Genomic DNA, 54,275 nt, shown 5'->3' with positions numbered 1-54,275 from the left:
CTGCTGACGCTCCGTGGCTATGTCGCCGCGGTGCCCAAGGAGCTGGAGGAGTCCGCGATGGTCGACGGCTGCTCGCGCCGCCAGGCGTTCCTCAAGGTGGTCTTCCCGCTGCTGGCGCCCGGTCTCATGGCCACCTCGCTCTTCGGCTTCATCACTGCCTGGAACGAATTCCCGCTCGTGCTGGTCCTCAACAAGGAACCGGCCATGGGCACCCTCCCCTTGTGGCTCTCCCAGTTCCAGAGCCAGTTCGGGGACGACTGGGGTGCCACCATGGCCGCCGCCTCGATCTTCGCCGTCCCGATCCTGGTCCTCTTCCTGTTCCTGCAACGCAAGGCGGTCGGCGGTCTCACCTCCGGCGCAGTGAAGGGATAACGCAGCCCATGACCCCGCTCGCACGCTCGGTACGCTCCGCCGACACCCTCACCCGCGACGCGCTCGCCGTCCTCCAGCCGGGCTTCGACGGCACCGTCGCCCCCGACTGGCTGCTGCGCCGGCTCGGCGAGGGCCTGACCTCGGTCGGCCTCTTCGGCCGCAATGTCGCCGATCCCGCCCAACTCGCCGCACTGACCGACCGGCTGCGTACCGAACGGGAGGACCTCCTCGTCGCCATCGACGAGGAAGGCGGCGATGTCACCCGCCTCGAAGTGCGCGGCGGGTCCTCCTTCCCCGGCAACCATGCACTCGGTGCCGTCGACGACACCGCACTGACCCGCGAAGTCGCCCGTGAACTCGGCCGCCGGCTGGCCGACTGTGGCATCAACCTCAACTGGGCGCCCTCCGCCGACGTCAACTCCAACCCCGCCAACCCGGTCATCGGCGTCCGCTCCTTCGGCGCCGACCCGCAGCTGGTGGCCCGGCACACCGCCGCCTACGTCGACGGCCTGCAGTCCGCCGGTGTCGCCGCCTGCACCAAGCACTTCCCCGGCCACGGCGACACCGCCGTCGACTCCCACCACGACCTGCCGCGCATCGCCGCCGATCTGGCCACCCTCCACGAACGCGAACTGGTGCCGTTCCGCGCCGCCATCGCCGCCGGCACCCGGGCCGTGATGAGCGCACACATCCTGCTGCCCGCCCTGGACGGCGACCGCCCCGCCACGCTCAGCCCGGCCGCGCTGCACGGTCTGCTGCGCGCCCCCGTCGCCGAGGGCGGACTCGGCTTCGACGGACTGATCGTCACCGACGGGATGGAGATGCAGGCCATCTCCGCCACCTACGGCCTCGAACGCGGCAGCGTGCTGGCCATCGCGGCCGGTGCCGACGCCATCTGTGTGGGCGGCGGACTGGCGGACGAGGACACCGTGCTGCGGTTGCGTGACGCCTTGGTGCGGGCGGTGCACGACGGTGAGCTGTCGGAGAACCGGCTCGCCGACGCCGCGGGCCGGGTGCGTGCCCTGGCGCGCTGGACCCGCAGCGCGGGCGCGGGGGAGGGGACCGTGCCCGCGCCCGGGATCGGTCTCACCGCGGCCCGGCGCGCCCTGCGCCTCACCGCCGACGGCCCGTACGAGCCACTGGCCACGCCCGCTTACGTCGCCGCCTTCACCCCCCTCGCCAATATCGCCGTGGGGGAGGACACGCCCTGGGGCGTCGCCGCCGAACTGGCCCGCCTGCTCCCGGGCACCGAGACCACCACCTGCACCCCCGAGTCCGCCGCCGCGGTCGGCCCCGCCGCGCTGATCGACGGTCTGCTCACGGCGGCCGGGGACCGCCGCGTCGTCGCCGTGGTCCGCGACGTCCACCGCCATCCGTGGATGGCCGACGCGCTGGGCACCCTCCTCGCCGCCCGCCCCGACACCGCGGTCGTCGAAATGGGCGTCCCCCAGTCCCCGCCCCGAGGCGCCCCCCATATCGCCACCCACGGGGCCGCCCGCGTCTGCGGACGGGCCGCCGCCGAAGTCCTCACGGGACGCCGGGAGCCGGCAAGCGGGGAGTGAGCCACGCCCGCGCCCCGTCGGAGCCATCGGGCGCGGGCGCTGGCCCACTCGCGTCGGAGCCGATGGGGGCGCGATGCGGGGTGCCCCATCGGCTCCGACGCGGTGGATCCCTGCGGCACTCGGCGCTCGCTCCCTCGGAACCTGCCGCTCACTCAGGTCCGACGGCGGGCCACCCCGGACGCGACGCGGCAGAGGCGGCCCGCAGGACCACCCGGTTGCAGCCCGGCAGCCACTCCGGTCGCCTCCCGGCACCCACTTCGGTCGCCTCCCGGCACCTGCTCCGGTCGCCTCCCGGCACCTGCTCCGGTCGCCTCCCGGCACCTGCTCCGGTCGCCTCCCGGCACCTGCTCCGGTCGCCTCCCGGCGGCTCTGCTGCCGTACCCCGCGGGATGCCGCCCGACGACGCGCTGCCGCCCCCGGACCCCGGATTCCCCAGATCCCCTAGATCCCCTAGATCCCCTGCCACTCCGGCTTCGCGGCGTACGTGGCACGGAAGTAGTCGGCGAGCTTCAGCTTGGCGGCCGCGGCCTCGTCCACGACGACCGTCGCATGCGGGTGGAGCTGCAGCGCCGACGCCGGTACCAGAGCGGCGACCGGGCCCTCGACGGCATGGGCCACGGCATCGGCCTTGCCCTCGCCGGTGGCCAGCAGCACCAGATGGCGGGCCTCCAGGATGGTGCCGATGCCCTGGGTGATGACGTGGTGCGGCACCTCGTCGAGGCTGTCGAAGAACCGGGCGTTGTCCTCCCGGGTCCGCTGGGTCAGCGTCTTGATACGGGTACGCGAAGCGAGCGACGAGCAGGGCTCGTTGAAGCCGATGTGCCCGTCCGTGCCGATGCCGAGCAGCTGGAGGTCCACACCGCCGGCCGCACGCAGCGCACGGTCGTACGCCTCGCAGGCGGCCTGGACGTCCTCGGCCGAACCATCGGGCCCCATGAACGAGTCCTCGCCGAGGCCGAGCGGCTCGACCACCTCGCGCAGGACCACCGAACGGTAGGACTCGGGGTGCCCGGCCGGCAGACCGACGTACTCGTCGAGCTGGCAGATCCGTGCCTGTGAGGCGTCCACCGCGCCGGCCCGGACCTTCGCCGCCAACGCCTCGTAAATCGGCAACGGGGTAGAGCCGGTGGCCACACCGAGCAGCGCATCGGGCTTACGGCGCAGCAGGGCGGCGATGGCTCCCGCGATCAGCTCGCCGCCTGCCGTGGCGTCCGGAACGATGACAACTTCCACGCTTGGCCTGCCGTTCTGGAGAATGGTCTCATGTGGTATAGACCAATCTATCAGAGCGGAGGCCTCCGGACCCGGCGGCGCTTCCGAACACAAGGGCACGTTTTCCCGTCGGGGTGATGACGAGTCGGGCACCTGTCCTCCGCAACCCGCAACCGACAACGGGCGACCGGCAACCGCCTTCCGGCCCCGCCGGACGGCATCAGACCCCGTCAGACGTCTCCGGATGCCGTCAGAGCAGCGCACCTCCCGTCGCATCGATCCACTGTCCCGTCACCCAACGACTGTCGTCCGAGGCCAGGAAGGCCGCGATATCACCGATGTCGGTGGCGTCCGCTATCCGGCCCAGCGGGGACATCGCCCGGACCGTCGCCTGCGCCTCGGCGTTCGCCGCTCCGCGCAACCAGCCGGCGTTCATGTCCGTGTCGACCGCGCCGGGGGCGACGGCGTTGACCGTGATGCCGCGCGGGCCCAGCTCCTTCGCCAGGGTCCGGGTGAAGACATCGATCGCGCCCTTGGTCATGGCGTAGGCGATCAGCTCGGTTTTGGCCCTCCCGTGCGTCTGCCCCGTCGAGGTGTTGATGATCCGGCCGCCGTCCCGCAGCCGGCTCAGACCGAGCTGGGTGATGAAGAACGGCGCCTTGGTGTTGACCGCGAAGACATGGTCGAAGTCCGCTTCGGTGACCCGGGGGATCGGCTCCCGTCTGCCGTCCGTGCCGGCGTTGTTGACCAGGATGTCGAGGCCGTCCGCCTGTGGGTCGAACGCCGCCCACAGCGCTTTGGGTCCGCCCGCCCCGCCCAGTCGCGCGGGCACGGTGAAGGCCTGCCCGCCCGCGGCCTCGATGCTCGCCACCGTCTCCTTGGCCGCGGCCTCGTCCCGGCCGTAATGCACCCCGACGCGCGCGCCGTCCCGCGCCAGCCGCTCCGAGATCGCCCGTCCGATCCCCCTGCTGCCGCCGGTCACCAGTGCCGTCTTGCCGCTGAGCGCACTCATGGCAGTGCCCCTCCCTGATCCGGACATGGATGTCTCTGGCCGCACGCCCGCCTGCGTCTGCCCGTGCCGACGTGTGTGCCTTCGCGCCGAGCCATTTATGTATCGCTCGCTACAGAAAAACCGTAGCACGCGTTCCGTACCGCCCGCTATAGAATTCCGTCATGGCGACCAAGGAGACCCGCACGACCGAGGCGACGAAGCGACGCGGCCGGCCCCGGTCCTTCGACCGGGAGACGGCCTTGGAGCAGGCGGTCCGCTCCTTCTGGGAGCTGGGCTACGAGGCCACCTCGATCTCCGACCTGACCCGCGCCATGGGCATCAGCGCCCCCAGCCTCTATGCCGCCTTCGGCGACAAACGGGCACTGTTCGACGAGGTCGTGGCCGAGTACGGACGGCACCACGGAGGCTTCCTCGCCCGCGCCGTGGCCGAGGAGCCGACCGCCCGCCGGGGCGTCGAGCGGGCGCTGCGCGAGGCCGCGGTCGAATACACCCTTCCCGGCCGCCCCCGCGGCTGCCTCGTCATCAGCGCCGCCCTGAACACCTCGCCCGCGTCATCCGAAGTCGCCGCATCCCTGCGGGAGATGAGGCGCTCGACCGTCCGGGAGATCGCCCGCGCCATCCGGGCGGACATCGCCTCCGGCGAGCTACCCCCCGACACGGACGCGGATGCGCTGGCGACCTACGTCAGTGCCGTCGTCCAGGGCATGTCCCAGCAGGCGCGGGACGGCGCGGAGCGCACGGAGCTGGAAGCGATCGCCGAGCTGGCGTTGAAGGCCTGGCCGGGGGCGGCGAGCGGAAATCCCCGCTGAACGCCTGGCCGGGAGGGGCGGCGGGCGCAACCACCCGCTGAAGGCCCCGGAAGCACCCGCGGGCCGCGGCGCCGGGACAGGACCCTCAACCTGTCCGGCACCGCAGCCCGGAGCTGACATCGGCCGGCCCCGCCTAGCGGGCGGAAGGCGCCCCTGTGTGCGGTAGGGGCACGGTCCCGCCCAGGGACCGGTCGATCGGAGGCCTCGGCGCAGTCAGGGCAGAGAGCGCCTTCGGCCTCGTTCCGCTCTCCTGTGCGGGGAGAGCGGAGGTCTTTGCTGAATTCTGGACTAGACCATTCTTACTTGTCCATGCCCGTGCAGACACAACAGATACACCGTACGCCGGTAGGCTCCAAGACGTGCCCTCCATGAACGATCTCGTACGCCAGCACACCGCTCTGAGCGACACCGACCTCGAGTGGCTCCATCTGCTGGTCTCGGAGTGGCAGCTGCTCTCCGACCTCTCCTTCGCCGACCTCGTGCTGTGGGTGCCCACCCTCGACGGCACCCGCTACGTATCGGTCGCCCAGATGCGGCCCAACACGGGCCCCACCTCCTATCAGGACGACATGGTCGGCCATCTCGTTCCCCGTGGCCGCCGTCCCATGCTGGATTCAGCCCTGGACGAGGGCCGCATCGTCCGGGAGGGCGACCCGGAGTGGCGGGAGGAGGTCCCGGTACGCGTCGAGTCCATCCCGGTACGCCGCGATGGCCGGGTGCTCGGTGTGATCGCCCGCAACACCAACCTGCTGACCGTACGCACCCCCAGCCGGCTGGAGCTCACCTACCTCCAGAGCGCGTCCGACCTCGCCCAGATGATCGCTGCCGGAACGTTTCCCTTCCCCGGCCAGCAGGTCGACATGGATGCCTCGCCGCGGGCCGGCGACGGACTGATCCGGCTCGACGCGGACGGTGTCGTCCAGTACGCCAGCCCCAATGCGCTCTCCGCCTACCACCGGCTCGGACTCGCCGCGGACCTCGTGGGCCATCACCTCGGCCAGGCCACCGCCGAACTGGCGCCCGCCCGCGGCCCGGTGGACGAGGCGCTGGTCAAGCTCGCCAGCGGCTGGGCCCCCAGGGAATTCGAGGTCGAGGGCGAGGAAGGCGTTATCCAATTGCGCGCCATTCCGCTCAAGCCCAAGGGGACACACAGCGGTTCGCTGGTTTTGCTGCGCGATGTGACCGAACTGAGACGTCGCGAGCGGGAACTGATCACCAAGGACGCCACCATCCGGGAAATCCACCACCGGGTGAAGAACAATTTGCAGACGGTCGCCGCGCTGCTGCGGTTGCAGTCCCGCCGGATGGATTCCGAACAGGGCCGCGAGGCACTCAACGAGGCCGTGCGCAGGGTCGGTTCGATCGCAATCGTGCACGAGACGCTGTCCCAGACCCTCGATGAGCGGGTCGAGTTCGACGAGATCGCGGACCGGGTGCTGGCCATGGTCGCGGAGATCTCCCCGGGCAAGGTGACCACCCGCCGCACCGGACGCTTCGGCATCCTGGACGCCGAGGTGGCCACCCCGCTGTCGATGGTGCTCACCGAGGTGCTGCAGAACGCCCTGGAGCACGCCTTCGACCAGACGGAGCACGGCACGGTCGAGGTCGGCGCGGTGCGCGGCGGCAGCCGTACCGAACCGCGGCTGCTGGTCACCGTCCAGGACAACGGCCGCGGCCTGCCCGAGGGCTTCGATCCGCAGCGCGCCGGAAACCTGGGGCTGCAGATCGTACGGACCTTGGTGGAGGGGGAGTTGGGCGGAAAGTTCGACATGGTGCGGGCGCCCGAGCGCGGTACCCAGGTCATCCTCGACGTACCCGTACGGGCCGAGAAGCAGCACTGAGACCGGGGGCCGGCCGACGGGTTCACCGGCCCCCGCCCGGCCCTGAACAGCAGGAAGCCCCGGACCCATCCGGTCCGGGGCTCAAAGCTATTGCGATGCGATAACGACCGGGCCTGTCAGCTCCGGACCTGCATCGGGGGTACTGCGCGCTGCGGCTCGGGGGCCACGGGGCTGCTGGCTCAGGCGCTGGCGTTGCGCGCCCGGTTGCGAGCTGCACGGCGCTTCATTGCGCGGCGCTCGTCCTCGCTCAGACCACCCCAGACGCCGGAGTCCTGGCCGGACTCGAGCGCCCACTGCAGGCACTGCTCCATGACGGGGCAGCGGCGGCAGACGGCCTTGGCTTCCTCGATCTGCAGCAGCGCAGGACCGGTGTTGCCGATAGGGAAGAAGAGCTCGGGGTCTTCCTCGCGGCAAACGGCGCGGTGACGCCAGTCCATGGCTGCTCCATCTCCTCGTGTGACGGGATCGTTGCTTGTGAATGTGAACGCTTTCACGAATCCCTCCACAAGGGAAGGGCCGAACTCCAGTCGAGAACTGGCGCGGTCCTGTGGAATGAGGAGGAGGATTCGGGCTCTCAAGGGGGCCGGTAAAGCGGCCGTCCCGATCGCCATGAAGAGACTCGCAAACCTCGGCTGCGGATACAACCCCTTCCGGAAACTTTTTTTTGATTCCTTGGTGTCGCCTAGCTCACAGCCGTCATTCCAGGGGGTGGGAACCAGCCTAAACGTTCGAGTGAAAGGACTTTAGGCTCTACTGCTCACACAATCACACGCAGTGCACGGCGAACGCCTGTGAACGTCACACTCGTACGCAGTCCCAGGTGGTCACCATCCATCTGGAACGGCAGGGGAACCTGCGAATGCAAGGTGAAGTTCGTGAGGTCATGAAGTGAGAGTGCGTGCTTGCCCCGGGGTCCGCGCTGGGGTGTTGACGTCAGCAGCTGGGTGGCGTACCGGGTCACCGCGGGCGGCGAGAGCTTGCTCAGTGCGAACAGATCCAGGCCCGTGTCGAACGAGGCGTCCGGTGACGGGTAGATCGGCCGATTGCCCAGGTAGGACCACGGGGCGGTGTTGCAGATTATGGCCAGCGCGAGGTCCTCGACGCGCCTCGCGGAGCCCTCGGCCCCGGCAGGGCGTTCGAGGGTGATGATGCCCCGCCGGCGGTTCGCCTCGCGCAGGAACTGCCGTACGACCTGTCGCACGTACAGGGCGTGCGTCGAACGCTTGCCGCGTTCGCGCTGCTGCTCGACCCGGCCGACGACACCGGCGTCGAAACCGAACCCGGCGCAGAAGGTGAACCAGCGCTCCGGTACGCCCTCGTCCTCACTGCCCGGGGTGCCGGCGGCCAGCCCCAGGCCGATCGTGCGCTCGCTGCCGTCGCGCAGTGCGTCCAGCAGAGCGCCGGTCGCCTCGACGACGTCGTTGGGGAGCCCGAGCGCGCGGGCGAAGACATTGGTGGAGCCGCCGGGGACGACGGCCAGCCGGGGATGCGAGTCCGGATCGGGGCCGTTCGCCAGCAGACCGTTGACGACCTCGTTGACCGTGCCGTCGCCGCCGAGCGCCACCACCAGGTCGGTCTCCCCGCCCTCGGTGGCCTGCCGGGCAAGATCGCGGGCATGCCCGCGGTACCGCGTCTGTGCGACCTCCAGCTTGAGGTCGCTGGCGAGCGCGTGGGTGAGTACCTCACGGGTGCGGGCACTGGTGGTGGTTGCTGCGGGATTGACCACGAGAAGTGCGCGCATATGGAGCAGCGTACCTACCTGCTGGTACCGGCCATACGGCCCGTCCGGCTCCGGGGCAGCCCCGGCCGCCGCGGCTGCCGCGACGGCCGGCGCTACCCTGCTGGGGTGAGCAGTCAGCAGAAGCAGTCCGCGTCCCGAGCCGCCGGCGCCCCCGCCGCGCCCGAGCCGACCGGCCCGCGGCCCGCCCGGCTGAGCGCCGCAGCAGCGCTCACCGCGGTCGAAGGTCTCGCGCTCGCCGCCCTCGGTGCGTACATGCTGATCATGGGTCTCGCCGGATCGCCGGACAGTCCGCAGCAGGCGGAAATGGGCGGGCTGACCGTCCTGGCGCTCGCGGTGCTGCCGCTGGTGGCCGCGCGGGGGCTGTGGCTGCGCCGCCGCTGGAGCCGGGGGCCCTCGCTGATCACCCAGATCGTGGCGCTGCCGGTGGCCTGGACGCTCGTGAACGGCGGTGGCGCGCTGATCGCGGCCGGGATCGGGCTGGCCGTGGCCGCGCTGACCGTGCTCGTTCTGCTGGTCAATCCGACGGCCACCGAGGCGCTGGGCATCGGGCCGCGGGAGACGCCCTGAGGACCGTCCCGGGTGCGGCCCGTCCGGACGGTCGGGTCTGAAGGGACGGGCGGACGGTCGGGTCTGAAGGGACACGGACCGGGCCCGGAACGCACGAGGGGCGGAGCCCGTAAGAGCCCCGCCCGCCCCGCTCAGTCGTCGTTCACTCTTCGACGAGCAGCTTGTCGCGCAGCTGGGCGAGGGTGCGGGCCAGCAGGCGGGAGACGTGCATCTGGGAGATGCCGACCTCCTGGGCGATCTGCGACTGGGTCATATTGCCGAAGAAGCGCAGCAGCAGGATCTTCTTCTCGCGCGGCGGGAGGTCCTCCAGCAGCGGCTTGAGGGACTCGCGGTACTCCACGCCCTCCAGCGCCTCGTCCTCGGCGCCGAGGGTGTCGGCGACGGCCGGGGACTCGTCGTCCGTGTCCGGGACGTCCAGGGAGAGCGTGCTGTAGGCGTTGGCCGACTCCAGCCCCTCCAGGACCTCCTCCTCGGAGATCGCCAGATGCTCGGCCAGTTCATGGACCGTGGGTGCGCGTCCGTGCCGCTGGGACAGCTCGGCGGTCGCGGTGGTCAGCGACAGCCGCAGCTCCTGGAGGCGGCGCGGGACGCGGACCGCCCAGCCCTTGTCACGGAAGTGCCGTTTGATCTCGCCGACGACGGTGGGGGTGGCGTACGTGGAGAACTCCACGCCGCGCTCCGGGTCGAAGCGGTCCACGGACTTGATCAGACCGATGGTGGCGACCTGGGTCAGATCGTCCAGCGGCTCACCACGGTTGCGGAACCGCCGGGCCAGATGCTCGACGAGCGGGAGGTGCATACGGACGAGGGCGTTGCGCAGTTCCGCGCGCTCAGGGGAGCCGTCGGGCAGCTTGCGCAGCTCGTAGAACATCGCCCGGGCGCCGCTGCGGTCGTGCGGCTCGTGGGGATGCTGTTGATTCTGCCGCTGGTGTTCGGGGGCCGGCGCATCGTGCTGATGCGCCTGCCGGCCCGGCTGCTCGCTCTGCTCCATGTGGTCCGCCCGCTCTGCCTGCTCCGCCGCATCCAACCGGCCGCCGTGGTCGTCTACGCCCACCGGATGTGGCCGGGCCTGCTGCTCGGGGATGGTCGCACTGGACGCCATCCGCCCGCCGCGCTCGAGATCTTTCACGGGGCCCCCTGTTCGGTCATGACGGTCCGGGACCGGTGCCGCGCTCCTTGTACAGACTGATGGTGACCGTGCGGTCCTCCGCGACCGTGGAATCGACCTTGCCGGCCAGTGCGGAGAGCACCGTCCAGGCGAACGTGTCGCGCTCCGGGGCGCGGCCATCGGTTGTCGGGGCCGAAACGGTCACCTGCAGTGCGTCGTCGATGAGGCGGAAGACGCAGCTCAGCACACTGCCGGGAACGGCCTGTTGCAGCAGGATCGCGCAGGCCTCGTCGACCGCGATGCGCAGATCCTCGATCTCGTCGAGGGTGAAGTCCAAGCGGGCTGCGAGTCCGGCCGTAGCCGTACGCAGCACGGACAGGTAGGCACCCGCAGCGGGCAGACGGACTTCCACGAAGTCCTGAGTCCCGGGCTCGCCTGCGATCTGGGACACCCTCACCTCCAAGGTGGCACAAGCTGGTTGAGCTGGAATGCGCGATATTCGCGTTGTTCGGGATGTTCGCGCCGGTCCTTTCTCCCCTCGGACGAAAGGAGAACGATCCGGCGCGACACATGGTTCGGCTGTGACGCTATCGCGATCTGCGGGCCGGTGTCGCCCGGAAGGAGCACGGCTGCCTGCCGGCGGCGATCCGGCCCCGGTTCGCCCGACGCCCTCGCTGTCACTGATTGTAAAGCCACGGGTACGGACAGTGGCTAGGGGTGTGCACTGTCAAATCGATGACGATTACGCTCCGTTGACACGTGAGGTGCCCGCAAGGTTGTGCAGTGCCTCTCCAGTGAGCCGGAAGACCGTCCATTCGTCCATGGGCAAAGCGCCGACGGAGCGGTAAAAGCCGATGGACGGTTCATTCCAATCCAGGACTGGCCACTCGAAACGCTCGTATCCGCGGGCCACGCAGATCTCCGCGAGGGCCGCGAGCAGCGCCTTGCCGTGGCCGCCGCCGCGCGCCTCGGGGCGGACGTACAGATCCTCCAGGTAGACACCGTGCGTGCCCGTCCACGTCGAGAAGTTCCGGAACCACAGGGCAAAGCCCACCGGGGCTCCCTCGGCCTCCGCGATCAGTGCGAAGGTGGCCGGCTGCGGCCCGAAGAGGGCCTCCTTCAGCTGTGGCCCGGTGGCCTGCGCGGCCTCGGCTTCACGCTCGTACGCCGCCAGCTCGCCGATCATGGCCAGGATGACGGGGACGTCGTCGGGAGTCGCTTCGCGGATCATAGGTGAAGGCTAAACGGGCGCCCGGAGGTACTTCACACCAGTTGCTGGTCGACGAAGCACCAGCGCCAGGACTCGCCCGGTTCGTGCGTCCGCATCACGGGATGGCCGGTCTCCTCGAAGTGCCGAGTCGCATGCCGGTACGGCGAGGAATCGCAGCAGCCGACGTGGCCGCAGACCAGGCATTTCCGCAGCTGTACGGGGTGGCTGCCGACGGCCAGGCACTCCAGGCAGGTGGCGCTCAGGGGGCCCGGTTCGGGGCGCGGCTGCTCGGCAACGTGTGTGCACTCGCTCATGATGGCCAGGTTAGATCGCCGGGACGGGTGGCGAAGGGTTCGGGGACGGGACGGGTCCGATGGCTGTGATGCCGCTGTTTTTGCTGGTCGCGGGAAGCGCGGCGGTCGCCGGACTGGCCCGCCGTACCCCCGTCCCCGCGCCCCTGCTGCTGGTCACCGCAGGGCTTGCGGCGTCCTTCATCCCGGGGATCCCGGACTACACCCTCGATCCGCACATCGTGCTGCCGCTGGTGCTGCCCCCACTGCTGCACACCGCGGCGCTGGAAAGTTCGTATCTGGACCTGCGGGCCAATCTGCGGCCGGTGGCGCTGCTGTCGGTCGGCTACGTCCTGTTCGCGACGCTGGCGGTCGGCTGTGTGGCGTACCTCGTCCTCCCCGGCCTGCCGCTGACCGCCGCGCTCGTCCTGGGGGCCGTCGTCGCCCCGCCGGACGCCGTCGCGGCCACCGCCATCGCCCGCAGGCTCGGGCTGCCGCACCGGATCACCACGATCCTGCAGGGCGAATCGCTGTTCAACGACGCCACCGCGATCACCGCTTACAAGGTCCTGCTGGCCGCGGCCCTCGGGGTCGGCGCCACCTGGAGCGACGGGATCAAGGAATTCGCCCTCGCCTCTCTGGGCGGTATCGGCGTCGGTGTCGTCCTGATGGTGCCGCTGCACTGGCTGCGCATCCGGCTGCGCGAGTCGGCGCTGCTGGAGAACACCCTCTCGCTGCTCATCCCGTTCTTCGCCTACGCGGCGGCCGAGCAGCTCCACGCCTCCGGGGTGCTAGCCGTCGTCGTGGTCGGCCTCTACCTGGGGCACCGCTCCTGGCAGGTCGACTTCGAGACCCGGCTCCAGGAGGACGCCGTGTGGAAGGTGGTCTCCTTTGTCCTGGAGTCCGCCGTCTTCGCGCTGATCGGGCTGCAGCTGCGGGTCGTGCTGCGCGGACTGGGGGATTTCAGCGCGGCGCAGACCCTCTGGTACGCGGCCGTGATGTTCCTCGTCGTGGTGCTGACGCGCTTCGTGTGGGTCTTTCCCGCGACCTTTCTGCCGCGCGCCCTGTCGGCCCGGGTCCGGGCCCGTGAGCCGGATACGAACTGGAAGGCACCGGTCGTCGTCGGCTGGGCCGGGATGCGCGGGGTGGTGTCGCTGGCCATCGCGTTCTCCATCCCGGCCACCGTGCCCGGCGGCGGCTCCTTCCCGGCCCGCAACCTCGTGCTCTTTCTGACCTTCACCACGGTCATCGCCACCCTCGTCATCCAGGGGCTGACGCTGCCGCCGTTGATCCGCTTGCTGAAACTGCCCGGCCCGGACCCCCAGGCCGAGACGCTCGCCGAGGCGCAGGCGCAGAACGAGGCCTCGCGCGCCGCCGAGGAGCGCCTGGACGAGCTCCTCCGGGACGAGCGCAACGCCCTGCCCGGACCGCTCGCCGACCGGCTGCGCACGATCATGGAGCGGCGCCGTAACTCCGTGTGGGAGCGGCTCGGCGCGGTCAACGAGGTGACCGGGGAGTCCGCCGACGAGACCTACCGGCGGCTGGCCCGGGAGATGATCGACACCGAGCGGCGGGTGTTCGTCCAGCTCCGGGACGCCGGCCGGGTCGACGACGAGATGCTGCGGACGCTGCTGCGCAGGCTGGACCTGGAGGAGGCGACGGCCTACCGGGAGGAGGCCTCGTAGCCGTGACCGACGGCCTGGACGGGGCGCCGCCTCACGGGCAGTGCGCGGACCGGCGGCGGCCCTCGGCCGAGGGCTCAGCTCAGGGGGTACCGGTGATCACGGCGGCCACCGTGCTGCCGGGGGCGAAGGCGCCCTCCCCGGCCAGCGTCGTCAGCCCGTACAGCAGCTTGGCGACGTAGATCCGCTCCAGGGGCAGTGCGTGCCGGTCCTCGAAGGCGTCCGCGAACGCGTCCAGTTCCGGGGTGCGGCGGGCGTAGCCGCCGCAGTGGAAGCGGGCGTCCAGCCGCCAGTCGCCGCGCGGTCCGCCGAACGCCGCGCGCTGCAGCTCCTCGACCGTCGCCCGGAGGAAGTGCGGGTGGCCGCCCTTGAGTACGGGAAGGCCCAGGGCGCGCTGCCCCGGTCCGAGCCCCGCGGCGAGCCCGGCGAGGGTGCCGCCCGTTCCGCAGGCCACCGCGACCGTGTCCGCGGCCCCGCGCAGCTCCCGGCCCAGCTCCGTACAGCCTTGTGCGGCGAGGGAGTTGCTGCCGCCCTCCGGTATGACGCGGAACGCGCCGAAGCGGTCGTGCAGCGCGGCGAGCACGTCCGGGTCACCGGTGCGGCGGTAGCGGGCCCGGTCGAGGAAGTGCAGCCGCATACCGTCGGCGGCGCAGCGGGCCAGCGACGGATTGAGCGGTGCTTCGGCGAGCTCGTCGCCGCGGACCACTCCGATGGTGGCGAAGCCGAGCAGCCGGCCCGCCGCGGCGGTGGCCCGCAGATGGTTGGAGTACGCGCCGCCGAAGGTCAGCAGCGCACGGTCGCCCGCCGCGGCCGCGGCGCGCAGATTCGGCGCCAGCTTGCGCCACTTGTTGCCCGGCAGATCCGGATGGATCAGATCGTCCCGCTTGAGCAGCAGCCGTACGCCGCGGCGCGCGAACGGCGCGTCCTCGATCTCTTGGAGGGGCGAGGGCAGGCGCGGGCGCAGGGATCGCGGATCCGGCAGCGGGCCGGGGGCGGTGCTGGTCACGCCGTCCATTGTCCCGGGTGCCGGCGGGGCGGGCGCGTTCCGTACCGTCGGGCGTTCACTTCAGCCGGGCGCCGATCCGCCCGCGCAGCCAGTCCATCGTGTAGCCGCGCGGATCGACCTTGCCCGGCTGCCACTCCAGATGCCCGAGCACCGAACGCTCGGTCCAGCCGTGTGCCCGGCACACCGCCGCCGCGGCCTTCTCCAGCGCGTCCAGCTGGGCGGCCGGCCAGGGGTCCGTGCCGTTGCCGAGGTTCTCGCACTCGAAGCCGTAGAAGACGGGGTTGCCGTCGGTGTCGGCCTCGTTGTCCGGCGGCAGGCGCTTCTCGGCGATCACCGCGCGCAGGACGTCGCTGTCGCCGAGGCCCGCGTGATTGGCGCGGCCGCAGCCGACCAGATGCACCGTGCCGTCCTTGGTGATCACGCCATGGCACAGCGGCCCCGGAAGGTCCGGACGGCCGTCGTGACAGAGCCGTACGGTGCTCGCGGCGCCGGAGGTGCCGGTGTGGTGCACCATCACGCCGTGCACCGGGCCCCAGGGACCCTTCGCGTTGCGGTTGTGCGTCTCCCAGCCGGCGATCTCGTCGACCCGCAGCCCTTCGGAAGTGAGCGCGTGGAGGAACCGGGCGGCGGACAGCGGTACGGACATGGCCCACTCCGATGCGGACGCGGCGGCCGCCGACCGCGCACCGCCTCATGTCTCGCTTGTACGGGACGGTGCCGTACCGGGGGAGGGGAACGGCAGAAAGCGGACCAGCCGTTCGGGCATGTGCGAGCGGTTTCGGCCGCCCGCCGCGCCCTGGCCGCCCGGAGGTCCGCCGGGACCGTGCCCTGCCGTGCCCTGCACCTGGCGGGGTGCGCTACCCGCTCGTGTGCAGGAACGCGTCCCCGTGCGCGTTGACATGTGCTTCCAGGACGTTCAGCGCGTCCTGGGTCGCCTCGGGCGAACCGCTGCCCCGCCGCTCGGCGAAGTACGCGGCGCCCAGCTTTCTCAGCAGGTCGTTGCCGGCGCGGTTCTGCTGCACCTCGTCGACCTTCTGTTTGCCCTGGTTCAGCGCGCTCTGGGCCTGTTCCTTCGCGCGGTCGAGAAACCCTGACATGTGCCACCTCCGTGAGGTCCGTGTCGTAAGGGATCAACGGCGCGGTCGGCCGTGGGGTTCCCGTGTCAGGCTGGGGCATGTGGGCGAAGAGCGCGACACGGATGGGCCACCCGGCGTATCCGGCCGGTACCGGGAGCGGGCATCGCGGCTGGCCGGTGCGGTGCTGTGGACCCGCGCCGGGCTGCCCTCGGGCCGGCCGGTGCTGCCCGACGGCTGTACGGACCTGATCTGGAGCCAGGAGCGGCTGCTGGTGGCCGGCCCGGACACCGGGCCGTTCCTCCCGGGAGGGGACGTGCCCGGCCCTCTCGGGGGCGGCGGACGTGCCCCCATCGTGGGGCTGCGCTTCGCACCGGGCCAGGGCCCGGCCGTCTTCGGTGTACCGGCCCATGAACTGCGCGATCAGCGGGTTCCGTTGACGGACCTGTGGCCCGCGGGCCGGGTACGAGAGCTGGCCGGGCGGCTGGCGGCGGCCGGGGCGCCGGGCAGCGGGGACAGCGTCGGCCGCGTCCTGGAGGAGACCGCAGCGGTCCGCCTCCAGGACGCCACCGCGACAGGGGGCCGCACCGCCGCCGTCGCCGCGGCGCTCGCGCGCGGCCGTCCCGTCGCCGAGGTGGCCCGGTGCGTCGCGCTCAGCGAACGCCAGCTGCACCGGCTCAGCCTGGACGCGTTCGGCTACGGCCCCAAGACCCTGACCCGGGTGCTCCGGTTCGTCCGCGCGCTCGATCTGGCCCGCTCCGGGATGCCCGGCGCACAGGTCGCGGCCTGCGCCGGATACGCGGATCAGGCGCATCTCGCCCGCGAGGTGAAGTCGCTGGCGGGGGCCCCGATGGGGGTGCTGCTCGCCCCGGGTTAGCGTGTCCGTCATGGACTACCAGGCCGTTCTCGAAGAGGTGGCGGCCCTCGCCAGGCCGTTCGTGCGACAGGGCCGGGTCGCCGACTACATACCGGCGCTGGAGCGGGTGTCAGCGGACCGGTTCGGGATCGCGGTGGCCGACATCCACGGCGAGGTGTACGGGGTCGGCGACTGGGAGGTCCCGTTCTCCGTCCAGTCCCTCTCCAAGGTCTTCTCGCTGGCGCTGGTGATGGCGGAGAGCCATGACGGCCACGACAACATCTGGAAGCGGGTGAGCCGCGAGCCGTCCGGTACGCCGTTCAACTCGCTGGTCCAGCTGGAGGCGGAGAACGGCATCCCCCGCAACCCGTTCATCAACGCGGGTGCGCTGGTGGTCACCGACCGGCTGCAGACCCTCACCGGCGATGCCAGCACCTCGATGCTGCACTTCCTGCGGGAGGAGAGCGGCAACCCGGACCTCGCCTTCGACCAGGCGGTGGCCGACTCCGAGGCCGAGCACGGCGACCGCAACGCCGCGCTGGCGCATTTCATGGCGTCCTTCGGCAACCTGGAGAACCCCGTCCCCAGCGTCATCGAGCACTACTTCTGGCAGTGCTCGATCGAGATGAGCTGCCGGGATCTGGCCGTCGCCGGCGGTTTCCTCGCCCGCCACGGGCTGCGCGCCGACGGCAGCCGCCTGCTGGAGGCCCGCGAGGCCAAGCGGATCAACGCGGTGATGCTGACCTGCGGGACGTATGACGCTGCCGGGGAGTTCGCCTACCGGGTCGGGCTGCCCGCGAAGAGCGGTGTCGGCGGCGGCATCATCGCCGTGATCCCGGGCCGCTGCACGCTGTGCGTGTGGAGCCCCGGGCTCGACGCCCGCGGCAACTCCGTGGCGGGCGCCGCGGCCCTGGACCACTTCACGACGTTGACCGGGTGGTCGGTGTTCTGACCGGCCCGGCCACCGGGTTTCCGGCCCGGTGCCGGTGCCGCCTGCCGTTGTGGCCGCCGACCCGCTGGCGCATCGTGGGCGTAGGGAGGTGCACCGCCATGGAGCACGAGATGCGCGCCGAGTACGAGGAAGGCGTTCTGCCGCACGCGGACACGCCGGTGAAGATCTGGCACATGGTGCGGCTGGAAGGCACCATCGCGATGTGCGGGCGGGAGCTGGCACCGGCCGCCGCCACCCAAACGGCCGCGGTCTGGGGCACGCCCAAGGGCGAGCCCTTCTGCCACAGCTGCGGCGCGATGTACCTGCGCGAGCACCCCGGGGACATCGGCTAGGGCGACCGACGGGATCATTACGGCCCGTACGGGGAAGGCGCCGGGCCGCCAGCAGCGCCCGCCCCCATGGCAGCGGCCGTCCCCTAGGGCAGCGGCGCGAACAGATCGACCCCATGGCCGTCCGGGTCCTGCACGACGGCGTAGCGCTGACCCCAGAAGGCATCCCAGGGCGGCTTCTCGCCCGTATAGCCGGCCGCGGTGAGCTCCGCGTAGACGGTGTCGACCTCGTCGGGGCCGGCGCACTCGAATGCGAGCCCCGTCGGGGTGCCGCCCTGCGGCGGCGTCCAGTCCGGGTCGATGGCACGCGCGGTCTTGTGGGTGTCCCACATCAGCCGCAGACCGCCGGGGAGCTGTGCCTCGGCGTGCGGGGCGTGGTCCGCGTCGGCGGGGACGTCCAGGCCGAGGCGGCGGTAGAAGGCGAGGGCCGCGGCCATGTCGGCCACCACCATCCCGATGGCAGCGAACCGCGGTGTGGACGGTGTGGTGGAGGAAGAAGTGGTCATGCGGTGAGCGTAGGCAGCCCGCCGCGGCCCGGTCTTGAACGAATCGGACGCGCCGCCGCCCGCCTCACGGGCAGTGGATGACCTGCCCCGCGTACGAGAGGTTGCCGCCGAAGGCGAACAGCAGCACCGGATCACCGGCGCTGATCTCGCGCCGTTCGACCAGCTTGGACAGGGCGAGCGGCACGGAGGCCGCGGAGGTGTTCCCGGAGTCGACGACGTCCTTGGCGACCACCGCGTTGACCGCGCCGAGCCGCTCCGCGACCGGCTCGATGATCCGCAGATTGGCCTGGTGCAGCACCACGCCGGCGAGGTCGGCGGGCGTGATCCCGGAGCGTTCGCACACCTTGCGGGCGATGGCCGGCAGCTGGGTGGTCGCCCAGCGGTAGACGGTCTGGCCCTCCTGGGAGAACCGGGCGGGCTCGCCCTCGATGCGTACCGCACCGCCCATCTGCGGCACCGAGCCCCACAGCACCGGACCGATCCCCGGCTCCGGCGAGGCACTGACCACTGCGGCGCCCGCCCCGTCGCCGACCAGCACACAGGTCGAGCGGTCCGTCCAGTCGACGACCTCGGTGAACTTCTCCGCCCCGATGACCAGCGCATGGGTCGCGGAACCGGCCCGGATGGCGTGGTCGGCGGTGGCCAGCGCATGGGTGAAGCCGGAGCAGACGACGTTGAGGTCCATCGTGGCGGGTGCGTCCAGCCCGAGCCGGGCCGCGACCCGGGCCGCGGTGTTCGGGCTGCGGTCGGTGGCCGTGCAGGTGGCGACCAGCACCAGGTCGATGTCCTGCGGGGCCAGGCCACTGGCGGCCAGCGCCTTGGCCGCGGCGGCGGACGCCATGGAGTCCACGGTCTCGTCCGGGGCGGCGACATGGCGGGTACGGATGCCCACCCGGCTGCGGATCCAGGCGTCGTCGGTGTCGACGATCTTGGCGAGGTCCTCGTTGGTGAGCACGCCGGAGGGCTGGTAATGGCCGAGAGCCAGGACGCGTGACCCGGTCATGAATTCCCCTGTACGTGGGTGGGCGGTATGTCACCAGTCTCACCCCTCGGCGTCGGCCGACGGCTGCGTGAACTGCCAATGTTCCGCCGCCAGAACTGGAGACAGTTGTCAGAACCGCGGAGACCCGCCCCGGGTGCCGGGCCCGCGGGCGCCCGTATGTGCGGGGCGCCCGCGGGTGGCGGGGCGGGATCTCGCAGGGGCAGCAGCCCGCCCGATCCAACGGCAGAGCCACGGCGTTCCGGGGGTATTGCTCCGCTCGCGGGCGCGTCCCGGAAGCTCTCCGTTACCGGGAGGACAGCGGCCGGAAGCGGCGCAGCCGCAGGCTGTTGCCGACGACGAAGACCGAGGAGAACGCCATCGCGGCCCCGGCGATCATCGGGTTGAGCAGTCCGGCCGCGGCCAGCGGCAGCGCCGCGACGTTGTAGCCGAACGCCCAGAACAGATTGGTCCGGATCGTGCCGAGGGTGGCGCGGGCCAGCCGGATGGCGTCCGCCGCGGCCCGCAGATCGCCCCGTACGAGGGTGAGGTCACCGGCCTCGATGGCGGCGTCGGTACCGGTGCCCATCGCCAGCCCCAGGTCGGCGCGGGCCAGCGCCGCCGCGTCGTTGACGCCGTCGCCGACCATGGCGACCGAGCGGCCCTCGGACTGCAGCCTTGCGACGACCGCCACCTTGTCCTCGGGGAGCACCTCGGCGATCACCTCGTCGATTCCGACCTCGGCGGCGACCGCCGTCGCCACGGCCCGGTTGTCACCGGTCAGCAGGACCGGCGTCAGCCCCAGGGCCCGCAGCCGGCGCACCGCCTCCGCGCTGGTGGGCTTCACCGCGTCGGACACGACCAGCACCGCGCGCGCCGCGCCGTCCCAGCCGACGGTGACCGCGGTACGGCCCTCCGCCTCGGCCGCGGCCTTGGCGGCCGCCAGTTCGGGCGTCAGGAACTGGGTCCACCGGTTCAGCAGCTGCTCGCGGCCCACCACTACGGCGTGCCCCTCGACCACGCCCTGGACGCCCAGCCCCGGAACGTTCGCGAACTCCTCGGGGGTGGGAAGGGCGCCTGGCCCGGCGTCGCCGTCGCCGATCCGCTGCGCGGCGCCGGTGGCGACGGCACGGGCGACGGGGTGCTCGGAGGCGTGCTCCAGCGCGCCGGCCAGCCGCAGCACCTCCTGCTCCGAGACGCCCTCGGCGAGGTGGACCCCGGTCAGCGTCATCACGCCGGTGGTGACCGTGCCGGTCTTGTCCAGGACGACGGTGTCGACCCGGCGGGTCGACTCCAGTACCTCGGGTCCCTTGAGCAGGATGCCGAGCTGGGCGCCGCGTCCGGTGCCGACCATGAGCGCGGTCGGCGTGGCCAGCCCCAGGGCGCACGGGCAGGCGATGATCAGGACGGCGACGGCGGCGGTGAAGGCGGCCACCGCGCCCGCGCCGGTGGCGAGCCAGCAGCCGAGGGTGCCGAGGGCGAGCGCGATCACGACCGGGACGAAGACCGCGGAGATCCGGTCCGCCAGCCGCTGGGCCGCGGCCTTGCCGTTCTGCGCGTCCTCGACCAGCCGCGCCATCCGGGCGAGCTGGGTGTCCGCGCCGACCCGGGTGGCCTCGACGACCAGCCGGCCGCCCGCGTTGACGGTGGCGCCGGTGACGGTGTCGCCGGGGGAGACCTCGACGGGGACGGACTCACCGGTGAGCATCGACGCATCCACGGCGGAGGCGCCCTCCAGCACCTTCCCGTCGGTGGCGATCTTCTCCCCGGGCCGTACGGTGAAACGGTCGCCGGTCTTCAACGCGGCGGTGGGGACACGGACTTCACGGCCGTCCCGCAGCACGGTGACGTCCTTGGCGCCCAGCTCCAGCAGCGCCCGCAGCGCCGCTCCCGCCTTCCGCTTCGCGCGTGCCTCGAAGTAGCGCCCGGCCAGGATGAAGGTGGTGACACCGGCCGCGGCCTCCAGATAGATGCTGCCGCTGCCGTCGGTGCGGGCGATGGTCAGCTCGAACGGGTGCGTCATCCCGGGCATGCCCGCGGTGCCGAAGAACAGTGCCCACACCGACCAGCCCAGTGCCGCGAGGGTGCCCATCGAGATGAGGGTGTCCATCGTGGCGGTGCCGTGCCGCAGATTCGTCCAGGCGGCCCGGTGGAACGGCCAGGCGCCGTACGCCACCACCGGCGCGGCCAGCGTCAGCGAAAGCCACTGCCAGTTGGTGAACTGCAGCGGCGGCACCATCGCCATCAGCACCACCGGGACGGAGAGGGCGAGGGAGATCAGCAGGCGCTGACGGAGCGGGGCGAGCCCGTCGCCGTCGGCCCGGCCGTCCGCGTGGTCCCGGTCTTCGCCGCCGTTGGTGTCCGGCGCCGGGGCCGGCGGCTCCGGGAGGGCCGCGGTGTAGCCGGTCCGCTCCACGGTGGCGATCAGGTCGGCGGCCTCGACGCCGCTGCCCGTCGCGACGGTCACCTTGGCCTTCTCGGTGGCGTAGTTGACGGTGGCGGTGACCCCCTCCATGCGGTTGAGCTTCTTCTCGATGCGGGCGGCGCACGAGGCGCAGGTCATCCCGCCGATCTCCAATTCGACGCCGTGCTCTCCGACCGTGGTGGCCATGACTGCTCCTCGGTGTGCTGCGAGTGCGCGTTTCCCTGGGGAGAACCATATACCCCCCTAGGGTATTCCACGGGGCGTCACTGCGGCACACCCGCTTCGCCGACATCCTCGCCCCCGTCCGCCGCCGCCCCCGCCGCGCGGCTCACCCGGCCGCCCAGCGCCCGCAGATACGCGGCCAGCTCCGGCGGTTCGTGGACGGTGAACTCGTGGCCCAGCATGGCCAGCCGGAGTGCCAGCCACTCCAGCGAATCGGGGGTGCTGCGCCAGCGGCAGGACGCCTCGTCGAGCGGTGTGACCTCGCCCCCTGCCGGGCCGCCCAGCCGGGCGGCCACCTCGGCGGCCGGTGCCCACACGGTCGCCACCGCCCGGTGGGACGCGCTCATCCCCTGCATCCGCTCCCGGACGTACGCGCCCGCGTCGGCGGCGGGCAGCCGGCGCGGCGGGGTCCGTACGCCGGTGGGGAACGGTTCGCTCAGCCGGTCCACCCGGAAGATCCGCCAGTCCTCGCGGTCGTTGTCGTACGCCACGAGATACCAGCGGCGTCCCGAGGCGACCAGGCGGTGCGGCTCCACCAGGCGCTTGCTGCGGGGGCCGGTGCCCGCCCGGTAGCGAAAGCGCAGCCGTTCGTGGTTGGTGATGGCCGCGGCGAGCACCGTCAGATGCTCCGGGTCGACGGTCGGGCCGTCGCCGGCCGGCATCGGGACGGTGGCCGTGCCGAGCGTGCCCACCCGTCGCCGCAGCCGGGCCGGGAGCACCTGTTCCAGCTTGGCCAGGGCCCGTACGGACGCCTCCTCGATGCCCTCGACGGTGTGGCCGGCGGCCGAGCGCAGGCCGACCGCGATGGCCACCGCCTCCTCGTCGTCCAGCAGGAGCGGCGGCATCGCGGTCCCCGCGGCCAGCCGGTAGCCGCCTTCCGCGCCCATCGTGGCGTGCACCGGATAGCCCAGCTCGCGCAGCCGCTCGATGTCGCGGCGGATCGTCCGGGAGGTGACCGCCAGGCGCCGGGCGAGCTCGCTGCCGGGCCATTCGCGCGGGGTCTGCAGCAGGGACAGCAGATTCAGCAGGCGCGCCGATGTCTCACTCATGGGACCGATGATGCCGGTGCCTGTAGGACCGGAGCTGTCCTATACCGGACCTAGCGTCGAAGGCGTCGACGGCCGGCCGCCGCGCGAAGCCATCGCCTTCCGCTTCCGGTCGGCGCCGGCTTCCGCTCCCTTCCGCACCGGTTCCACTGGAGAACGTCATGACCACGACCGTCCCCGCTGCCCACGAGACGGCCGCCACGGCCCCGCCGGCGGCCGGCCGCAGACGCTGGATCGCGCTCGCCGTCGTCCTGACGGCGGCGTTCATGGACCTGGTCGACGCGACCATCGTCAATATCGCCATCCCGAGCATCCAGCGGGACACCGGTGCGACGTTCAGCGCCGTGCAGTGGGTCACCGCCGGCTACGCCCTCGCGTTCGCCCTGGGTCTGATCACCGGCGGCCGGCTCGGCGACATCCACGGCCGCAAGAAGCTGTTCCTGCTCGGCATGGGCGGCTTCACCCTCGCCTCGGCGCTGTGCGGTTTCGCGGCCGGCCCCGGCATGCTGATCGGCGCGCGGGTGCTGCAGGGCGCGATGGCCGCCCTGATGGTGCCGCAGGTGCTGGCGATCATCCACGTCAGCTTTCCGGCGCACGAACGCGGCAAGGTCTTCGGGATGTTCGGCGCGGTGATCGGTCTCGGTGCGGTCTGCGGACCGCTGATCGGCGCGCTGCTCACCGAGGGAGATCTCCTCGGCCTGGAATGGCGCCCGATCTTCCTGATCAATCTGCCGGTCGGGATCGCCGGCATCCTGCTCGGCCGCCGCTTCCTCACCGAGTCCAGGGCCCCGCGCGCCCTGCGCGTCGACCTCATCGGCACCGCGCTGGCCACCGCGGGCCTGCTGATGCTGCTCTACCCGCTCACCGAGGGACGGGAGTCCGGCTGGCCGCTGTGGGGCTTTGTCTCGATGGCCGCGAGCCCGCTCGTCCTGGCGGTCTTCGTGCGCTACGAGCGCGCCAGGGCCCGTCAGGGCGGCTCACCCCTCGTCGAGCTCTCGCTCTTCAAGGTCAGGAGCTTCGCGGCGGGCGCCGGCGTCCAGCTGACCTTCGGTGTGGTCAGCGGCCTCTTCTTCCTGGTCTGGACGCTCCACATGCAACTGGGGCTGGGCTGGGGCCCGCTGCACGCCGGACTGACCGGGGTGCCGTTCTCGCTCGCCTGCTCCACCGCGGCCGGGGTGTCCGTCCAGAAGCTGGTGCCGCGCTTCGGCCGTAAGGTCCTGCAGGCCGGTGCGCTGATCATGCTGTCCGGTGCGCTGGTCTACCTCGTGGAGGCCGGGCGCCACGGCACCGCCCTGCAGTCCTGGCAGTTGGCGCCGGCGATGCTCCTCATGGGCGGCGGGATGGGGCTGATCGTCGCTCCGATCACCGATGCGGCGCTCTCCGAGGTGCCCGCCGGGCACTCCGGTTCGGCGTCCGGCATCTTCAACACCACCGGCCAGCTGGGCATGGCGCTGGGCCTCGGTCTGTCGTCGGTGGCCTTCTTCGGGGTCGTCGGCGGTACGGGGGAGACGGGCGGCGCCGGGGCCGCGGGCGCGCTGCGGGCCTCGTTCGTCGATGCCACCACCCACGCCCTGTGGTGGGTCTGCGGCGGCCTGGTCGTCGTCTTCGGCCTGCTGTTCCTGCTGCCGCGGACGGTACGTACCCAGGAGGCGGCGGAGCGGGAGGAGCCGGCAGTCGGGGACGGCGCGGAACCGGAGCAGCGGCAGCTGGTTCCCGTCTCCTGAGGCCCGCGCATCCCCGGTCCGTGGCGCCGGGAACGGGGTGGGGCGGCTCCCCGGACCGCGGTGGGCGGCCGGGCGCCTCCGCTGTGCCGCGCCGGGTGAGGCGGCGGTCGACCGAGCGTCTCCGCCCGGTCCCGCTGCGTAAAAACAGCCCCTGCGCCGTACCGTTCACGCGCACCCACGGGCCATACTGGCCGGGTGTCGATGATCAGCAACCTTCGCAAGGCCGTCCGGCTGCCGCAGCCGCGCACCCGGGGGGTCGACCTCAGCCACCCGGCGCGCTCGCCCCTCGGCACCGCCGTGGTGAACTGCGCGGTGTACGTGGACGGCGTGCGGCAGGACGGCGACCACCCGGCCGAGGCGGCGATCCGCCGGGTCCGTGAATCCGGCCGTGGATTTGTGTGGATCGGGCTGCATGAGCCGTCCGAGAAGGAATTCGCCGGAATTGTCGAGTTGTTCGGGCTGCACCCGCTCGCCGTCGAGGACGCGGTCTACGCCCACCAGCGGCCCAAGCTGGAGCACTACGACGACTCGCTGTTCACCGTCTTCAAGACGGTCCGCTATGTCGATCACGACCGGCTCACGGACACCAGCGAAGTCGTCGAGACCGGCGAGATCATGGTCTTCACCGGCACCGACTTCGTGATCACGGTGCGGCACGGCGGGCATGGCTCGCTGGGCCCGCTCCGTGAGCAACTGGAGTCCGTGCCCGAACAGTTGGCGCTCGGGCCGTCCGCCGTGCTGCATGCCGTCGCCGACCTGGTCGTGGACGACTACCTCGATGTCGCCGCCGCCGTCTCCGTCGACATCGACGACGTCGAGAGCGAGGTCTTCTCCGTGCGCGGCAGCGGCGGAGCCGGCCGGATCTACCAGCTCAAGCGCGAGCTGCTGGAACTCAAGCGCGCGGTGGCTCCTTTGGACCGGCCGATGCAGGAGCTGGCGACCCAGCCGATGGCGCAGGTCGAGCCCCGCATCAAGACGTACTTCCGGGACGTGGCCGACCACCTCGACCGGGTCACCGAGCAGATCACCGCCTTCGACGAACTGCTCAACTCCATACTTCAGGCCCACCTCGCCCAGGTCACCGTCGCCCAGAACGAGGACATGCGCCGGATCAGTGCCTGGGTCGCGATCCTGGCCGTGCCGACCATGGTCTGCGGGGTGTACGGCATGAATTTCGACCATATGCCGGAAAAGCACTGGACGTTCGGCTATCCCCTGGTGATGGCGCTGATCGTGACCCTCTGCTGGGTGATCCACCGCGGCTTCAAGCGGAACGGCTGGCTCTGACGCCTGCCCGGCGACCGGGGCCGGGCGGACGGGCCCCGGGACGGGCTCGCGAGCCCGTCGGGCGCTGACGCGGGGATGAAGCGTAGAGAAAGTGACGGAAGGCCATGGCGTGTTAGAGGCGTGGTGCCGATGCGCCGCCGGATAAACATGCTCTGACCAGTTCCCTGGTGGACGGGTTGTCGCGGCGCAGGGACCTTCGGTGCGCCCACGGGCATGCCCGGACGCCGGGCCGCGACCCCCGCCGGTTCCGTGAGGAGAGCACATTGCGGTACGGACAAGCGCTGCGTGACGAGATCGCGGCCGAGGGGACGACGCCGCTGATCGGCGTCCACGACATGTACTCGGCCTCGATCGCCGCCGCGCACTACGACGGCTTCTTCGTGTCCGGCTTCGGCTTCGCCGCGTCGTACTACGGGCTTCCGGACATCGGGTTCATCGCCTGGCCCGACATGGTCGCCTTCGTGGAGCGGCTGCGCGGTGCGTTCCCGCGCCATCATCTGCTGGTGGACATCGACGACGGCTATGTCGACTCCGAGGTGGCCTGCCATGTGGTGCAGCGACTGGAGCGGAGCGGCGCGACCGGGGTGATCCTGGAGGACCAGAAGCGGCCGCGCCGTTGCGGCCATGCGGACGGCAAGCTGCTGTTGCCGCTGGAGGAGTACCTGGAGAAGCTGAATCTGGTGCTGGCCAGCCGTACCGATCTGCTCGTCGTGGCGCGTACGGACGCCACGGACGAGGACGAGATCCTGCGGCGGGCGGCGGCGCTGGCCGAGACCGATGCCGATGTGGTGCTCGTCGACGGGGTGCGCAGCGTCGACCGGATCCGCCGGATCCGCAAGCTCCTCGGCGCCAAGCCGCTGCTGTTCAACCAGATCGCGGGCGGGAAGTCCCCGCGGCTGTCGCTGACCGAACTGACCGAGCTCGGTGTCGATGTGGCCATCTACAGCACCCCCTGCCTGTTCGCCGCGCACCGGGCGATGGAGACCGCGATGGCCGAGCTGAAGTACGCGGACGGACGGCTGCCGGCCACCGGGGACAGCGGCGGCGAGATCGGGGTCAAGGAGGCCACCGAACTGCTGGCCCGCAACATCAGCCGGCACCACCCGGTACGAGAGGCCGTCCCGGTATGACCCGCGGGGCGGGGCGTCCGGTCGCCCCGTCCGGCTCCACGCCCGAAGATCCCCGGCATGCGCCCGGCGGCTCCCCGCACTCCGCTTCGCCCCGGGGATCCGCCGGCCTCCCGCTACCGCCCCGCCACCAGCCGCGGCCGGGCCGCGCACCACCCCGCCGCGATCTGCGGCAGCAGCAGCACCAGCAGGACCGTCAGTGGCACCGTCCAGCTTCCGGAGAGATCGTGCACGGCGCCCAGGACGGCCGGGCCGGCGGCGGCGAGGACATAGCCGAAGCACTGGGCCATGCTGGAGAGTTGGGCGGCGTGCCGGGCGTCCGGCGCACGCTGCACGATGAACAGCAGCGCGAGGCTGATCGCCGCGCCCTGGCCCAGCCCGAGCAGCACCATCCAGAGGTAGGCGCCGGCGGCCGGCGCGACCAGCACCCCGAGGAAACCGGCCGCGCACAGCAGCGCGCCGACGGTGGCCAGGACGCCGGCCCGCAGCCGGCGGCCGACGACGACCGGTGCGAGGAACGAGCCCGTGATGCCCAGCAGCGAGGAGAAGGAGAGCATCCAGCCGGCGTCGCCCGCGCTCATCCCGGCATCCGTGAGCATCGTCGGCAGCCAGGCCGCGGCCGCGTAGTAACTCAGCGACTGCAGGCCCATGTACCCGGTCACCTGCCAGGCCAGCGGATCGCGCCACAGACCGCGTACCGGGTGCGCCGCCGCACGGGCCGCGGCCGCCGGCACCCGCGTACGGGTACGGATCTGCGGCAGCCAGCAGACCAGCGCAAGGACCGCGAGTGCGCCCCAACAGGCCAGTGTGGAGCGCCAGTTCAGTCCGGCGGCCTGCTGAACGGGCACCGTGACACCGGCCGCGAGCGCGGCGCCGCCGAACAGTGACATCGAGTACAGACCGGTCATCAGCCCGGCCCTGGCCGGGAAGTCCCGCTTGATCAGGCCGGGCAGCAGCACATTGGCGACGGCGATCCCCGCGCCGATCACCAGCGTGCCGGCGAACAGCGCCACGACCGAGTCCAGCAGCCGCAGCGCGGTGCCCCCGCAGATCAGCGCCATCGTGCCGAGCAACGACCGCTCCGTGCCGAACCGCCGTCCCAGCCGCGGTGCGACCGGTGCCAGCAGGCCGAAGCAGAGCAGCGGCAGCGTGGTGAGCAGGCTCGTGGCGGCGGCCGACATCCCGCTGTCGTCGCGGAGGGTCCCGACGAGCGGGGAAACGGCGACCAGGGCCGGACGCAGGTTCAGGGCCAGCAGGACGACGCCGATGCCGAGGTACAGGGCGCGGCGCCCGGCGACGCCGGACGGATCCGGTGCGGCGAGGGGCTCCTCGGACATACCGGTACCGCGCGCTTGCCCTTCCGCGGGTATGCGGGCGGCGGGCGCCGCCTCCACGACCGCCGGTCCTCCGTCGTCACGCACGCGCGTCCTCCCCGGGCCGGGTGGCGCGGTGGTGGTCCCGGGGCTCCGCTGGCTGCTCGCGCAGGGCGTTCATCGCCTCCGTGAGGTGCGTCAGCGCGGCCCGCTCGGCGGCCTCGGCGTCCCGCGCCTCGATGGCGTCGACGATGGCGGTGTGCTCATCGAGCTGATGGCGTACCGCATCGGGCAGCGGCGTGCCGAGCACGGCCTGCAGCGTCCCGCGCAGCGCATCGCTGAGGTGCTCGTACAGCTCAGCCAGCACGCTGTTGTGCGCGGCGGCCGCCACCGTCCGGTGGAAGTGCATGTCCGCGTCGATGAAGGCGGCCACGTCACCGCTCTCCCAGGCCCGGCCGCGCTCGGCCAGCGCACCGCGCAGCGCGGCGAGGTCCTCATCGGTACGGCGCTCGGCGGCATAGCGCGCGGCATCGCGTTCCAGACCGGCGCGCACCTCGTACGCCTCCAGGTTCTCGGCCCGCCGCAGCCGCCGCTGCACGGCCGCGCCGAAGCCGCTGCCGGCGCGGACATAGGTCCCGTCGCCCTGCCGCGGCTCCAGCATCCCGGTGTGCACCAGCGCGCGGACCGCCTCGCGGACGGTGTTGCGCCCGACGTCGAGCTGCTCCACCAGCACGGGCTCGGCGGGAATCTTCGTGCCGACCTTCCACTCGCCGTCGGCGATCAGCTGCTCCATCTGCTCGATGACCAGATCGACCAGGCTGGTGCGGGCGGTGCTGCGCAGCGGCATCGACGCCGTCCTCCCTCTTCGCAGGAGGCCGTTTCCGGGGGCTCCTGGGGCCTATTCCAGCGGTGATGGGAACATCCCATGTTTAGCGGTGTCAAACGCACAGGGTTAGCCTGAGGGCGGCGATGATCTCGGGAGACACATGGACGAGCGAGGCCGCCGGGCAGCGCCCTGGCACGGGCAGTGGCCGGTGATCGGCGTGGTGGCCGCGGGCGGTGCGATCGGCGCCTCGGCCCGTTATGGCGCGGCACTTCTCTGGCCCACGGGCAGCGGCGCCTTCCCCTGGACGACCCTCGCCGTCAATGCCGTCGGCTGTGCGCTGATGGGCGTCCTGATGGTGGTGATCACCGAGGTCCGGCCGGCCCACCGGCTGGTGCGTCCCTTCCTCGGCACCGGCATCCTCGGCGGCTTCACCACCTTCTCCACCTACGCCGTCGACATCCAGCGGCTGGCCGGCGCCGGGCGGCCGGCCGCGGCCCTGGCCTGTCTCGCGGGCACCGTGCTCGCCGCGCTCGCGGCGGTATGGGGCGCGGTGACCGGCACCCGTGCACTTCTCGAACTGAGGCGGCGGACGGCATGACACACGGCACGGCACACCCGGGCGGCACCCCGGCGCTACGGCTCACGGTCCTCGTCGGCGAGGAGGACGTGTGGCATCACAAACCGCTCTATGCGGAGATCGTGCACCGCGCGCGCGAGACGGGTATGGCCGGCGCCGGCGTCTTCCGGGGGATCGAGGGCTTCGGCCCCTCGCGCCTGATCCACACCCAGCGCCTGCTGTCGCTGAGCGAGGAGCTGCCGGTGGCGATCGTCATCGTCGACACGGAGGAGCGGGTGCGCGGCTTCCTGCCGCAGCTGGAGGAACTCCTCACGGACGGCGGGCTGGTGACGCTCGACCCGTGCGAGATGATCTCCTACCGGCGGACGGACGGTGGGGGCCCCGGGGAGGGCGGCCGCGGGTGAACTGGCTGCTGGTGGTGGCCGGTGCCATGGTCGGGGCGCCGCTGCGTTTTCTCACCGACCGCTATGTGCAGTCCCGGCACGACCAGGTCTTCCCCTGGGGGACCTGCACCGTCAATGTCGTCGGCTCCCTGGTCCTCGGCCTGCTGACCGGCGCGGCCATGGCCGGTGCCGCCTCCTCGTCCGTCCAGCTGCTGATCGGCACGGGGCTGTGCGGTGCCCTGACGACGTACTCGACCTTCTCCTACGAAACGCTCCGGCTGGCCGCGGACCGGGCCCGGGGTAGTGCGGCGGCCAACGTCGTGGTGAGCGTGGCGGCCGGACTGGCGGCGGCGTTCGCCGGGGTGGCCGCCGGGCAGGCGATCTGGGGCTGACACCGGCCCCCGGCCCCCGGGCAAACGAAAGCGGTGGGGCTCCGGGAAGGAGCCCCACCGCACGGGCGGTGCAGGAGATGCGAGGGCTGGTGGGGTACGAGCGCCGGCCGCCAGGTCCCGGCTCTCGACAGCCCCCGGCCGTGCGCATCCGACCACCGTCAGCTCGGTCAGATTCGCCGGCCACCGCCGAACTTCGTTACCTCACAAGGTCTGTGGGGTACGTCAGGAGGCCTTGCCGAAGTGGACGCCCGCCAGGCCGTTGGCCCAGAGCTGGTCCACCTTGGCGCTCTCGTTCGCGTCCGGCTGGGTGTTCTGGCAGGACGTGCCGGGGCCGCCGCCGGACATCAGCTCGCTGCACGGGCCCTCGTAGTGGTCCGGCAGGCCCAGCACATGGCCGGTCTCGTGCGCGGCCACGCGAGTGGAGTTGTACTCCTGGTTCTGCTGGTAGTCCAGGAAGACAAAGCCCTTGCCGTGGCCGTCGGTGCTGGCGTACGAACCACGCGCGTCGTTGCCCTCGCGGTACTGGAAGTCACCGCCGCTGCCTGCCTGCAGCTTCACGTTCGAGACGGCACCGTTCCAGATCGACGCGCTCTGGGCTATCTGGTTCGCGAACGTCGGGGCCGCGCTGGCGTCATAGGTGACGGTCACCGAGGCGGCGTTCGGGTGGGCCTTCATCTTGGCCTTGGCCGACTTCAGCACGGCCTCGAAGAATGCCTTGGTGTCGGCCTTCTCGGCCGCCGAACCGTTGTAGGCCGCTATTGAAGCGGAGGTGCTGTGGGAGGAGTTGGTGGGGGAGGAGGAAGCTGCCGAAACCGGCGCCGCGGCTGCGAGCGCGGCGACGAGGCCCAGACCGAGCGCCGCCGACAGCGCCGTCTTGGGAGATCTCATGTGGGGGCTCCTTTATTTCCGAGGGCCGTACGGCCGCCGTGTGGGGCGGCGGCCGGGGCCCTGCGGATTTCTTGGTGCCGTTGAGTCTGGACGGAGTTCACCCGGAAGACAGAGATGCCAGGTGGCGATAGCACCGGTCAATACCCCGGAAAAAAGAGCGCGTTCCGACAGGTTTGAGAGTCTGGTGTGACGTATGCCGACGTCGTTATGCTCCGGACGTGGAGCTCGAGGTTAGGCATCTTCGCGCATTGTGCGCCATCGCGGACTCCGGCAGCCTACGCAAGGCGGCCCGGCAGCTCGGCATGACCCAGCCTTCCCTGACGACCCAGCTCCATCGCATCGAGAAAGCCCTCGGCGGCCAGCTCTTCTTCCGTGAGCCGACCGGCAGCCGGCCCACGCCGCTGGGGCATTCGGTCCTGTGCCGGGCCCGGCCGATAGTGGCCGAAATGCGGGCACTTATTGACGAGGTCGCCTCGGCCTCGCACCGCGACCGGGGTTCACGGCTGCACATCGGCAGCACCAACAGCCCCGCCGTCGCTGGGTGGCTGCGCCGGCTCCGGGTGCGGCTGCCGGATACCGACACCACGATAAGAACCGATGTGTCCGCCAATGCGCTGCTCCACATGGTCGCGTCGGGACAGCTCGACGCCGCCTTCGTCCACGAGGTCGAGGGCGCGCCCCTACGGGTCCCCGAAGGCCTGGTGGAGCATGAACTCGTCACCAGGGAGCCGCAGTTCATCGCCGTGGCGGACACCCACCGCGCGGCCGCCCGGACGGTCATCCGGGTGGCGGAACTCGCCGACGACCAGTGGATGGTCGACCCGACCGTGGACGGCGAATGGGCGGGACTGCGCCGCATCTGGGCCGCGGCCGGTATCAACCCCCGTGTCGTGCACGGCGACTACCTCACCACGGTGGATCTCGTCACGGCCGGCGAGGTGGTCACCCCCTGCCAGCCGACCGCCCGTCCCCGGCACGGCATGGCGATCCGCCCGCTGTACGGCGACCCGCTGGCCGTCCGCCTCTTCATGGCCTGCCGCCAGGACGGCACCCCCGCCGCCTCCGCCGACGACCTGTTCGCCGATCTGACCGCCTCGTACATGGAGACCGCCTGGGCGAGCGAGGCCTACCGGACCTGGCTCGTGCGGCACAACGGGCCACTGCCGGTGGGGAGCTAGAGTTCCCCACCGGCGGAGGGACTTGATCGCTCTCCGGGGGCCGGGAGGCCGCGCGCTCACGCAGCCGCCGGTCAGCAGCATCGACACACGGCGGATCACCGTGGCAGTCCTCCGGGTACCCCGCCCCAGGTAACGGGATCCGGCCACCCGCCGTGCACCGGCGCCCCCGTCCCCAACAGGTCCTGCTGATGGCTGGTCAGGTGGCGAGCTGCCGGGGCCGGCCCGTCGGTCGCGGGGCGGCGGGCCGTCGACCAACCGTGTGAAAGCCGCCGTCCCGGCCTCTTGGGAGCGGCCGGGCGGTGGGGTGGTGGCCGAGAGTGGGGGTGCCCGAGAGCCGGTGCGGCCGAGCCCTGGAGACCCCTGTGGATGGCACCTTTTCCCTGATCCTGCTGCTGCTGTTCCTGTGGTGCCTGTGCTCGCGGCGGATGGAGCGTTTCGAGCTGACCGCCCCGGCCGCCTTCGTACTGCTGGGACTTCTGCTGGGCGAGGGCACCGGGGTCCTCGATCTCGCGCTCTCGCACGAGACGGTCAAGGTGCTCGCGGAGATCACCCTGGTCTGGGTGCTCTTCACCGATGCCGCCCGGCTCTCCTTCCGGGCCCTGCGCCCGGAGCTCGGCCTCTATGTACGGCTGCTGGGGATCGGACTGCCGCTGTGCGTGGGCCTCGGCACGCTGCTGGCGGCCGTCCTGCTCCCCGGTGTCTCGGGGTGGGCCGCGCTGTACGTCGGGGCCGCGCTCGCACCGACGGACGCCGCGCTCGGCGCCACGATGATGGTCAACCCCGTGGTGCCCGCGAAGATCCGCCGGCTCATCAATGTGGAGAGCGGACTCAACGACGGCATCGCCACCCCCCTGGTGGTGCTCGCCCTGGCCGGAGTGTCCGCGGCCGAGGGCATCGCCGGACCGGATGCCGCCAACCATGCCCTGGTGCAGCTCGCCGTCGGTGCGGCGTACGGCGCGGTGGTCGGTCTGGCCGCCGGATGGCTGCTGCGGACCGCGCTCCGCAACGGCTGGGCGAGCGAGGACTTCGCCGGTGCGGGCCTCCTGGCCCTGGCACTCCTCGGCTACACCTCTTCGCTCGCGATCGGCGGCAACGGCTTCGTCGCCGCCTTCGTCGCCGGCCTGGCCTTCGGATCGGCGCACGGTGCGCCGCATCGGGTGCTCCTGTACGTCGAGCAGTCCGCCGCACTGCTCTCCGTGCTGGTCTGGCTGGTTTTCGGCGCCCTGCTGCTTCCGGAGGTGTTCGACCATCTCACCTGGCAGACCGCGGTCTACGCGGTACTGAGCCTCACGGTGATCCGTATGGTGCCCGTGGCGCTGTCCCTGGCCTGGAGCGGTCTGGACACCAAAACCGTGCTGTTCGTGGGCTGGTTCGGGCCCCGCGGACTGGCCTCGATCATCTTCGGACTGCTGGCGGTCGAGGAGCTCAAGAGCCCCGACACCGAGGCGGTGGTCCCGGTGGTCGCCCTCACCGTGCTGCTCAGCGTCCTCGCCCACGGCCTCACGTCCGTGCCACTGGCGAACCGCTACGGGAGAGCGGCGGCGGCCAGAGGCATCGGCCCGGCCGGCGCCGCGGCGGACGAGCTGCCGGTCAGGGGGATGGCGGCCGGCGCTCTGCGCCACGGCCGGCGACGGGGCGGCCCCGCCGCGCCATGAACGTCACCCGCCGTCGTCCCCCGGACCGCACGCACACGTCCGTCCCACAAAGACCGCACCCGTCCCGCCACCACCCGCCATTGGCGGAGGGCGTCGGAACGGGTGCGGACATCCGACGGGGCGCCGCGTCCCACGCACACGCGGGCCGGGTCGCCGGCGTCCAGGGATCGGCCAAGGGAGGTCGTCGATTGGCATGCCATTTTTCCGATCTCCCGGAGGGCTTGTCTCCGACATGGCCCGCAAGCTTGCTTCCGGAATATTACTAAAGAGCCCTTCTTCTCGGATAAATTCTTCAGTATTGGACATCGAAGGCTGGTCGCCCGTCGCAGGTTGAGGGAGGTGGATTCCTTGAAGTGGTGATTCCTCGGGATGCTGGTATAGGTACCTTCGGGCCCCCATGGCCGTTTCCTGGTTGACGCTTCGCGCAATCTTCGTCGATCCCGAAACGGTGAAATCAGGGAGTTCCACAGCATTCCGGAGGTTTTTCGGTTGGATTGTGAGTGCGCAGCGGCGGCTGAGCGGAACCAAGAATAGATCGGCTGTGAAAATGCCCACTCCCTGCCATGCGGGATAGTCAGGGGCGACGGCAAGTGAAACTGGATGGTCGGAAGTAATGATGGAGCGTCGGGTGAATTTGTACAGCGTCCACTGGCAGTCGTTGAGGTAGGCAGAGGTGCCGGGTAGAAGACTCATCAGCAGGCGGATGTGGTCGTTGGCGTCTGCGGTCATGTCGGGTCCACCTGGTTTGGTCAGGTCGCGCCACTCAACGTCCAGCTCCTCATCAGAAACAACCCGCTTCTCGGCCTCCTGAATGTGTGAGCGCAGCGCCTCTTTCCCGGAGACTCCGACGAGGAGCCGGATCATTTCGGCATTATGATTCTTCTGATTCTGTCGTATCTGCTCTGCCGTTAGGTGCTGCAGCGCAATCCACGTGGCGAAAGATTTCCGGTGCTCACCTTGGATCGGCCAAGCCCCGGAGAGGATAAGTTTCAGTGCCTCGGCAGCGGAGCCTTCGATTTTGCTGAAAGATCTCTCGAAGAAGTCTGACAAGGAGCCATCGGGAAGCGTTACTGTGTAGAAGTCCTTAATGACGCTGGCGTCACCAGTTGAAAGAACGGGTGCGGGGTCGCCGGGAAGTGAAACTCGGCGAATTCTCCCGGCGTTATCTGCGAATCCATTCAGGTAGAACCTGGATACGGTGTGCTGACGTCTAACCCGGTTGCTCAATCCTTACCCCTTGGGTCTGGCTGAGGAAGTGAATGGGCGGTGGGGAGTGACGATCGTGCCCGCCGGCCTCGCCGGTCTCCTTGATACGGAAGCGGACGTTGTCGTCGGCGAGGTACGGCATTTCATCTGCCCTCGGTGCTCGCGATGACGAGTTCGAGCTACTTGCGGTGTCGGTTAAGGAAGGGGGCGGTGGCGTCGGGCATGGGACGGCTTTAATGCCAGCCGTCGAGGGAGACCTCTGGGCCTCCCTCGAGGTACCGGTGGACGGCGTTTGCTGTGGTGTCCACGAAGTTCTCGGGGATGGAGTCGGCGTCGACCCAACGGACCTGGGAATGCTTTCGAGGTTCGCGGTTTTCGGGTTCGCCGGTCCAGTCGTGGGCAGCGAAAACAACGGTGAGGAAGCCGTTGGGGGCTTCGACGCCCCAGGCACCGTGGATGATGTGGGCGACCTTCAGCGCCTCCGGATTCACGGTCAGGCCCGTCTCTTCGAACAGCTCGCGGACGGCCGTCTCGATGATCGGCTCGCCGGGCTCGCTCTTGCCGACGGGGAGGTCCCACATGCCCTGTGCGAACTTGGCGTTCTCACTGCGCTGGAGGAGGACGACGCGGTCGGTGATCTTGTCGTGGACGATGACGGCCGCGACGAGCAGAGTCATCGATTCGAGCGCTGGCTTGAGGGCTTGGGAGCGGTCGTCGGTCTGCTGGGCCACGGTGTTCCCTTCGTCGGGCGGGTTGTTGGGCATGTTAGGTGAGGGCCTCGCGGGCGCGGCGGGCGAGATCGGTGGCGCCTGGGACGCGGCGGCGCTGGTAGATGGCCAGGGTTGAGCGGATAGAGGTGATCGCCTTGCGGGTGCGGTCGGAGGTCACGCCCTCCATGAGGACCAGGGCCTGGGTCCAGGCGGCGACCGCTTCGTCGGCGCGGGCCTGGGCGGCGAGGCTGTCGCCGAGGTCGGCGTGGGTGAGGGCGTGCACGCGCTTGTACTTCGTCGGGTCCCAGCGGGTGAGGGCGTCGCGGTGTTGCTGCTCGGTGCCCACGTGGTCGGCGAGGTCCGTCAGGGTGCGGGCGGTGTGGCTGGCGACGGTGCCGGCGGCGGGGCCGCTCACGCGGGAGTAGGTGGGCTGTAGCCCGTCGTCGCGTAGGAGAGCGTCCTCCGCTGCGAGCAGGGCGCGTGCGGCCAGGGGGTTTTCGCCGACGGCTGCGTACGCGCGGGCGTGGGTGATGTGGAGCAGGGCTTCCGTTTGGCCGTCGATGTGGCCGGCGCCTTGGGTGAGAGCGGCTTTGGCGAGGTCGACGCAGTGGTGGGGCTGTTTGAGGCTGAGGGCCTGATGGGCGAGGGCGCGCATCATCCAGGCGGCGTGTCCGTGCGGGTCGGCTTCGCAGGCGAGCCGGTAGCCGACCTGGTAGTAGCGCTGGGCGGCGCCCTCCTGGCCGAGGTCGTGGTGCTTCCACCCTGCGAGGTAGGCGAGTTCGGCGACCGCGCCGAACGCAGCCCTACGTAATTCGTCGCTTGCGAATCGGCCCCGCAGTATGGGTGCGGCGGTGTCGGCGAGGTACGCGGTGACCGTGGTCAGTCCGTGGCCGCCGCCGAGGCGTTCGTCGGCGGCACTGAAAGCCACGGTGATCTGCCGTACGACGTCCACGTCCTCCACCCCGACCACGGACGTGCCGGTGCGGGCGCGGAGCATGCGGGCGGTGGCCTCGTGGTCGTAGCCGAGCGGCATGGCGACGCCGGCGGTGGTGAAGGCTGCGATGGTGAGGAAGCGGCGGCGCTCGACGTCGGCGCGGCCCAGGTCGGTGACAGCGAGGACGGGGTCGGAGTCCGCCTGCTGTTCGGCTTCGCGCGCGCGGAGGCCGATCTCGGTCTGGGTGATCGTGCGTCCCGCTCGTCGGGACAGTGCTTCGGCGAGGTACTGGCCTACTCGCCCGGAGGGGGCGCGGGTGTTGTTCACCCAGTGGGAGACGGCCGACTTGTTGGTCTGGAGGATCTCGCCGTTCTCTGCTGCGACGCGTCGGATGTCCTTGGCCAGGGCCTCGTATGTGCAGCCGACCGCATCGATGGTGTCGCGCAGGCGGGAGTTGGGCTCTCTCTGCGCCGCCACGAGTGCCTCCCGTCCGGGGATGTAAACCGCGTATACCGCTTCAACCGCTCCTCACCGTACCCACTGTGCGTGATCGCGGGTTCACTAATCATCAGCCGCCCGGCCCCGGTCGACACCGTGACCAGGCTCCCCCCTTCGGTCGGACGGCCCCCGAAGTTCCGTACGCCCAAACCGGGTTCGGGCATTCCTGTGCCCGAATCCGGCCGATCAGAGACGGAGACACGGTGACCACCATCGACACCATGACCATCACGGTCGAACTGCCCGAGGCATTCGACGAGCGCTGGAGCCGCCTGCCCGGAATCCACGTCGACGGCCGGCGCATCATCATCGACCCGGCCGAGTATTTCTTCCGCTTCGAGTCGAGCACATGGCGCGTTGCCGACTGGGAGCTGGTCAAGACTCAGCTCCTGCACGTGGACGAGACCGCCGAGAGCGCGGTCGAGCAGCTCACGCTGGAGTTCATCAAGACCCACGCCCAGTCCACCTCGGACGCCGCCCGCGTGCTCGCCACCGCCTACAACGTGTACGCCTATCTCTTCCGCGACGAGCACCTGGCCGGCCTCGGCCTCCCGCAGATCACCGCCGAGCACCTGCGGATGCTCCGCGAGGCGGCCACGCTCATGGCGCTCAACAAGGCCGAGCTTGACGGGCACATCTCCAACGTCGGCCCGTGCTGGTTCTTCCCCGCAGCCACCTCGGTGGTCTTCGACCTCCACGATGAGATGGGTGGGCTGCTCGACGAGGTCTACCACGGTGGTTGGTTCAACGAGCATCGCCGCATCGAGTCCATCAAGGCCCACGCCGCGCTCGGTGGACGGCTGGTGCACGGCTGCCAGTCCGTGCCGGACCAGTCCGGCGGCGTAGTGGCGCCCTACGGTGCCTCGATGGCCACCTTCCGCGACGACCTCGCGGCCTTCAAGACGGGATGGATCGAGCAGGTCTACGCCTACCGCGTGATCGATCCCGCGTAGTCCCCGTACGACCAGGCTCCGGGGCGGGCCCACTCTCGGCGCCCGCCCCGGACGCCGACACAGCACTGGAGCCCTTATGGACGCGAACCTCAACGCCCCACTCCTGGAGGACCTGCTCACCATCACCGGCCAGTCACAGCCCGCACGGACCGAGGTCCGGGTGTGGTCCATGTCCGGTGTCGAGCGACTGTCCTTCCCTGACGGCACCACGCGCATCTTCAAGTACGCCAAGAAGCCGTTCAACAGTGAGAACCAGGCCCTCCGACTGGCACACGCGCTCGGTGTTCCCGTGCCCATCGTGCACGCCTCCGCAGGCATGGGCGACTGGCTCGGAATGCTGCTGGAAGACCTCGGCAGCCCGGTCCGCGAAGCAGACGACCTCGATGGAGCCGCCGCAGCGGTAGTCCTGCACCACACTCCGACCGCACCCGCCCTGCCCGTCCTCGGCGAGGAGGTTCTGCGGGTACTGCCGAACCGCGCCTTGGACCATCTCGACCGGCTTCGCAAGGAGGGGCGCTGGCAGGACGCCGACGACATCGAGCACGCCCTCGACCAGATCGCCCACGTCGCCGAGGCCCGCGCGGCCGGAGCCACACTCGCCCCGTTTGGCTGGGTGCACTCCGAGTTCCACCCCACTAGCCTCCACATCGGCCGGCGCGGCTGGCGGCTCCTGGACTTCGCCCGGGCCTTCACAGGCCCCGGCCTGCTCGACCTGGCGAGCTACCACGGCACCCTGGACACCCCCGACCCGGTACGCCTGCGCGTCTTCCTGGAGTCGTACGTCACCGAAGGCGGAACCCCCGATGTGCTCGCCGAGCGCGGTGGGCTTCCTGCTGAAAAATGGGCGCTGGGCTGGCACCGAATGTGGGCCGTCGAGTGGTTCATGGAGCAGTCCATCCGCTGGATCAACGACCCAGCCACCGACCCCGCCTACATCAAGGTCGTACGCCGCCACCTCACCGATGTCCTCCACCTCCTGGAGGTCTAGGTGCTCGCCCAGGCTTCTCCCTGGTACGCCCACGCGCTGCAACGCACCGCGGCCGGACCTGCTGAGCCACTGGCCGTGCCCGCTCGGGTGGAGTGGACCACACGGCCCGGCAGCGGCCCCGGCACCGAGATCCTCGGCCCGGACCTGCGCCGAAAGCGTGTTGTGGAACTCGGTTGCGGGCCTGGTCACAACGCCGCATGCCTCGCCACCCGCCACGGTGTCCATGTCATCGGCGTCGACCTCGTCGGCCTTCAGATCCGCCGGGCCCGCTCCCACTACGGACGGCTGAACAACCTCACCTTCGTCGCCGGACACGCACTCCACTACCTGCAGGCGTCCGACGAACAATTCGACGCGATCTACTCGGTCTTCGGCGCCATCGGCCTCGTTGCCCCCGAGCTCCTCCTCCCGGCCATCGCGCAGCGCCTCAAGCCCGGCTGCACCCTCGCCTTCTCCGTCCCGCACCCCCAGTGCGGCAACCGGCGCCCCGCCAGCGATGACCGCCCCGGCCGCGACTTCGTCACCCTCCCCGACTCCACCCGACTTCCCATCGCCCGCTGGGACTTCGACGCTGAACGCTGGGACAAGCACCTCACTCGGGCGGGCCTCCGCCTCACCTCGGCCCGCGAGTTCCACGACGCCCGCACCACCCCCACCACCTTGCTGGTCAGCGCGTGCAAACTCTGACCCCGCCCACGGCTCCCTACGGAGGAACCGATGCGCCTGCCCTACCTGCTCCTCGACATCGACGGCATCCTCATACCCTTCCCCGCTGCCGACGGGACCACCCCGCCGACTCACGCCCGCCACGATGTCGTCCCCGCCGGCCGCACCGCCGACCACCCGGTCACGATTTGGCTCAACCCTGCCCACGGGCCCCTGCTCATGGACGTGATCCGCAGCGGCCTGGTCAACCCGGTCTGGTGCACCAGCTGGCGTCAGGACGCCACCACCCTGATCGGGCCGCTCCTCGGCCTCCCGCCCCTGCCGTACGTCGATCTGCCGCGCCCGCAGATCACCACCAGCCACCCCAACGGCTACCTGTGGAAGCGCGACCACGTCGACACTTGGCTGGGGGACACACCCGCTATCTGGATCGACGACGACTTCACCATCCTTGACCACGCGTGGGCGGCGGAACGCACCTCCTGCGGCCCGGCAACCCTTCTTGTCCAGCCGGATTCCCATGTCGGGATGCGAGCCGAGGACTTGGCCGCGACCCTGGCCTGGGCCGGAGAGCTGTGTGCTGTGGTGAGCGGTACGCCGGGTGCGCCCTGTGGAGCCGACGCTGCGTGAGGCGGCGCGGAGCGCTCCGGCCATGTCCCAGGCGGCGACGATATGGGCGTCGGTGTGTTCGTCGCGTCGTCCCGGACCGAAGAGGTAGTTGACCAGGCCGATGGTGTGGGAACCGGTGGAGATGTCAGGCACCATGGCCGGCCCCTTGGTCCATCAGCTCGTGACCGGCCTCGGCGGCCTGCTCGACTCGGGGGAGGACCGCCTCGGTGCCCTCGGGTACGGCGCCGGAGTGGATGGCGCCCGTGATCTGGTTTCAGGTTGGTGCCGATCCGGTTCAGCGCCTTGGCGTGTGCCTCGATGGCTTCCGACAGCGGGCGGACCGGATCGTCCTCCGGACTGTCGACCACGTTCGCCTCGCCGAGCTCGACGAGGTCACGACCAGCATGGTCACCGGGCTGTACGTCGACCCGCGCGCCGGAAGGATTTCCTTCGAGAAGTACGCAACGAAGTGGGAGGGCGAGCAGATCGCCGGTGAGGCGGGCACCCGCATCACGGATAACGCCCTGCGGGTGCATTTGATACCCGCGCTCGGCACCTACGCGATGGCGTCCTCGGACGCACATCCCTCTCCGAGCAACTCGGGCCTGGCAGTGTGCGCAATGTCGCGGCGTACGGTCCCGGTAGGCGAGGTCGTCACCGATGCGCTCCTCGCGCATCTCGCCGCGCGGCCGTCGAGGGAATGGCTCTTCACAAAGGAGCAGTCGAGAACGACGCGGCAGTCCAGGAGGGCCGCAAGCCCGTCGCCCTGCCGCACATGGTGACCCACGACCTGCGGCACTTCTAGGCCTCCGCACTCATCGCCGGCGGGGCGAGCGTCAAGCAGGTCCAGCTCATCCTTGGGCACGCGTCCGCGGTCATCACCCTGCGGATCTACGCGCATCTGTGGCCGGGCGAAGAAGACCGCACCCGCTCCGTCATGGACGCCGTACTTGGCGGCATGCGGACCGGGTGCGGACAGGTAGGCGAAGTGACCCGCGAAAGTGCAGGTCAGACCGCCTAGGTCAAGATCAGGCCTTCTTCGTCTCCCAGAAGATCTTGTCGATCTGGGCGATGTAGTCCAGGGCCTTCTGACCGGTGGCCGGGTCGTTGGAACCCTTGGCGGCGCTGAGGGCCTTGAGGGTGTCGTTGACCAGCTGGTGCAGCTCCGGGTACTTCTCGAAGTGCGGCGGCTTGAAGTAGTCGCTCCACAGCACCGAGACGTGGTGCTTGGCCAGCTCGGCGCGCTGCTCCTTGATCAGGACGGCGCGAGTGCGGAAGTCCGCGTCCTCGTTGGCCTGGTACTTCTCCTGGACGGCCTTGACGGACTCGGCTTCGATGCGGGCCTGGGCCGGGTCGTACACGCCGCAGGGCAGGTCGCAGTGGGCGCTGACCTTCACCTTGGGGGCGAACAGGCGCGAAAGCATGTTCAGTCCTTCCTCGTGATCGTCTTCTCAGGTGCGAGATTACTCGGTGCGGGAAGGCTTTTCTTGGTCGGCCCGGGGGTCTTAGGGCAAAAGTCCAGTGCCAAGGTGGGACTGATGGAGGATGAACCGGTGAGCGGGTCGGACCGGGGCTGGGCCGGGAGGTACGGGATGCCGGAGCGAGTGCATGAGCGCGGGCCGGAGCAGGGTGAGGACGCGGATACGGGGCACGAGCGGGGCGGGTTCCTCCGTGCGTTCGGGCTGGCCGAGGTCTACAACCCGTCGATGGTGCCGACGCTGCAGCCCGGTGATCAGCTGGTGGTGCAGTACGGGGCGGCGGTGCGGCCCGGCGACGTCGTCGTGCTGCGGCACCCGTTCCGGCAGGATCTGCTGATCGTCAAGCGGGCCGTGCAGCGGCGCGACGGCGGCTGGTGGGTCCGGGGGGACAATCCGTTCGTCGAGAACGACAGCCGGGAATTCGGTGTGGTTCCCGACGAACTGGTCATTGCCCGCGCCCGGGTGCGGGTGCGGCCGCCGAAGGGGATTCAGCGCTCGGTCACCGGGGTGCTGTCCTGGGCGCTGTCGGCGGTCCGGCCGGTAAGGGCCGAGCGCTCGCTCTCCAGGCGCTTGCGGGCGCGGTAGGCGGCGACATTGGCGCGGGTGGCGCAGCGGTCGGAGCAGTAGCGCCGGGAGCGGTTGGTCGAGGTGTCCAGGTAGGCGTTGCGGCAGGGCCGCGCCTCGCAGATGCCCAGCCGGTCCACACCCAGGTCGGTGAGGTGGAACGCCAGGCCCATACAGGCGGTCGCGGCGAAGCTCGCGGTCGCGTTGGCGGCGTGGTCGGCGATGTGCATATGCCAGTCGGGGCGGCCGTCGTCGTCCCGGTATTCATGGCCGGAGATCTGCGGGCTGACGGGGAACTCCATCATCAGGGCGTTGAGGAGGTCCACGGCCAGCACCTCGTCGCCGGTGTCGGCGGCCTCGAACACGGCGCGCAGCCGGGCGCGGACCGTGCGCAGCCTGGTGACGTCGCTGTCGGTCGCGCGCCGGGCGACCTGCTGCGCCGGGCCGAAGAGTTCGCGGACCGCCTCGACCGAGGTGAGGCTGTCGCTGCCGCGCTCGGGCTGCTCGGTGTTGACCAGTCGCACGGCATAGTCCGAGTAATAGGCCAGTTCCACTTGTAGTCCTTACGGGCGGGGGCTAAGGTGCGGAGTGCTTGAGCGAAGTAATGGGTGTTGTTACTACGAGGGTATTACGGCCTGAAGGGGAAGCGATGACCGAGACCGTCGTCGGCGCCGATTGGCAGGCGTGGCAGAACAGTTGGGACCGCCAGCAGGAGTGGTACCTCCCCGACCGCGAGGAGCGGTTCCGGGTGATGCTGGACATGGTCGAGGCGCTGGTGGGTCCCGAGCCCCGGGTACTGGACCTCGCCTGCGGTACGGGAAGTATCTCCGACCGGCTGCTGAAGCGGTTCCCCAAGGCCGAGAGTGTGGGCGTCGATCTGGATCCCGCGCTGCTGGCCATCGCGGAAGGGTACTTCGCCGGCGAGCGCCGGGTCCGCTTCGTACGAGCCGATCTGAAGGATCCGGGCTGGACGGACAGGCTGCCGCACGACTCGTACGACGCGGTGCTCACCGCCACCGCGCTCCACTGGCTGCACACCGAGGACCTCCGCGGTCTGTACGGGCAGCTCGGCACCCTGGTGCGGGACGGCGGGGTCTTCATGAACGCCGACCACATGCCCGAGGAGGCCACCCCGCGGATCAACGCCGCCGAGCGGGCCTTCCGGCATGCGCGGATGGACGCGGCGAAGGCGGCCGGCGCCGTCGGCTGGGCCGACTGGTGGCAGCTGGCGGCCGCCGACCCGCGGCTGGCCGGGCCGACCGCCGAGCGCTTCGAGATCTACGGCGAGCACGCCGACGGCGACACCCCCTCGGCGGCATGGCACGCGGCCGTCCTGCGCGAATCGGGATTTGCGGAGGCCCGGCCGGTATGGGCGTCGCCCACGGACGCGCTGGTGCTGGGCCTGAAGTAGGGCCATGACGAGCCGCTGCGCCGTCGGACGGGGCGAAAAGACCGCGGCGGGACTTCCTCCCGAGGGAGCAAGTCCCGCCGCGGACCAAGGCTTCCGCCGCGACGGCGGGCCATGCCCGCGGTGGCATCCGGCGGTGCGGAACCGGCCGGAGCCACCGCGCCCGGTACCGGGCCGTCGCGCTCCTACAGCACCTTCGACTACAGCACCTTCGACAGGAACGACTTCGTCCGCTCGTGCTGCGGATTGCCGAGCACCTCGCGCGGGTGGCCGGATTCGACGACCACACCGTCGTCCATGAAGACCAGCGAGTCGCCGACCTCACGGGCGAAGCCCATCTCATGGGTCACGACGATCATCGTCATACCGTCCGCCGCCAGGTCCTTCATGACGTCCAGGACGTCACCGACCAGCTCCGGGTCCAGGGCCGAGGTCGGCTCGTCGAAGAGCATCAGCTTGGGCTCCATCGCCAGCGCACGGGCGATGGCGACGCGCTGCTGCTGGCCGCCGGAGAGCTGCGAGGGGTAGCTCGCGGCCTTGTCGGACAGCCCGACGCGGTCCAGGAGCTTGACCGCCCGCTCCCGGGCGGCGGACTTCGACTCGCCCTTGACCTGGATCGGCGCCTCCATGATGTTCTCCACCGCGGTCATGTGCGGGAAGAGGTTGAAGCGCTGGAAGACCATGCCGATATCGCGGCGGCGGGCGGCGACCTCGCGGTCGCGCAGCTCGTAGAGCTTGCCGTGGTGCTCGCGGTAGCCGACCAGTTCGCCGTCGACGGACAGCCGTCCGGCGTTGACCTTCTCCAGGTGGTTGATGCAGCGGAGGAAGGTCGACTTGCCGGAGCCGGACGGGCCGATCAGGCAGAAGACCTCCTGGGGCGCGACCTCCAGGTCGATGCCCTTGAGGATGTGGGCCGCACCGAAGGACTTGTGGACGCCCTCGGCCTTGACCATCGGGCCGCCGCTCGCGCCGGCGGTCGGCTTGCTCGTCGTGATCTTGCTGGTCATCCGACACCTCCGGGGCGGTTGAAGCCACCGGACAGCTTCGCCTTGGCTTTCTGGAGCGGGGTGAGCGGCAGCTGGCGGCTGGAGCCGCGGGCGTAGTAGCGCTCGAGGTAGTACTGGCCGATGCTCAGCACCGTGGTGGCGATCAGGTACCAGGCGGCGGCGAGGATCAGCATCTCCACCACGACACCGGAGTCCCGTCCGACGTTCTGTGCGGCCTGCAGCAAATCGTAGTACTGGACGGCGATGACCAGGGAGGAGGTCTTGAGCATGTTGATGACCTCGTTGCCGGTCGGCGGCACGATCACCCGCATCGCCTGGGGCACGATGATCCGGCGCAGCGTCCTGGCGTGGCTCATGCCCAGCGCGTGCGCCGCCTCGGTCTGGCCCTCGTCGACGGCGTTGAGGCCGGCCCGGCAGATCTCCGCCATGTACGCCGCCTCGTTGAGGCCGAGGCCCAGCAGCGCGCACAGGAACGGGGTCATGAAGTCCGACCACTCGTCCTTGTAGATCGGCATGATGTCGATGTACTGGAAGACGAGGCCCAGGTTGAACCACAGGAACAGCTGGACGTAGACCGGCGTACCGCGGAAGAACCAGACGTAGAACCACGCGACCGTCGAGGTGACCGGGTTCTTGGACTGGCGCATCACGGCCAGGATCACACCCAGCACGATGCCGATGATCATCGAGAGCACGGTGATCAGCAGGGTGTTGCGCAGGCCCTTGAGGATGTCCGCGTTGAACATGTACTGAGGGATGGCGTCCCAGTTGACGTTCCCGGAGGCGAAGGCCCGGCCGAGCAGGGCGATCAGTCCGATGACGACGATCGCCGCCACCCAGCGGCCGTAATGGCGGACCGGGATGGCCTTGATCGGCTCGGGCTGGGGCGGCGGAGCGTCCGCCGGCGGCTGGGCCGACTTGTCGACGTCAACTGGCACGGGTGTTGCCTTTCAGCGTTCGGCGGGAGGTGCGCGGAGCGGAGGGGACGGTTTCCGGTGACTCAGGAGCCGCCATTGAGCTGCACCTTCTTGACCGCGGCATCCTTGACGTCCCACTTGTCCAGGACCTTGGCGTACGAGCCGTTCTTGATCGCGAGTTCCACCGCGGCCCGGAGCGCGTCACGCAGCTGCTCCTTGCCCTTGGGGATCGCGATGCCGTACGGGGCCGCCTTGAGCGGCGCGCCGCCGACCATCTGGAAATCCTTGCCGTGACCGGAGACCTTCACCGCATACGCCGCGACCGGGTAGTCGCTGGAGACGGCGTCCACACCACCGGTGCGCAGCCGGGTCTGGGCCTCGGAGTCGTTGTCGAACGCCTCGATCGAGATCGGCTGCTCGCCGTTCTTCTCACAGGCCTTCGACTTGTCCTTGGCCAGGTCGTGCGAGACGGTGCCGCGCTGCACGGCGATCTTCTTGCCGCACAGCGTCTCCCAGCCGTCGATGCCGTTGGTCTTGCCCTTCTGGGTGTAGAGCGAGACGCCGACGTTGAGGTAGTCGATGAAGTCGACACCCTGGCCGATCTTCTTGCCGGTGTTGCTGTCGATGCCCTCCTGGCGCTCCTTGGTGTCCGTCATCGCCGACATCGCGATGTCGTAGCGCTTGGACTTCAGGCCGCCCATGAGGGTGTCGAAGGTGGCGTTGTTGAAGTTGAGCTTGATGCCCAGCTCCTTGCTCATCGCCTCCGCGAGATCCGGGTCGATGCCCTCGACCTTGCCGTTGGAGCGGAATTCCACCGGCTTGTAGGTGATGTCCGAGCCGACCTGGAGCAGGGCCTTTTCCTGGACGTCCTTGGGCAGCTTCTTGAACAGCGGCGCATTGACGTTGCGGTTCTTCTTCGCGTCGCGCTTGGCGATGGCCGCGTCCGTCTGGTCGCCGCAGGCGCTGAGCAGCAACAGCGAGGCGGCGACCGCGGCCGTCGCGGCCACGGCTGTGCGTGACCTGCCGACGGCCGGGCGACGGGTGGTGCTTGCGGTCATGCTGATCCTCCTGCGGATCGAGAAGCCGACGTGACAAATGGCCGGGGGCACACCTTCGAGCGTCGCGACCTCGGTTGGTGACGGAATCCTGTCATCCGGACTCCGCTATGCGGACTGTCGTAATGGTCAAAATCGGATAACGGACGGAGAAGACGAGGTGGCGCCCTTGTGTCGCAAGGGGAGCCTTCGCTTCCGTGGATGTCATGGGCCCCCTGGCTCTCTCCGGCGTCTCGGAATCCGGAACGGAGAGGGATGGCTCTTCTGAGTTTTTTGTGTATTTCGCGGTTAATGTCGGAACTCTGGAGCCGAGGGTAAGGAATCTGACTCGTCGGGGCGCGCGCCCGTCGGGTAGAAAGGTTCGTTACACCCCTCATCCGGGGCTCAGGGCGCGTGTGCGGCGCGCCCGGCGTCCGTACCTCCCCGCGCGCGGCGGCCATCTGCCGCGCACGGCGCGGACGCGGTGCCCGCCCACCCCTCAACCAGGGAGTGGCCACCCTCAGCAGATTTACGATTAAAGGGGTAAGACAAGTGGCAGCGGAGATCGTCAATCCTCGCAGCGACAGCAATACCGGTGCGGGCGCGGGCAGTGCCCCCGACGCCTTCGACCCGGCCTTCGCGTTGCATCGTGGCGGCAAAATGGCCATCCAGGCGACCGTGCCGGTCCGCAACAAGGACGACCTGTCCCTCGCGTACACACCGGGTGTCGCCAAGGTGTGCAGCGCCATCGCCGAGCAGCCCGAGCTCGTCTACGACTACACCTGGAAGTCCCAGGTCGTCGCCGTGGTCACGGACGGCACCGCGGTGCTGGGCCTCGGCGACATCGGCCCGGAGGCCTCGCTCCCCGTGATGGAGGGCAAGGCCATCCTCTTCAAGCAGTTCGGCGGCGTCGACGCGGTGCCGATCGCGCTCGCCACCACCGACACCGACGAGATCATCGAGACCGTCGTCCGGATGGCCCCGTCCTTCGGCGGCGTCAATCTGGAGGACATCTCGGCGCCCCGGTGCTTCGAGATCGAGCGCCGGCTCCAGGAGCGGCTGGACATCCCGGTCTTCCACGACGACCAGCACGGCACCGCCGTCGTCACGCTGGCCGCGCTGCGCAACGCCGCCAAGCTCACCGACCGGTCGCTCGGCCAGCTTCGCGCGGTCATCTCGGGTGCCGGCGCGGCCGGGGTCGCCATCGCCAAGATCCTCATCGAGGCGGGCATCGGCGATGTCGCGGTCTGCGACCGCAAGGGCGTGGTCTCCACCGACCGCGGTGACCTCACGGACGTCAAGCGCGAGGTGGCCGGCTTCACCAACAAGGGCCGGCTGACGGGCTCGCTGGAGGACGCGCTGGACGGCGCGGATGTCTTCATCGGTGTCTCCGGCGGCACGGTGCCGGAAGCGGCGGTGGCCAAGATGGCGAAGGACTCGCTGATCTTCGCGATGGCCAACCCCACCCCGGAGATCCACCCGGAGGTCGCGCACAAGTACGCGGCCGTGGTCGCCACCGGGCGCAGCGACTTCCCCAACCAGATCAACAACGTGCTGGCCTTCCCGGGCATCTTCGCCGGTGCCATGCAGGTGCGGGCCACCCGGATCACGGAGGGTATGAAGCTCGCCGCCGCCGAGGCGCTGGCCGCCGTCGTCGCCGATGAACTCAGCGCCGACCGGGTCATCCCCTCGCCGTTCGACGAGCGGGTCGCACCGGCCGTCACCGCCGCCGTCGCGGCCGCCGCCCGCGCCGAGGGTGTGGCGCGCCGCTGACCGCACCGCCACAGGTGTCGTACGCCAACGGGCCGGGCCCGCACCCCACACAGGTGCGGGCCCGGCCCGTTGTGGTGGCCGGGGCAGCCGGGGCGGCGCGGTGCGTGTCACACCCCTGCCCGGTACCGCGGCGCCCGGCCGCGGCCTACGTTGGGATCATGTTTGCTGCCTATGCCGCCCGCATCGACCGTGACCAGCCGCTGAACGGCCTCGAATTGGGGGAGCGGCCGGCCCCCGACGCACGCCCCGGCTGGACGACCGTCAACGTCAAGGCCGCCTCCCTCAACCACCACGACCTGTGGTCGCTGCGCGGGGTGGGGATCACCGAGGACAGCCTGCCGATGATCCTCGGCTGCGACGCCGCCGGAGTGGACGCGGACGGCAACGAGGTCGTCCTGCACTCCGTCATCGGGCAGACCGGCCACGGTGTCGGCCCCAGGGAGAAGCCCTCCATCCTCACCGAGCGCTACCAGGGCACGTTCGCGGAGCAGGTCACCGTCCCCTCCTGGAACGTGCTGCCCAAGCCGAAGGAGCTCTCCTTCGAGGAGGCGGCCTGTCTGCCGACCGCCTGGCTGACCGCGTACCGGATGCTGTTCACCAACGCGGGCGTACGGCCCGGGGACAGCGTGCTGGTGCAGGGCGCCGGCGGTGGCGTCGCGACCGCCGCCATCGTGCTGGGTGCCGCCGCGGGGCTGCGTGTCTTCGCCACCAGCCGGGACGAGGCCAAGCGCAAGCGCGCGCTGGAGCTGGGCGCCGAGGCGGTGTTCGCGACCGGCGAGCGGCTGCCGCAGCGGGTGGACGCGGTGATCGAGACGGTGGGCGCCGCCACCTGGTCGCACTCCATCAAGTCGCTGCGCCCCGGCGGCACCCTGGTCATCTCGGGCGCCACCAGCGGCTTCACCCCGAAGAGCGGGGAGCTCAACCGGATCTTCTTCCTGGAGCTGAAGATCGTCGGCTCCACGATGGGCAGCAAGGAGGAGCTGGCGTCGCTGCTCAGCTTCTGCGCGGCCAAGGGCATCCGGCCGGTCATCGACTCGACGCTGCCGCTGGACCGGGCGCGTGAGGGGTTCACGAAGATGGCGGCCGGCGAGCTGTTCGGCAAGGTCGTGCTTACGGTGTGACGCCTGGCGTGATGTCCATGCTGTGCGGCGTGCGGACGATTCGGTAAGGAGGGCCGCGAAGCGTGCGGATCCTGCGGGCGGAGGGGCGCGCCGCCGCGCCGTGGAGCAACGGCGGCGGGGTGACCCGGGAGGTCGCCGTCCAGCCGCCGGGCGCCGGCTGGGACACCTTCGCCTGGCGGGTCAGCCTGGCGGACGTCACCCGGGACGGGCCGTACTCGCCGCTGCCCGGCGTCCGGCGGATCCTCACCGTCGTCGACGGCGCCGGGCTGGAGCTGACGGTGGACGGCACCCCGCAGCTCCTCCCCGAGCGCTACCGCCCGTTCGCCTTCCCCGGCGGGGCGGCCACCGACTCCCGGCTGCTGGACGGCCCCGTGGTCAACCTCAATGTGATGCTCCGGGAGGGGCGGGCGGCGGCGACGGTGGAGATGGTGCGGGGCAGCCGGGCGGTGCGGCCGGCCGACGGCAGCGCTGACGGCGCGGCCGGTCCGGACGAGGTTTTGGTGGTGGCGGTCGAGGGGCGCACCCGGCTCGGGGCACCCGGCGGGCATCAGGCGCAGTTGGAGCGGTTCGACGCGGCGCTGCTGACGGCGCCGGACGCGGCCGCCGTCGGATTGTGGACGGACGGCACCGCGGCGGTGATCGCCCTGTCCGCCGCCGCTCCTGCCCGTCCGTAGAGGTGCCGCCCGCCTGCGGAGGCGGAGCCGGCGGCCGCGGCGGGGAGGTTCACCAGGGCGCGTGCAGGCGGTAGCGCGGCTCGGCGGGCAGGCGGCCGCCGCGGAAACCGCTCATCGAGCGTGGTCAAGGTCAGCGGGAGTGCGGGAAGCCGGGGTCGTGTGTCAATGATGGTTGACGCCTGGCGAGTGTCAACGTAAATTGACGGCTATGACCGAAGCAACGGATCTCGCCGAGCGGGCCGGCGACCGGGACCCCGGAGTCGGGCTCCGCGCCGTGGCCGCGCTCCGTCGGCTGCTGGAGCAGCTCGAAGCGGTGCAGGTGCGCAGCGCCCGCGCGAAGGGCTGGTCGTGGCAGGAGATCGCGGCGGAGCTGGGTGTCAGCAGGCAGGCAGTGCACAAGAAGCACGGGAGGCGCTGATGTTCGAGAAGTTCACGGCCGAGGCGCGCGCGGTGGTGCGCGGCGCGGCGGAACAGGCGGACCGTACGGGCAGTGGCACGGTCGGCGAACCGGAGCTGCTGCTCGCGCTGCTGGACCGTACGGACTCGCCGGCCGCCGGGGTGCTCGCCGCACTCGGTGTCCACGAACGGCGGGAGTCGGTGGCGGACGCCCTCGCGGCGGCACGCCGCCGCGGCGGGGTGTCCACGGCCGACGCGGCCGCGCTGGCCGGGCTCGGGATCGATATCGATGCGGTCGTGGCGCGGGTGGAGCAGGCGCACGGGGCGGGCGCGCTGGCCGCCGACGGGCGGGCCGGGCGCCGGAAGCGGATGCGCCGGCCGTTCACCGCGGAGGCGAAGTCCGTGCTGGAGGGTGCCCTGCGGATCGCCGTCGGCCGCGGCGAGCGGCACCTCGGCGACGAGCATCTGCTGATGGCGCTGGCCGCCAGGCCCGGACCGGCCGCGGCGGTGCTCGCCGATCACGGGGTGACCTACGGCGATGTGGTGCGGGCGCTGGGCGAGACCCGGGGCCGGCGCGCGAGTTGAGCAGGCCCGGGGCGGGCCCGTACGCGAGGGTGCTGCCCCGGGGCTGCCCCGCGGGGACCCACTTCCACGGGCAGGGCGCGCGCTACGGGTAGCCGACCTTCACCTTCCCGATTCCCAGCGTGCTGTGCCGGGGCAGATATCCGGCCTCGAAAACCGCGCCGAGGACCGGAGTGAGCAGCTGCGCCAGCCGTTCGGCGCGGGAGTGGCCCAGCGCCCGCCACGGGCCGGCCGCCAGCCGGTCCGTCGTCCGCTCGATCGCGTCGCGTTCCTTGCGGGCGCGCTCGGTCGCGGTGCCGTCCGGAGCGATCCAGCCACGGGCGGCGAGGCGGTGCCGGGCGTCGCTCCACTCCTGGGCGCTCCAGCCGCGCCCCACGAAGTCGGCGGCCGGCGCGGCGCCGATCGCGGCGAACGACACCAGGGCCTCGCACGGGTCGAGCCCACAGGTCAGCAGGGCCGCCAGATGGCCGTCGCCGCGGTGTTCGCGAAGGACCGTCGCGGCCTGCCAGAGCACCAGATGCGGCGCGTCCGGCCAGGGCAGATCGCGGTTGGCGGCGGCGAGCGGGCGGGCGGCGGGGCCGGCGTTCTCGGCGGCCTGGCGGGCGAGCCGGGCCGCCTCGGCGAGCTGCGCGGCACTCAGCCGGCCGTCGGTCAGGGCCGTCAGCGCACGGTCCATGGCCAGCAGCCGCGCGTCCAGGACTTTGGCCGGGTCCGCGACGGTCCAGATCTGCGGGAGGTACCGGGCGATCATCCGCGGGCTGAAGGTGTAGTACGTCGCGGCCACCAACTCGGGTCCGGCGGCGCCCAGCGGAGCCGTACGCCAGGCGAAATAGCTGGGCCAGCGGGAGGACACGTCATGGCCGAGGTCGGCGGCGACCTGGCGGGCCTCGGGGGCGAAGTACAGCGTGGCGTGCAGCGGCTCCAGCAGGTGCCACATCCGGCGGGCGACCGAAAGGTATTCCGACATCGCTTTACCTCATGGCCTTCACGATGCGTGCGCAGACAGGGAGGGTGGGACCGTAGTCGGGAACACGGCCGTCAGTCCGCGGAATCGGGCGGCTGGGGCTCCCTGGAACCCGGTGCCGGGCGAATAGCCGTGCGAAGTAGTGACTTCCCCGATTACGCCGCGTGAATCCAGACCGCAGATGACAACTGTGCGTAGCCGGGGGCCGGTTGGGGGGAAACCGGTTTCGGCCGTCGCGGCCGGGTGGCCGGATTCCTCCGTGCGCCGGATATTCGGTCGAGTCCGGGCGGCCCCGTACGTAAGGTGACCCGGCCGACGGCCCACGGGGGGTCGATGGGGCCGTTGAGAGGAAGCACCGGATGCCGTACCACGGATGGGCCGACGAGGGGTTCGGAGCCTTCGCCGACGAATTCGCCCGGAACTTCGCCGAGCGCGGTGAACTCGGTGCCGCAGCAGCCGTGTTCAAGGACGGACGCAAGGTCGTCGACCTGTGGGGCGGTATCGCCGATGACCGGACCGGGCGGGCGTGGGAGGAGGACACCGTCCTTCCCGTCATGTCCCTCGCCAAGGTTGTCGTCAGCACCCTGGCCCATCTGCTCGCGCAGGACGGGCGGCTGGATCTCGACGCCCCGGTGGCCGACTACTGGCCGGAGTTCGCGCAGCACGGCAAGGAGGGGATCACCACCCGGATGGTGCTCGCCCACACCGCCGGAATCCCGCTCGTCGAGCGGAAGTTGACGTTCGAGGAACTGACCGCCTGGACGCCGGTGATCCGCGCCCTGGAGGAGCAGAAGCCCCTCTGGGAGCCCGGGACCGCGCACGAGTACCACGCCCACGCCTTCGGCTTCATCATCGGCGAGGTGATCCGGCGCCTGACCGGCCGCACGCCCGGCGCCTCCTTCCGGGCGGCCGTCGGCGACGCACTGGGGCTGCGCACCTGGATCGGGATGCCGCAGGAGGAGGTGCCGCGGCTGGCCCGCCTCGTCGAGGCGGAGGCCCGGCCCCCGTTGCCGAGCGCCGATCTGCTGCCCATGCGGGCCCTGACGATGAACGGCGTCCTGCCCTTCCCCGGACTCGACGATCCGCACGGCTACAACTCCCCCGCCCTGCTGACCGCCGAATTCCCCGGTGCGGGCGCGGTCTCGTCGGCGCGCAGCCTGGCGACCCTGTACGCGGCGGTCGCGACGGGCGTGGACGGCGGGCCGCGACTGCTGTCCGAGGGCACCGTCACCGACGTGGTCACCCAGCTGTCCGGTGGGCCCTCTTGGTCCGGTTTTCCGGACCTCGGGGCACGCTGGGGGTCCGGTTTCCTCGTCGACTCGGCGTTCCGCCGCCTGCTCGGTCCGCGCTCCTTCGCCCACAGCGGAGCGGGCGGCCAATTCGCCTTCGGGGACGATGAGTTCGGCGTCGGGTTCGCCTATACCGCCAACCGGCTGGGCGGCCGCGGCGACCAGCGGGCCGAGCGGCTCATCGGGGCGCTGCGGGAGTGCGTCGGAGCCCCGGAGGCGGTGCGGGCCGGGGACTGAACGAACGACCGTGGTGGGGTGGGGGGGCCCCGACTGTAACTCCACACCCCACCCCAGGGCGGGGCCGGGCGGCGCCTGGGAGGGCCGCGCCCCCCCCCTATTGGATGCGGTCCCGGT

56 protein-coding genes and 1 pseudogene (1 of these 57 running past the window's edge) are annotated in these 54,275 nt (G+C 70.9%); 29 read left to right on the top strand and 28 right to left on the bottom strand.

The window, feature by feature from the left end; all coding sequences use genetic code 11:
- Both ACGFWI_RS21735 and ACGFWI_RS21730 read left to right on the top strand, forming a co-directional pair.
- On the top strand, positions 1-372 hold the end of the coding sequence (locus tag ACGFWI_RS21735; RefSeq protein WP_393907620.1) for a carbohydrate ABC transporter permease. It extends 468 nt beyond the left edge of the window; 372 of the gene's 840 nt are visible here — the last part of the coding sequence; its start codon lies beyond the left edge, outside the window; the stop codon is at positions 370-372.
- Between the two features lie 8 nt (positions 373-380).
- A complete protein-coding gene (locus ACGFWI_RS21730) occupies positions 381-1,934 on the top strand; it encodes a glycoside hydrolase family 3 protein (protein WP_393907619.1) in 1,554 nt (517 codons plus the stop codon).
- A gap of 450 nt (positions 1,935-2,384) precedes the next feature.
- On the opposite strand, the gene nagB is transcribed toward ACGFWI_RS21730, so the two are convergent.
- The gene (gene nagB, locus ACGFWI_RS21725) at positions 2,385-3,167 is read right to left on the bottom strand and encodes a glucosamine-6-phosphate deaminase (protein ID WP_393907618.1); all 783 of its coding nucleotides are present in this window, start codon (positions 3,165-3,167) and stop codon (positions 2,385-2,387) included.
- 229 nt (positions 3,168-3,396) lie between these two features.
- Positions 3,397-4,158: an SDR family oxidoreductase gene (locus tag ACGFWI_RS21720; RefSeq protein ID WP_393907617.1), complete on the bottom strand. Its 762-nt coding sequence runs from the start codon at positions 4,156-4,158 to the stop codon at positions 3,397-3,399.
- A 161-nt stretch (positions 4,159-4,319) separates the two neighbouring features.
- Between ACGFWI_RS21720 and ACGFWI_RS21715 the strand changes: the two genes are divergently transcribed.
- Together ACGFWI_RS21715 and ACGFWI_RS21710 are read left to right on the top strand one after the other, a co-directional pair.
- The gene (locus ACGFWI_RS21715) at positions 4,320-4,967 is read left to right on the top strand and encodes a TetR/AcrR family transcriptional regulator (RefSeq protein WP_393907616.1); all 648 of its coding nucleotides are present in this window, start codon (positions 4,320-4,322) and stop codon (positions 4,965-4,967) included.
- A gap of 368 nt (positions 4,968-5,335) precedes the next feature.
- The gene (locus ACGFWI_RS21710) at positions 5,336-6,808 is read left to right on the top strand and encodes a sensor histidine kinase (RefSeq protein ID WP_393907727.1); all 1,473 of its coding nucleotides are present in this window, start codon (positions 5,336-5,338) and stop codon (positions 6,806-6,808) included.
- Positions 6,809-6,987: 179 nt separating this feature from the next.
- Here the strand turns inward: ACGFWI_RS21710 and ACGFWI_RS21705 are convergent, their stop codons facing one another.
- Entirely contained in the window at positions 6,988-7,245 is a 258-nt protein-coding gene (locus ACGFWI_RS21705) for a WhiB family transcriptional regulator (RefSeq protein ID WP_003983230.1), read from the bottom strand.
- Positions 7,246-7,565: 320 nt separating this feature from the next.
- Complete coding sequence (locus ACGFWI_RS21700) at positions 7,566-8,549, bottom strand: diacylglycerol/lipid kinase family protein (RefSeq protein ID WP_393907615.1); 984 nt, start codon at positions 8,547-8,549, stop codon at positions 7,566-7,568.
- A 105-nt stretch (positions 8,550-8,654) separates the two neighbouring features.
- Between ACGFWI_RS21700 and ACGFWI_RS21695 the strand changes: the two genes are divergently transcribed.
- Positions 8,655-9,116, top strand: coding sequence for a hypothetical protein (locus tag ACGFWI_RS21695; protein ID WP_393907614.1), 462 nt, complete (start codon positions 8,655-8,657; stop codon positions 9,114-9,116).
- Between the two features lie 142 nt (positions 9,117-9,258).
- On the opposite strand, the gene ACGFWI_RS21690 is transcribed toward ACGFWI_RS21695, so the two are convergent.
- The 4 genes from ACGFWI_RS21690 to ACGFWI_RS21675 all read right to left on the bottom strand — a co-directional run bounded on the left by ACGFWI_RS21690 (position 9,259) and on the right by ACGFWI_RS21675 (position 11,748).
- On the bottom strand, positions 9,259-10,218 hold the full coding sequence (locus tag ACGFWI_RS21690; RefSeq protein ID WP_393907726.1) for an RNA polymerase sigma factor SigF: 960 nt from the start codon (positions 10,216-10,218) through the stop codon (positions 9,259-9,261).
- A gap of 43 nt (positions 10,219-10,261) precedes the next feature.
- Positions 10,262-10,675, bottom strand: a complete 414-nt coding sequence (locus ACGFWI_RS21685) for an anti-sigma regulatory factor (RefSeq protein WP_393907613.1) — start codon at positions 10,673-10,675, stop codon at positions 10,262-10,264.
- A 291-nt stretch (positions 10,676-10,966) separates the two neighbouring features.
- Positions 10,967-11,455: a GNAT family N-acetyltransferase gene (locus ACGFWI_RS21680; protein ID WP_393907612.1), complete on the bottom strand. Its 489-nt coding sequence runs from the start codon at positions 11,453-11,455 to the stop codon at positions 10,967-10,969.
- Between the two features lie 32 nt (positions 11,456-11,487).
- On the bottom strand, positions 11,488-11,748 hold the full coding sequence (locus ACGFWI_RS21675; RefSeq protein ID WP_393907611.1) for a UBP-type zinc finger domain-containing protein: 261 nt from the start codon (positions 11,746-11,748) through the stop codon (positions 11,488-11,490).
- 59 nt (positions 11,749-11,807) lie between these two features.
- On the opposite strand from ACGFWI_RS21675, the gene ACGFWI_RS21670 reads away from it, so the two are divergent.
- Positions 11,808-13,409 carry a Na+/H+ antiporter gene (locus ACGFWI_RS21670; RefSeq protein ID WP_393907610.1) on the top strand — a complete coding sequence of 534 codons (1,602 nt, stop codon included), beginning with the start codon at positions 11,808-11,810 and terminating at the stop codon, positions 13,407-13,409.
- 79 nt (positions 13,410-13,488) lie between these two features.
- On the opposite strand, the gene ACGFWI_RS21665 is transcribed toward ACGFWI_RS21670, so the two are convergent.
- The 3 genes from ACGFWI_RS21665 to ACGFWI_RS21655 form a co-directional block, all read right to left on the bottom strand.
- Entirely contained in the window at positions 13,489-14,421 is a 933-nt protein-coding gene (locus tag ACGFWI_RS21665) for a 1-aminocyclopropane-1-carboxylate deaminase/D-cysteine desulfhydrase (RefSeq protein WP_393907609.1), read from the bottom strand.
- A 46-nt stretch (positions 14,422-14,467) separates the two neighbouring features.
- Positions 14,468-15,058 (bottom strand): N-acetylmuramoyl-L-alanine amidase, encoded by a 591-nt coding sequence (locus ACGFWI_RS21660; protein ID WP_393907608.1) that lies wholly within the window; start codon positions 15,056-15,058, stop codon positions 14,468-14,470.
- A gap of 211 nt (positions 15,059-15,269) precedes the next feature.
- Positions 15,270-15,509, bottom strand: coding sequence for a hypothetical protein (locus ACGFWI_RS21655; protein WP_393907607.1), 240 nt, complete (start codon positions 15,507-15,509; stop codon positions 15,270-15,272).
- Positions 15,510-15,588: 79 nt separating this feature from the next.
- On the opposite strand from ACGFWI_RS21655, the gene ACGFWI_RS21650 reads away from it, so the two are divergent.
- The 3 genes from ACGFWI_RS21650 to ACGFWI_RS21640 all read left to right on the top strand — a co-directional run bounded on the left by ACGFWI_RS21650 (position 15,589) and on the right by ACGFWI_RS21640 (position 17,625).
- Positions 15,589-16,362 (top strand): helix-turn-helix domain-containing protein, encoded by a 774-nt coding sequence (locus ACGFWI_RS21650; protein ID WP_393907606.1) that lies wholly within the window; start codon positions 15,589-15,591, stop codon positions 16,360-16,362.
- 10 nt (positions 16,363-16,372) lie between these two features.
- Entirely contained in the window at positions 16,373-17,293 is a 921-nt protein-coding gene (locus ACGFWI_RS21645; protein ID WP_393907605.1) for a glutaminase, read from the top strand.
- A gap of 98 nt (positions 17,294-17,391) precedes the next feature.
- Positions 17,392-17,625 (top strand): hypothetical protein, encoded by a 234-nt coding sequence (locus ACGFWI_RS21640; RefSeq protein WP_393907604.1) that lies wholly within the window; start codon positions 17,392-17,394, stop codon positions 17,623-17,625.
- Between the two features lie 83 nt (positions 17,626-17,708).
- Here ACGFWI_RS21640 and ACGFWI_RS21635 read toward each other — a convergent pair whose 3' ends face one another.
- The 4 genes from ACGFWI_RS21635 to ACGFWI_RS21620 all read right to left on the bottom strand — a co-directional run bounded on the left by ACGFWI_RS21635 (position 17,709) and on the right by ACGFWI_RS21620 (position 22,803).
- Positions 17,709-18,128 (bottom strand): VOC family protein, encoded by a 420-nt coding sequence (locus ACGFWI_RS21635; protein ID WP_393907603.1) that lies wholly within the window; start codon positions 18,126-18,128, stop codon positions 17,709-17,711.
- 64 nt (positions 18,129-18,192) lie between these two features.
- Positions 18,193-19,131 carry a beta-ketoacyl-ACP synthase III gene (locus ACGFWI_RS21630; protein ID WP_393907602.1) on the bottom strand — a complete coding sequence of 313 codons (939 nt, stop codon included), beginning with the start codon at positions 19,129-19,131 and terminating at the stop codon, positions 18,193-18,195.
- Positions 19,132-19,414: 283 nt separating this feature from the next.
- Positions 19,415-21,718 carry a heavy metal translocating P-type ATPase gene (locus tag ACGFWI_RS21625; protein ID WP_393907601.1) on the bottom strand — a complete coding sequence of 768 codons (2,304 nt, stop codon included), beginning with the start codon at positions 21,716-21,718 and terminating at the stop codon, positions 19,415-19,417.
- A 77-nt stretch (positions 21,719-21,795) separates the two neighbouring features.
- A complete protein-coding gene (locus ACGFWI_RS21620; protein WP_393907600.1) occupies positions 21,796-22,803 on the bottom strand; it encodes a helix-turn-helix transcriptional regulator in 1,008 nt (335 codons plus the stop codon).
- 158 nt (positions 22,804-22,961) lie between these two features.
- Between ACGFWI_RS21620 and ACGFWI_RS21615 the strand changes: the two genes are divergently transcribed.
- The 3 genes from ACGFWI_RS21615 (at position 22,962) to ACGFWI_RS21605 (ending at position 26,941) form a co-directional block, all read left to right on the top strand.
- Positions 22,962-24,524 (top strand): MFS transporter, encoded by a 1,563-nt coding sequence (locus ACGFWI_RS21615; RefSeq protein ID WP_393907599.1) that lies wholly within the window; start codon positions 22,962-22,964, stop codon positions 24,522-24,524.
- Between the two features lie 201 nt (positions 24,525-24,725).
- Positions 24,726-25,811 carry a magnesium and cobalt transport protein CorA gene (locus tag ACGFWI_RS21610; RefSeq protein ID WP_393907598.1) on the top strand — a complete coding sequence of 362 codons (1,086 nt, stop codon included), beginning with the start codon at positions 24,726-24,728 and terminating at the stop codon, positions 25,809-25,811.
- A 263-nt stretch (positions 25,812-26,074) separates the two neighbouring features.
- Positions 26,075-26,941 carry an oxaloacetate decarboxylase gene (locus ACGFWI_RS21605; protein ID WP_393907597.1) on the top strand — a complete coding sequence of 289 codons (867 nt, stop codon included), beginning with the start codon at positions 26,075-26,077 and terminating at the stop codon, positions 26,939-26,941.
- Positions 26,942-27,054: 113 nt separating this feature from the next.
- Here the strand turns inward: ACGFWI_RS21605 and ACGFWI_RS21600 are convergent, their stop codons facing one another.
- Together ACGFWI_RS21600 and ACGFWI_RS21595 are read right to left on the bottom strand one after the other, a co-directional pair.
- Entirely contained in the window at positions 27,055-28,275 is a 1,221-nt protein-coding gene (locus ACGFWI_RS21600) for a CynX/NimT family MFS transporter (protein WP_393907725.1), read from the bottom strand.
- A gap of 76 nt (positions 28,276-28,351) precedes the next feature.
- Entirely contained in the window at positions 28,352-29,098 is a 747-nt protein-coding gene (locus ACGFWI_RS21595; protein ID WP_393907596.1) for a FadR/GntR family transcriptional regulator, read from the bottom strand.
- 139 nt (positions 29,099-29,237) lie between these two features.
- On the opposite strand from ACGFWI_RS21595, the gene ACGFWI_RS21590 reads away from it, so the two are divergent.
- From ACGFWI_RS21590 to crcB, 3 genes are read left to right on the top strand one after another with little or no spacing between them, the layout of a single operon-like run.
- Positions 29,238-29,675 (top strand): fluoride efflux transporter FluC, encoded by a 438-nt coding sequence (locus ACGFWI_RS21590; RefSeq protein WP_393907595.1) that lies wholly within the window; start codon positions 29,238-29,240, stop codon positions 29,673-29,675.
- On the top strand, positions 29,672-30,058 hold the full coding sequence (locus tag ACGFWI_RS21585) for a DUF190 domain-containing protein (RefSeq protein WP_393907594.1): 387 nt from the start codon (positions 29,672-29,674) through the stop codon (positions 30,056-30,058). Before ACGFWI_RS21590 ends, ACGFWI_RS21585 begins: the two co-directional genes overlap by 4 nt.
- Complete coding sequence (crcB, locus tag ACGFWI_RS21580; protein WP_393907593.1) at positions 30,055-30,429, top strand: fluoride efflux transporter CrcB; 375 nt, start codon at positions 30,055-30,057, stop codon at positions 30,427-30,429. Before ACGFWI_RS21585 ends, crcB begins: the two co-directional genes overlap by 4 nt.
- 222 nt (positions 30,430-30,651) lie before the next feature.
- Here crcB and snpA read toward each other — a convergent pair whose 3' ends face one another.
- Complete coding sequence (gene snpA / locus ACGFWI_RS21575) at positions 30,652-31,317, bottom strand: snapalysin (protein WP_393907592.1); 666 nt, start codon at positions 31,315-31,317, stop codon at positions 30,652-30,654.
- Between the two features lie 218 nt (positions 31,318-31,535).
- Between snpA and ACGFWI_RS21570 the strand changes: the two genes are divergently transcribed.
- A complete protein-coding gene (locus ACGFWI_RS21570) occupies positions 31,536-32,495 on the top strand; it encodes a LysR substrate-binding domain-containing protein (RefSeq protein WP_393907591.1) in 960 nt (319 codons plus the stop codon).
- Positions 32,496-32,857: 362 nt separating this feature from the next.
- Positions 32,858-34,150 carry a cation:proton antiporter gene (locus ACGFWI_RS21565; protein WP_393907590.1) on the top strand — a complete coding sequence of 431 codons (1,293 nt, stop codon included), beginning with the start codon at positions 32,858-32,860 and terminating at the stop codon, positions 34,148-34,150.
- 3 nt (positions 34,151-34,153) lie between these two features.
- Here the strand turns inward: ACGFWI_RS21565 and ACGFWI_RS21560 are convergent, their stop codons facing one another.
- The 3 genes from ACGFWI_RS21560 to ACGFWI_RS21550 form a co-directional block, all read right to left on the bottom strand.
- Positions 34,154-35,377 carry a DUF4238 domain-containing protein gene (locus ACGFWI_RS21560; protein ID WP_393907589.1) on the bottom strand — a complete coding sequence of 408 codons (1,224 nt, stop codon included), beginning with the start codon at positions 35,375-35,377 and terminating at the stop codon, positions 34,154-34,156.
- A gap of 212 nt (positions 35,378-35,589) precedes the next feature.
- Positions 35,590-36,120 carry an NUDIX domain-containing protein gene (locus tag ACGFWI_RS21555; protein WP_393907588.1) on the bottom strand — a complete coding sequence of 177 codons (531 nt, stop codon included), beginning with the start codon at positions 36,118-36,120 and terminating at the stop codon, positions 35,590-35,592.
- A 1-nt stretch (position 36,121) separates the two neighbouring features.
- The gene (locus ACGFWI_RS21550; protein WP_393907587.1) at positions 36,122-37,477 is read right to left on the bottom strand and encodes a tetratricopeptide repeat protein; all 1,356 of its coding nucleotides are present in this window, start codon (positions 37,475-37,477) and stop codon (positions 36,122-36,124) included.
- 224 nt (positions 37,478-37,701) lie between these two features.
- Here ACGFWI_RS21550 and ACGFWI_RS21545 point away from each other — a divergent pair, with 224 nt between their 5' ends.
- The 4 genes from ACGFWI_RS21545 to ACGFWI_RS21530 all read left to right on the top strand — a co-directional run bounded on the left by ACGFWI_RS21545 (position 37,702) and on the right by ACGFWI_RS21530 (position 40,735).
- A complete protein-coding gene (locus tag ACGFWI_RS21545; protein ID WP_393907586.1) occupies positions 37,702-38,451 on the top strand; it encodes a hypothetical protein in 750 nt (249 codons plus the stop codon).
- A gap of 76 nt (positions 38,452-38,527) precedes the next feature.
- Complete coding sequence (locus ACGFWI_RS21540) at positions 38,528-39,439, top strand: aminoglycoside phosphotransferase family protein (protein WP_393907585.1); 912 nt, start codon at positions 38,528-38,530, stop codon at positions 39,437-39,439.
- On the top strand, positions 39,440-40,126 hold the full coding sequence (locus tag ACGFWI_RS21535) for a class I SAM-dependent methyltransferase (protein WP_393907584.1): 687 nt from the start codon (positions 39,440-39,442) through the stop codon (positions 40,124-40,126).
- A gap of 30 nt (positions 40,127-40,156) precedes the next feature.
- Positions 40,157-40,735, top strand: a complete 579-nt coding sequence (locus ACGFWI_RS21530) for an HAD domain-containing protein (protein WP_393907583.1) — start codon at positions 40,157-40,159, stop codon at positions 40,733-40,735.
- Between the two features lie 124 nt (positions 40,736-40,859).
- Here the strand turns inward: ACGFWI_RS21530 and mobC are convergent.
- Positions 40,860-41,103: pseudogene (gene mobC, locus ACGFWI_RS21525) on the bottom strand (plasmid mobilization relaxosome protein MobC); the annotation flags it as partial.
- A gap of 639 nt (positions 41,104-41,742) precedes the next feature.
- Positions 41,743-42,138 carry a superoxide dismutase, Ni gene (sodN, locus tag ACGFWI_RS21520; protein ID WP_030085982.1) on the bottom strand — a complete coding sequence of 132 codons (396 nt, stop codon included), beginning with the start codon at positions 42,136-42,138 and terminating at the stop codon, positions 41,743-41,745.
- Between the two features lie 168 nt (positions 42,139-42,306).
- Between sodN and sodX the strand changes: the two genes are divergently transcribed.
- Entirely contained in the window at positions 42,307-42,777 is a 471-nt protein-coding gene (sodX, locus tag ACGFWI_RS21515) for a nickel-type superoxide dismutase maturation protease (RefSeq protein WP_393907724.1), read from the top strand.
- On the opposite strand, the gene ACGFWI_RS21510 is transcribed toward sodX, so the two are convergent.
- Positions 42,681-43,310 (bottom strand): CGNR zinc finger domain-containing protein, encoded by a 630-nt coding sequence (locus ACGFWI_RS21510; RefSeq protein ID WP_393907582.1) that lies wholly within the window; start codon positions 43,308-43,310, stop codon positions 42,681-42,683. The two genes, sodX and ACGFWI_RS21510, sit on opposite strands and share 97 nt — an antisense overlap.
- 95 nt (positions 43,311-43,405) lie before the next feature.
- On the opposite strand from ACGFWI_RS21510, the gene ACGFWI_RS21505 reads away from it, so the two are divergent.
- Positions 43,406-44,167, top strand: a complete 762-nt coding sequence (locus ACGFWI_RS21505; RefSeq protein ID WP_393907581.1) for a class I SAM-dependent methyltransferase — start codon at positions 43,406-43,408, stop codon at positions 44,165-44,167.
- 197 nt (positions 44,168-44,364) lie between these two features.
- On the opposite strand, the gene ACGFWI_RS21500 is transcribed toward ACGFWI_RS21505, so the two are convergent.
- From ACGFWI_RS21500 to ACGFWI_RS21490, 3 genes are all read right to left on the bottom strand, one after another.
- The gene (locus tag ACGFWI_RS21500; protein WP_393907723.1) at positions 44,365-45,117 is read right to left on the bottom strand and encodes an amino acid ABC transporter ATP-binding protein; all 753 of its coding nucleotides are present in this window, start codon (positions 45,115-45,117) and stop codon (positions 44,365-44,367) included.
- A 50-nt stretch (positions 45,118-45,167) separates the two neighbouring features.
- Positions 45,168-46,109 (bottom strand): amino acid ABC transporter permease, encoded by a 942-nt coding sequence (locus ACGFWI_RS21495; protein ID WP_393907580.1) that lies wholly within the window; start codon positions 46,107-46,109, stop codon positions 45,168-45,170.
- Between the two features lie 62 nt (positions 46,110-46,171).
- Entirely contained in the window at positions 46,172-47,146 is a 975-nt protein-coding gene (locus ACGFWI_RS21490) for an ABC transporter substrate-binding protein (RefSeq protein WP_393907579.1), read from the bottom strand.
- A gap of 528 nt (positions 47,147-47,674) precedes the next feature.
- Here ACGFWI_RS21490 and ACGFWI_RS21485 point away from each other — a divergent pair.
- The 5 genes from ACGFWI_RS21485 to ACGFWI_RS21465 all read left to right on the top strand — a co-directional run bounded on the left by ACGFWI_RS21485 (position 47,675) and on the right by ACGFWI_RS21465 (position 51,671).
- The gene (locus tag ACGFWI_RS21485; protein ID WP_393907578.1) at positions 47,675-48,895 is read left to right on the top strand and encodes an NADP-dependent malic enzyme; all 1,221 of its coding nucleotides are present in this window, start codon (positions 47,675-47,677) and stop codon (positions 48,893-48,895) included.
- 158 nt (positions 48,896-49,053) lie between these two features.
- Entirely contained in the window at positions 49,054-50,016 is a 963-nt protein-coding gene (locus ACGFWI_RS21480; protein WP_393907577.1) for a zinc-binding dehydrogenase, read from the top strand.
- A 62-nt stretch (positions 50,017-50,078) separates the two neighbouring features.
- Positions 50,079-50,690, top strand: coding sequence for a HutD family protein (locus ACGFWI_RS21475; protein WP_393907576.1), 612 nt, complete (start codon positions 50,079-50,081; stop codon positions 50,688-50,690).
- A gap of 208 nt (positions 50,691-50,898) precedes the next feature.
- Positions 50,899-51,108 (top strand): helix-turn-helix domain-containing protein, encoded by a 210-nt coding sequence (locus ACGFWI_RS21470; RefSeq protein WP_393907575.1) that lies wholly within the window; start codon positions 50,899-50,901, stop codon positions 51,106-51,108.
- Positions 51,108-51,671, top strand: coding sequence for a Clp protease N-terminal domain-containing protein (locus ACGFWI_RS21465; RefSeq protein ID WP_393907574.1), 564 nt, complete (start codon positions 51,108-51,110; stop codon positions 51,669-51,671). Before ACGFWI_RS21470 ends, ACGFWI_RS21465 begins: the two co-directional genes overlap by 1 nt.
- Positions 51,672-51,753: 82 nt before the next feature.
- Here ACGFWI_RS21465 and ACGFWI_RS21460 read toward each other — a convergent pair whose 3' ends face one another.
- Positions 51,754-52,635 carry a hypothetical protein gene (locus ACGFWI_RS21460; protein ID WP_393907573.1) on the bottom strand — a complete coding sequence of 294 codons (882 nt, stop codon included), beginning with the start codon at positions 52,633-52,635 and terminating at the stop codon, positions 51,754-51,756.
- A 356-nt stretch (positions 52,636-52,991) separates the two neighbouring features.
- On the opposite strand from ACGFWI_RS21460, the gene ACGFWI_RS21455 reads away from it, so the two are divergent.
- Positions 52,992-54,158 carry a serine hydrolase domain-containing protein gene (locus tag ACGFWI_RS21455; RefSeq protein WP_393907572.1) on the top strand — a complete coding sequence of 389 codons (1,167 nt, stop codon included), beginning with the start codon at positions 52,992-52,994 and terminating at the stop codon, positions 54,156-54,158.
- The last annotated feature ends 117 nt before the right edge of the window (positions 54,159-54,275 follow it).

The organism is Streptomyces sp. NPDC048434, from assembly GCF_043200375.1.
Taxonomy (GTDB): domain Bacteria; phylum Actinomycetota; class Actinomycetes; order Streptomycetales; family Streptomycetaceae; genus Streptomyces.
This window is presented reverse-complemented; position numbering and strand designations above follow the sequence as displayed.

Excerpts from the sequence above, each read along its gene's own strand:
- ACGFWI_RS21730 (WP_393907619.1), top strand. The coding sequence starts at position 381 with ATGACCCCGCTCGCACGCTCGGTACGCTCCGCCGACACCCTCACCCGC.
- ACGFWI_RS21720 (WP_393907617.1), bottom strand. The coding sequence starts at position 4,158 with ATGAGTGCGCTCAGCGGCAAGACGGCACTGGTGACCGGCGGCAGCAGG.
- ACGFWI_RS21715 (WP_393907616.1), top strand. The coding sequence starts at position 4,320 with ATGGCGACCAAGGAGACCCGCACGACCGAGGCGACGAAGCGACGCGGC.
- ACGFWI_RS21710 (WP_393907727.1), top strand. The coding sequence starts at position 5,336 with ATGAACGATCTCGTACGCCAGCACACCGCTCTGAGCGACACCGACCTC.
- ACGFWI_RS21705 (WP_003983230.1), bottom strand. The coding sequence starts at position 7,245 with ATGGACTGGCGTCACCGCGCCGTTTGCCGCGAGGAAGACCCCGAGCTC.
- ACGFWI_RS21700 (WP_393907615.1), bottom strand. The coding sequence starts at position 8,549 with ATGCGCGCACTTCTCGTGGTCAATCCCGCAGCAACCACCACCAGTGCC.
- ACGFWI_RS21690 (WP_393907726.1), bottom strand. The coding sequence starts at position 10,218 with ATGGCGTCCAGTGCGACCATCCCCGAGCAGCAGGCCCGGCCACATCCG.
- ACGFWI_RS21680 (WP_393907612.1), bottom strand. The coding sequence starts at position 11,455 with ATGATCCGCGAAGCGACTCCCGACGACGTCCCCGTCATCCTGGCCATG.
- ACGFWI_RS21675 (WP_393907611.1), bottom strand. The coding sequence starts at position 11,748 with ATGAGCGAGTGCACACACGTTGCCGAGCAGCCGCGCCCCGAACCGGGC.
- ACGFWI_RS21670 (WP_393907610.1), top strand. The coding sequence starts at position 11,808 with ATGGCTGTGATGCCGCTGTTTTTGCTGGTCGCGGGAAGCGCGGCGGTC.
- ACGFWI_RS21665 (WP_393907609.1), bottom strand. The coding sequence starts at position 14,421 with ATGGACGGCGTGACCAGCACCGCCCCCGGCCCGCTGCCGGATCCGCGA.
- ACGFWI_RS21660 (WP_393907608.1), bottom strand. The coding sequence starts at position 15,058 with ATGTCCGTACCGCTGTCCGCCGCCCGGTTCCTCCACGCGCTCACTTCC.
- ACGFWI_RS21655 (WP_393907607.1), bottom strand. The coding sequence starts at position 15,509 with ATGTCAGGGTTTCTCGACCGCGCGAAGGAACAGGCCCAGAGCGCGCTG.
- ACGFWI_RS21645 (WP_393907605.1), top strand. The coding sequence starts at position 16,373 with ATGGACTACCAGGCCGTTCTCGAAGAGGTGGCGGCCCTCGCCAGGCCG.
- ACGFWI_RS21640 (WP_393907604.1), top strand. The coding sequence starts at position 17,392 with ATGGAGCACGAGATGCGCGCCGAGTACGAGGAAGGCGTTCTGCCGCAC.
- ACGFWI_RS21635 (WP_393907603.1), bottom strand. The coding sequence starts at position 18,128 with ATGACCACTTCTTCCTCCACCACACCGTCCACACCGCGGTTCGCTGCC.
- ACGFWI_RS21630 (WP_393907602.1), bottom strand. The coding sequence starts at position 19,131 with ATGACCGGGTCACGCGTCCTGGCTCTCGGCCATTACCAGCCCTCCGGC.
- ACGFWI_RS21625 (WP_393907601.1), bottom strand. The coding sequence starts at position 21,718 with ATGGCCACCACGGTCGGAGAGCACGGCGTCGAATTGGAGATCGGCGGG.
- ACGFWI_RS21620 (WP_393907600.1), bottom strand. The coding sequence starts at position 22,803 with ATGAGTGAGACATCGGCGCGCCTGCTGAATCTGCTGTCCCTGCTGCAG.
- ACGFWI_RS21615 (WP_393907599.1), top strand. The coding sequence starts at position 22,962 with ATGACCACGACCGTCCCCGCTGCCCACGAGACGGCCGCCACGGCCCCG.
- ACGFWI_RS21610 (WP_393907598.1), top strand. The coding sequence starts at position 24,726 with ATGATCAGCAACCTTCGCAAGGCCGTCCGGCTGCCGCAGCCGCGCACC.
- ACGFWI_RS21600 (WP_393907725.1), bottom strand. The coding sequence starts at position 28,275 with ATGTCCGAGGAGCCCCTCGCCGCACCGGATCCGTCCGGCGTCGCCGGG.
- ACGFWI_RS21595 (WP_393907596.1), bottom strand. The coding sequence starts at position 29,098 with ATGCCGCTGCGCAGCACCGCCCGCACCAGCCTGGTCGATCTGGTCATC.
- ACGFWI_RS21590 (WP_393907595.1), top strand. The coding sequence starts at position 29,238 with ATGGACGAGCGAGGCCGCCGGGCAGCGCCCTGGCACGGGCAGTGGCCG.
- ACGFWI_RS21585 (WP_393907594.1), top strand. The coding sequence starts at position 29,672 with ATGACACACGGCACGGCACACCCGGGCGGCACCCCGGCGCTACGGCTC.
- snpA (WP_393907592.1), bottom strand. The coding sequence starts at position 31,317 with ATGAGATCTCCCAAGACGGCGCTGTCGGCGGCGCTCGGTCTGGGCCTC.
- ACGFWI_RS21555 (WP_393907588.1), bottom strand. The coding sequence starts at position 36,120 with ATGCCCAACAACCCGCCCGACGAAGGGAACACCGTGGCCCAGCAGACC.
- ACGFWI_RS21540 (WP_393907585.1), top strand. The coding sequence starts at position 38,528 with ATGGACGCGAACCTCAACGCCCCACTCCTGGAGGACCTGCTCACCATC.
- ACGFWI_RS21530 (WP_393907583.1), top strand. The coding sequence starts at position 40,157 with ATGCGCCTGCCCTACCTGCTCCTCGACATCGACGGCATCCTCATACCC.
- sodN (WP_030085982.1), bottom strand. The coding sequence starts at position 42,138 with ATGCTTTCGCGCCTGTTCGCCCCCAAGGTGAAGGTCAGCGCCCACTGC.
- sodX (WP_393907724.1), top strand. The coding sequence starts at position 42,307 with ATGCCGGAGCGAGTGCATGAGCGCGGGCCGGAGCAGGGTGAGGACGCG.
- ACGFWI_RS21505 (WP_393907581.1), top strand. The coding sequence starts at position 43,406 with ATGACCGAGACCGTCGTCGGCGCCGATTGGCAGGCGTGGCAGAACAGT.
- ACGFWI_RS21500 (WP_393907723.1), bottom strand. The coding sequence starts at position 45,117 with ATGGTCAAGGCCGAGGGCGTCCACAAGTCCTTCGGTGCGGCCCACATC.
- ACGFWI_RS21490 (WP_393907579.1), bottom strand. The coding sequence starts at position 47,146 with ATGACCGCAAGCACCACCCGTCGCCCGGCCGTCGGCAGGTCACGCACA.
- ACGFWI_RS21480 (WP_393907577.1), top strand. The coding sequence starts at position 49,054 with ATGTTTGCTGCCTATGCCGCCCGCATCGACCGTGACCAGCCGCTGAAC.
- ACGFWI_RS21470 (WP_393907575.1), top strand. The coding sequence starts at position 50,899 with ATGACCGAAGCAACGGATCTCGCCGAGCGGGCCGGCGACCGGGACCCC.
- ACGFWI_RS21465 (WP_393907574.1), top strand. The coding sequence starts at position 51,108 with ATGTTCGAGAAGTTCACGGCCGAGGCGCGCGCGGTGGTGCGCGGCGCG.
- ACGFWI_RS21460 (WP_393907573.1), bottom strand. The coding sequence starts at position 52,635 with ATGTCGGAATACCTTTCGGTCGCCCGCCGGATGTGGCACCTGCTGGAG.
- ACGFWI_RS21455 (WP_393907572.1), top strand. The coding sequence starts at position 52,992 with ATGCCGTACCACGGATGGGCCGACGAGGGGTTCGGAGCCTTCGCCGAC.